At 69.3% G+C, this 56,720-nt stretch carries 54 protein-coding genes (2 of these 54 running past the window's edge); 20 read left to right on the top strand and 34 right to left on the bottom strand.

Going from position 1 to position 56,720, the window contains the following annotated elements; all coding sequences use genetic code 11:
• Positions 1-444, top strand: partial view of an AI-2E family transporter gene (locus Ahu01nite_RS29750; RefSeq protein ID WP_438874840.1) — the end only. It extends 786 nt beyond the left edge of the window; 444 of the gene's 1,230 nt are visible here — the last part of the coding sequence; its start codon lies off the left edge, out of view; the stop codon is at positions 442-444.
• 6 nt (positions 445-450) lie between these two features.
• Here the strand turns inward: Ahu01nite_RS29750 and Ahu01nite_RS29745 are convergent, their stop codons facing one another.
• The 3 genes from Ahu01nite_RS29745 to Ahu01nite_RS29735 all read right to left on the bottom strand — a co-directional run bounded on the left by Ahu01nite_RS29745 (position 451) and on the right by Ahu01nite_RS29735 (position 4,378).
• Positions 451-1,953, bottom strand: a complete 1,503-nt coding sequence (locus Ahu01nite_RS29745) for a DUF6297 family protein (protein WP_203839968.1) — start codon at positions 1,951-1,953, stop codon at positions 451-453.
• 262 nt (positions 1,954-2,215) lie between these two features.
• Positions 2,216-2,860 carry an ABC transporter ATP-binding protein gene (locus Ahu01nite_RS29740; protein ID WP_203839967.1) on the bottom strand — a complete coding sequence of 215 codons (645 nt, stop codon included), beginning with the start codon at positions 2,858-2,860 and terminating at the stop codon, positions 2,216-2,218.
• Positions 2,861-2,884: 24 nt separating this feature from the next.
• Positions 2,885-4,378, bottom strand: a complete 1,494-nt coding sequence (locus Ahu01nite_RS29735; protein ID WP_203839966.1) for an aldehyde dehydrogenase family protein — start codon at positions 4,376-4,378, stop codon at positions 2,885-2,887.
• A 57-nt stretch (positions 4,379-4,435) separates the two neighbouring features.
• Between Ahu01nite_RS29735 and Ahu01nite_RS29730 the strand changes: the two genes are divergently transcribed.
• Both Ahu01nite_RS29730 and Ahu01nite_RS29725 read left to right on the top strand, forming a co-directional pair.
• The gene (locus tag Ahu01nite_RS29730; RefSeq protein WP_498370805.1) at positions 4,436-4,774 is read left to right on the top strand and encodes an Rv1322 family protein; all 339 of its coding nucleotides are present in this window, start codon (positions 4,436-4,438) and stop codon (positions 4,772-4,774) included.
• Between the two features lie 27 nt (positions 4,775-4,801).
• Entirely contained in the window at positions 4,802-5,599 is a 798-nt protein-coding gene (locus Ahu01nite_RS29725; RefSeq protein ID WP_203839965.1) for an alpha/beta hydrolase, read from the top strand.
• A gap of 1,354 nt (positions 5,600-6,953) precedes the next feature.
• On the opposite strand, the gene nucS is transcribed toward Ahu01nite_RS29725, so the two are convergent.
• Positions 6,954-7,613: an endonuclease NucS gene (gene nucS, locus Ahu01nite_RS29720; protein ID WP_203839964.1), complete on the bottom strand. Its 660-nt coding sequence runs from the start codon at positions 7,611-7,613 to the stop codon at positions 6,954-6,956.
• Between the two features lie 59 nt (positions 7,614-7,672).
• Between nucS and Ahu01nite_RS29715 the strand changes: the two genes are divergently transcribed.
• From Ahu01nite_RS29715 to Ahu01nite_RS29700, 4 genes are read left to right on the top strand one after another with little or no spacing between them, the layout of a single operon-like run.
• Positions 7,673-8,299, top strand: a complete 627-nt coding sequence (locus Ahu01nite_RS29715) for a DUF4126 domain-containing protein (RefSeq protein ID WP_203839963.1) — start codon at positions 7,673-7,675, stop codon at positions 8,297-8,299.
• 8 nt (positions 8,300-8,307) lie between these two features.
• Complete coding sequence (locus Ahu01nite_RS29710) at positions 8,308-9,681, top strand: hypothetical protein (protein WP_203839962.1); 1,374 nt, start codon at positions 8,308-8,310, stop codon at positions 9,679-9,681.
• Positions 9,682-9,727: 46 nt separating this feature from the next.
• Positions 9,728-12,244: an FtsK/SpoIIIE domain-containing protein gene (locus tag Ahu01nite_RS29705; protein WP_203839961.1), complete on the top strand. Its 2,517-nt coding sequence runs from the start codon at positions 9,728-9,730 to the stop codon at positions 12,242-12,244.
• Positions 12,231-12,950: a hypothetical protein gene (locus Ahu01nite_RS29700; protein WP_203839960.1), complete on the top strand. Its 720-nt coding sequence runs from the start codon at positions 12,231-12,233 to the stop codon at positions 12,948-12,950. The genes Ahu01nite_RS29705 and Ahu01nite_RS29700 overlap by 14 nt, the downstream gene beginning before the upstream one ends.
• A gap of 15 nt (positions 12,951-12,965) precedes the next feature.
• On the opposite strand, the gene Ahu01nite_RS29695 is transcribed toward Ahu01nite_RS29700, so the two are convergent.
• On the bottom strand, positions 12,966-13,814 hold the full coding sequence (locus Ahu01nite_RS29695) for a 3-hydroxyacyl-CoA dehydrogenase family protein (protein ID WP_203839959.1): 849 nt from the start codon (positions 13,812-13,814) through the stop codon (positions 12,966-12,968).
• 129 nt (positions 13,815-13,943) lie between these two features.
• Here Ahu01nite_RS29695 and Ahu01nite_RS29690 point away from each other — a divergent pair, with 129 nt between their 5' ends.
• A complete protein-coding gene (locus tag Ahu01nite_RS29690) occupies positions 13,944-14,291 on the top strand; it encodes a hypothetical protein (RefSeq protein WP_203839958.1) in 348 nt (115 codons plus the stop codon).
• Here the strand turns inward: Ahu01nite_RS29690 and murA are convergent.
• Positions 14,288-15,619 carry a UDP-N-acetylglucosamine 1-carboxyvinyltransferase gene (gene murA / locus Ahu01nite_RS29685; protein WP_203839957.1) on the bottom strand — a complete coding sequence of 444 codons (1,332 nt, stop codon included), beginning with the start codon at positions 15,617-15,619 and terminating at the stop codon, positions 14,288-14,290. The genes Ahu01nite_RS29690 and murA overlap by 4 nt on opposite strands.
• On the opposite strand from murA, the gene Ahu01nite_RS29680 reads away from it, so the two are divergent.
• Together Ahu01nite_RS29680 and Ahu01nite_RS29675 are read left to right on the top strand one after the other, a co-directional pair.
• Positions 15,618-16,196, top strand: a complete 579-nt coding sequence (locus tag Ahu01nite_RS29680) for a cob(I)yrinic acid a,c-diamide adenosyltransferase (protein WP_203839956.1) — start codon at positions 15,618-15,620, stop codon at positions 16,194-16,196. The two genes, murA and Ahu01nite_RS29680, sit on opposite strands and share 2 nt — an antisense overlap.
• Complete coding sequence (locus Ahu01nite_RS29675; RefSeq protein WP_239159237.1) at positions 16,193-16,585, top strand: VOC family protein; 393 nt, start codon at positions 16,193-16,195, stop codon at positions 16,583-16,585. The genes Ahu01nite_RS29680 and Ahu01nite_RS29675 overlap by 4 nt, the downstream gene beginning before the upstream one ends.
• Positions 16,586-17,049: 464 nt before the next feature.
• Here the strand turns inward: Ahu01nite_RS29675 and Ahu01nite_RS29670 are convergent, their stop codons facing one another.
• The 14 genes from Ahu01nite_RS29670 to glyA form a co-directional block, all read right to left on the bottom strand.
• Positions 17,050-17,502 (bottom strand): SRPBCC family protein, encoded by a 453-nt coding sequence (locus tag Ahu01nite_RS29670; RefSeq protein ID WP_203839954.1) that lies wholly within the window; start codon positions 17,500-17,502, stop codon positions 17,050-17,052.
• Positions 17,503-17,509: 7 nt separating this feature from the next.
• On the bottom strand, positions 17,510-17,977 hold the full coding sequence (locus tag Ahu01nite_RS29665; protein ID WP_203839953.1) for a DUF2550 domain-containing protein: 468 nt from the start codon (positions 17,975-17,977) through the stop codon (positions 17,510-17,512).
• 9 nt (positions 17,978-17,986) lie between these two features.
• On the bottom strand, positions 17,987-18,268 hold the full coding sequence (locus Ahu01nite_RS29660; RefSeq protein WP_203839952.1) for a F0F1 ATP synthase subunit epsilon: 282 nt from the start codon (positions 18,266-18,268) through the stop codon (positions 17,987-17,989).
• A 107-nt stretch (positions 18,269-18,375) separates the two neighbouring features.
• On the bottom strand, positions 18,376-19,494 hold the full coding sequence (locus Ahu01nite_RS29655; protein ID WP_438874839.1) for an LCP family protein: 1,119 nt from the start codon (positions 19,492-19,494) through the stop codon (positions 18,376-18,378).
• 250 nt (positions 19,495-19,744) lie between these two features.
• Entirely contained in the window at positions 19,745-21,187 is a 1,443-nt protein-coding gene (gene atpD, locus Ahu01nite_RS29650; protein ID WP_438874838.1) for a F0F1 ATP synthase subunit beta, read from the bottom strand.
• Positions 21,187-22,116: a F0F1 ATP synthase subunit gamma gene (locus Ahu01nite_RS29645; RefSeq protein ID WP_203839950.1), complete on the bottom strand. Its 930-nt coding sequence runs from the start codon at positions 22,114-22,116 to the stop codon at positions 21,187-21,189. Before Ahu01nite_RS29645 ends, atpD begins: the two co-directional genes overlap by 1 nt.
• A 3-nt stretch (positions 22,117-22,119) precedes the next feature.
• The gene (gene atpA, locus Ahu01nite_RS29640; RefSeq protein ID WP_203839949.1) at positions 22,120-23,769 is read right to left on the bottom strand and encodes a F0F1 ATP synthase subunit alpha; all 1,650 of its coding nucleotides are present in this window, start codon (positions 23,767-23,769) and stop codon (positions 22,120-22,122) included.
• Between the two features lie 78 nt (positions 23,770-23,847).
• Positions 23,848-24,669, bottom strand: a complete 822-nt coding sequence (locus tag Ahu01nite_RS29635; protein ID WP_203840004.1) for a F0F1 ATP synthase subunit delta — start codon at positions 24,667-24,669, stop codon at positions 23,848-23,850.
• Positions 24,666-25,220, bottom strand: a complete 555-nt coding sequence (locus Ahu01nite_RS29630) for a F0F1 ATP synthase subunit B (RefSeq protein WP_203839948.1) — start codon at positions 25,218-25,220, stop codon at positions 24,666-24,668. The genes Ahu01nite_RS29635 and Ahu01nite_RS29630 overlap by 4 nt, the downstream gene beginning before the upstream one ends.
• 26 nt (positions 25,221-25,246) lie before the next feature.
• Positions 25,247-25,486 carry an ATP synthase F0 subunit C gene (locus Ahu01nite_RS29625; protein ID WP_203839947.1) on the bottom strand — a complete coding sequence of 80 codons (240 nt, stop codon included), beginning with the start codon at positions 25,484-25,486 and terminating at the stop codon, positions 25,247-25,249.
• 66 nt (positions 25,487-25,552) lie between these two features.
• Positions 25,553-26,341 (bottom strand): F0F1 ATP synthase subunit A, encoded by a 789-nt coding sequence (atpB, locus tag Ahu01nite_RS29620; RefSeq protein WP_203839946.1) that lies wholly within the window; start codon positions 26,339-26,341, stop codon positions 25,553-25,555.
• A 15-nt stretch (positions 26,342-26,356) separates the two neighbouring features.
• Positions 26,357-26,518, bottom strand: coding sequence for an AtpZ/AtpI family protein (locus tag Ahu01nite_RS29615; RefSeq protein ID WP_239159236.1), 162 nt, complete (start codon positions 26,516-26,518; stop codon positions 26,357-26,359).
• 279 nt (positions 26,519-26,797) lie between these two features.
• Complete coding sequence (locus Ahu01nite_RS29610) at positions 26,798-27,280, bottom strand: hypothetical protein (RefSeq protein WP_203839944.1); 483 nt, start codon at positions 27,278-27,280, stop codon at positions 26,798-26,800.
• Entirely contained in the window at positions 27,277-28,563 is a 1,287-nt protein-coding gene (gene glyA, locus Ahu01nite_RS29605) for a serine hydroxymethyltransferase (RefSeq protein WP_203839943.1), read from the bottom strand. Before glyA ends, Ahu01nite_RS29610 begins: the two co-directional genes overlap by 4 nt.
• A 79-nt stretch (positions 28,564-28,642) precedes the next feature.
• Here glyA and Ahu01nite_RS29600 point away from each other — a divergent pair, with 79 nt between their 5' ends.
• Positions 28,643-30,160 carry an SDR family oxidoreductase gene (locus Ahu01nite_RS29600; RefSeq protein WP_203839942.1) on the top strand — a complete coding sequence of 506 codons (1,518 nt, stop codon included), beginning with the start codon at positions 28,643-28,645 and terminating at the stop codon, positions 30,158-30,160.
• Here Ahu01nite_RS29600 and Ahu01nite_RS29595 read toward each other — a convergent pair.
• The 4 genes from Ahu01nite_RS29595 to Ahu01nite_RS29580 are packed head-to-tail and all read right to left on the bottom strand — an operon-like array spanning position 30,084 to position 33,181.
• A complete protein-coding gene (locus Ahu01nite_RS29595) occupies positions 30,084-31,001 on the bottom strand; it encodes an L-threonylcarbamoyladenylate synthase (protein WP_203839941.1) in 918 nt (305 codons plus the stop codon). The two genes, Ahu01nite_RS29600 and Ahu01nite_RS29595, sit on opposite strands and share 77 nt — an antisense overlap.
• Positions 30,998-31,624, bottom strand: a complete 627-nt coding sequence (locus tag Ahu01nite_RS29590; protein WP_203840003.1) for an arsenate reductase/protein-tyrosine-phosphatase family protein — start codon at positions 31,622-31,624, stop codon at positions 30,998-31,000. The genes Ahu01nite_RS29595 and Ahu01nite_RS29590 overlap by 4 nt, the downstream gene beginning before the upstream one ends.
• Entirely contained in the window at positions 31,624-32,268 is a 645-nt protein-coding gene (locus Ahu01nite_RS29585) for an L-threonylcarbamoyladenylate synthase (RefSeq protein WP_239159245.1), read from the bottom strand. The genes Ahu01nite_RS29590 and Ahu01nite_RS29585 overlap by 1 nt, the downstream gene beginning before the upstream one ends.
• Before the next feature lie 37 nt (positions 32,269-32,305).
• Positions 32,306-33,181, bottom strand: a complete 876-nt coding sequence (locus Ahu01nite_RS29580; protein WP_203839939.1) for a N5-glutamine methyltransferase family protein — start codon at positions 33,179-33,181, stop codon at positions 32,306-32,308.
• Between the two features lie 98 nt (positions 33,182-33,279).
• Between Ahu01nite_RS29580 and Ahu01nite_RS29575 the strand changes: the two genes are divergently transcribed.
• Genes Ahu01nite_RS29575 through Ahu01nite_RS29565 form a run of 3 tightly spaced genes read left to right on the top strand, consistent with a single transcriptional unit; the run spans position 33,280 to position 37,407 of the window.
• Positions 33,280-34,785 (top strand): GGDEF domain-containing protein, encoded by a 1,506-nt coding sequence (locus Ahu01nite_RS29575; RefSeq protein ID WP_203839938.1) that lies wholly within the window; start codon positions 33,280-33,282, stop codon positions 34,783-34,785.
• Positions 34,782-36,050, top strand: a complete 1,269-nt coding sequence (locus Ahu01nite_RS29570; RefSeq protein ID WP_203839937.1) for a PQQ-binding-like beta-propeller repeat protein — start codon at positions 34,782-34,784, stop codon at positions 36,048-36,050. Before Ahu01nite_RS29575 ends, Ahu01nite_RS29570 begins: the two co-directional genes overlap by 4 nt.
• 1 nt (position 36,051) lies before the next feature.
• A complete protein-coding gene (locus tag Ahu01nite_RS29565) occupies positions 36,052-37,407 on the top strand; it encodes an outer membrane protein assembly factor BamB family protein (protein WP_203839936.1) in 1,356 nt (451 codons plus the stop codon).
• Here Ahu01nite_RS29565 and prfA read toward each other — a convergent pair.
• Both prfA and rpmE read right to left on the bottom strand, forming a co-directional pair.
• Positions 37,404-38,495 carry a peptide chain release factor 1 gene (gene prfA, locus Ahu01nite_RS29560; protein ID WP_203839935.1) on the bottom strand — a complete coding sequence of 364 codons (1,092 nt, stop codon included), beginning with the start codon at positions 38,493-38,495 and terminating at the stop codon, positions 37,404-37,406. The two genes, Ahu01nite_RS29565 and prfA, sit on opposite strands and share 4 nt — an antisense overlap.
• Positions 38,496-38,581: 86 nt before the next feature.
• Positions 38,582-38,809: a 50S ribosomal protein L31 gene (gene rpmE, locus Ahu01nite_RS29555; protein WP_203839934.1), complete on the bottom strand. Its 228-nt coding sequence runs from the start codon at positions 38,807-38,809 to the stop codon at positions 38,582-38,584.
• Between the two features lie 193 nt (positions 38,810-39,002).
• On the opposite strand from rpmE, the gene Ahu01nite_RS29550 reads away from it, so the two are divergent.
• Genes Ahu01nite_RS29550 through Ahu01nite_RS29540 form a run of 3 tightly spaced genes read left to right on the top strand, consistent with a single transcriptional unit; the run spans position 39,003 to position 41,605 of the window.
• On the top strand, positions 39,003-40,079 hold the full coding sequence (locus Ahu01nite_RS29550; RefSeq protein WP_203839933.1) for an RNA ligase: 1,077 nt from the start codon (positions 39,003-39,005) through the stop codon (positions 40,077-40,079).
• The gene (locus Ahu01nite_RS29545) at positions 40,076-40,972 is read left to right on the top strand and encodes a phosphatase domain-containing protein (RefSeq protein WP_203839932.1); all 897 of its coding nucleotides are present in this window, start codon (positions 40,076-40,078) and stop codon (positions 40,970-40,972) included. The genes Ahu01nite_RS29550 and Ahu01nite_RS29545 overlap by 4 nt, the downstream gene beginning before the upstream one ends.
• Entirely contained in the window at positions 40,973-41,605 is a 633-nt protein-coding gene (locus Ahu01nite_RS29540) for an RNA ligase family protein (RefSeq protein ID WP_203839931.1), read from the top strand.
• Here Ahu01nite_RS29540 and Ahu01nite_RS29535 read toward each other — a convergent pair.
• The 3 genes from Ahu01nite_RS29535 to thrB form a co-directional block, all read right to left on the bottom strand.
• On the bottom strand, positions 41,589-42,746 hold the full coding sequence (locus tag Ahu01nite_RS29535) for a nitric oxide synthase oxygenase (RefSeq protein WP_203839930.1): 1,158 nt from the start codon (positions 42,744-42,746) through the stop codon (positions 41,589-41,591). The two genes, Ahu01nite_RS29540 and Ahu01nite_RS29535, sit on opposite strands and share 17 nt — an antisense overlap.
• A 126-nt stretch (positions 42,747-42,872) precedes the next feature.
• Positions 42,873-45,047, bottom strand: a complete 2,175-nt coding sequence (gene rho / locus Ahu01nite_RS29530) for a transcription termination factor Rho (RefSeq protein ID WP_203839929.1) — start codon at positions 45,045-45,047, stop codon at positions 42,873-42,875.
• Between the two features lie 407 nt (positions 45,048-45,454).
• Positions 45,455-46,333, bottom strand: a complete 879-nt coding sequence (gene thrB, locus Ahu01nite_RS29525) for a homoserine kinase (protein ID WP_203839928.1) — start codon at positions 46,331-46,333, stop codon at positions 45,455-45,457.
• A gap of 55 nt (positions 46,334-46,388) precedes the next feature.
• Here thrB and Ahu01nite_RS29520 point away from each other — a divergent pair, with 55 nt between their 5' ends.
• A complete protein-coding gene (locus Ahu01nite_RS29520) occupies positions 46,389-46,739 on the top strand; it encodes a hypothetical protein (protein WP_203839927.1) in 351 nt (116 codons plus the stop codon).
• On the opposite strand, the gene Ahu01nite_RS29515 is transcribed toward Ahu01nite_RS29520, so the two are convergent.
• Positions 46,740-47,969, bottom strand: coding sequence for an MFS transporter (locus tag Ahu01nite_RS29515; protein ID WP_203839926.1), 1,230 nt, complete (start codon positions 47,967-47,969; stop codon positions 46,740-46,742).
• A gap of 59 nt (positions 47,970-48,028) precedes the next feature.
• A complete protein-coding gene (locus Ahu01nite_RS29510) occupies positions 48,029-51,334 on the bottom strand; it encodes an efflux RND transporter permease subunit (protein ID WP_203839925.1) in 3,306 nt (1,101 codons plus the stop codon).
• A gap of 136 nt (positions 51,335-51,470) precedes the next feature.
• Between Ahu01nite_RS29510 and Ahu01nite_RS29505 the strand changes: the two genes are divergently transcribed.
• Positions 51,471-52,028, top strand: coding sequence for a MarR family winged helix-turn-helix transcriptional regulator (locus tag Ahu01nite_RS29505; RefSeq protein WP_203839924.1), 558 nt, complete (start codon positions 51,471-51,473; stop codon positions 52,026-52,028).
• 9 nt (positions 52,029-52,037) lie between these two features.
• On the top strand, positions 52,038-53,018 hold the full coding sequence (locus Ahu01nite_RS29500) for a PQQ-binding-like beta-propeller repeat protein (RefSeq protein WP_203839923.1): 981 nt from the start codon (positions 52,038-52,040) through the stop codon (positions 53,016-53,018).
• Between the two features lie 148 nt (positions 53,019-53,166).
• Here Ahu01nite_RS29500 and thrC read toward each other — a convergent pair whose 3' ends face one another.
• From thrC to lysA, 3 genes are all read right to left on the bottom strand, one after another.
• Positions 53,167-54,216 carry a threonine synthase gene (thrC, locus tag Ahu01nite_RS29495; RefSeq protein ID WP_203839922.1) on the bottom strand — a complete coding sequence of 350 codons (1,050 nt, stop codon included), beginning with the start codon at positions 54,214-54,216 and terminating at the stop codon, positions 53,167-53,169.
• Between the two features lie 78 nt (positions 54,217-54,294).
• The gene (locus tag Ahu01nite_RS29490) at positions 54,295-55,608 is read right to left on the bottom strand and encodes a homoserine dehydrogenase (RefSeq protein WP_203839921.1); all 1,314 of its coding nucleotides are present in this window, start codon (positions 55,606-55,608) and stop codon (positions 54,295-54,297) included.
• Positions 55,605-56,720: the 3' portion of a diaminopimelate decarboxylase gene (lysA, locus tag Ahu01nite_RS29485; RefSeq protein ID WP_203839920.1), read on the bottom strand. It continues 270 nt past the right edge of the window; the window shows 1,116 of its 1,386 coding nt (coding positions 271-1,386); its start codon lies beyond the right edge, outside the window; it ends in the stop codon at positions 55,605-55,607. Before lysA ends, Ahu01nite_RS29490 begins: the two co-directional genes overlap by 4 nt.

Here is a 56,720-nt window from a genome sequence, read left to right as displayed (position 1 = left end):
ATTCTGACGAAGGTCGGCGCGTACATGGTCGGGGCGTTGTCGATTGCCGTGCTGGCGGGTATTTCGACGTGGGTGTTCGCGATGGTGGTCGGGCTGGCGTACCCGTTTGCGCTGGCTGTGGTGATTGCGATCTGTGATCTGATCCCGCAGATCGGGGCGACGCTGGGGGCGGTGATCGTCAGTCTGATCGGGCTGGCTGACTCGCTGACCACCGGGATCATCTGCATCGTGTTCTTCATTGTTTACCAGCAGATCGAGAACTACCTGATCTACCCGAACGTGATGCGGCGCTCGGTGAAGGTCAGCGACGTGGCGGCGGTGACCGCGGCGCTGCTGGGTGTGGGGCTCTTCGGTGTCATCGGGGCGCTGGTCGCCATCCCGATGGTGGCCGCCGTCCAGCTGATCATCCGCGAGGTGGTCAACCCGAGCATGGAGCACAAATAACGGCGGTCAGTGCGTGCTGAGCTCGACGCGGTCCTTCGCGGTGGTTCCGGCCAGGTAGGCGCGGACGGCGAGTACCGAGAGCGTCGCCTGGATGATCACTCCGGTCAGGTCCAGCGGGTTGCCCAGGGCGATCAGCACGATCGTCGGTACGCCGAGGAGCAGCACGTCGACCCCGGCCAGCGAGGCGATCAGCGGGCCGGGCGAGAACGAGCCCATCGGGGTGTCGAACGGCAGGATGGAGTTGTTGACGAAGCCTGTGCGGGCCTTGCGCACCGCCGCGACCCCGCCGACCGGTCCCAGCACGATCCCCAGCGCCCACCACGGTCCGGCGGGGAGCTCGCCGAGGATCTGAAGCAGTGACAGCGCGGCGGTGTACCAGATGGTGGCCAGCGCGACCGGGACGTAGCAGCGCTGCAGCACCGAGTCACGGGAGCTGATGCCGAGCATCCGCAGCATCCACGGGTTGCCGGTGTCGGTGCGTACGTTGCTCGTGGTCACGCCGCCGGCGAACAGGCCGCCGAGCACCACCGCGATCGCCAGCACCCACCCGGGCGCGGACACGAACAGCGACGGCAGCGCGGCGCCACCGGCCAGCCAGAGCAACCGGCGCGGCCGCCGGCGCAGGAGCAACAGATCTTGAGCGGTGAGTACGGGCACCCGCCGCCACAACCGCATCGACCGAAGCTTCCGCCGCGCCCAGTAACGCCGTTCGAGCATGTCCGTGACGAAGGACGGCTCGACCCCGAATGCCGAGTCGGCGAGCGTACCCGCGGTTTTGGCTGCTTCCAGGATGCGATCGTTGGGAGTGCGGCCCAGGGTGCGTACGGCAAGGGCGAAGAAAATGAGCACGATCAGCGCGAGGGCACCCACCACCGGGAGCACCGACCCGGCCGGGGGCCACCCGGCGGGCGCGCGCGGCGCGTGCACGGCCGAGTCGACGACCAGCCCGGCCAGACCGGCCGCGAGCAGCAGGTACGCGATGGTGTCCGACAGGCCCGACCACCAGCGGTCCGCCTGCGCGGCGAGCGCGATCAGGAGCAGTACGTTCGCGGCCAGCGCCCCCAGCAGCGGCAACGCCACCACCTGCTCGGCCAGCGGGCGCGCGAGGACGTGACCCATGATCGCCAGGGCACCGAGCGCGCCGGTCATCGCGGCGATCGCCATCGCCGCGCCGAGTGAGGGCAGCAGCAGGACGCGGCGGCTGACCGGGGCCATGAGCAGCCACGACGAGGCCGGGCGGCTCAGCGCCAGCGGACCGAGCCGGCGCAGCGCGATGTAGAGGCCGCCGATCAGCGCGACGATGATCGACACCCCGGCGAGCTGGGAGGCGTTCGGCACCGACGGCCAGAAGACGACAGCCAGCTGCCGGTGCAGCATGCCGCCGACGATCGCGATGAAGAGCAGCGCGAAGTAGAAGTTGCCGAGCGTCTCGCCCCGCTCCTTGTGCGCCGCCTGCCGCTTGCGCACCCAGCCACGTACCTCGGTGACGCTGACTGCCGCCTCAGTCATGCTGCGCCACCTTCGGCATGCTCTTCTGGCCTCGCCGCTGCGGGGAGTCGCCTGCCGCCGGCAGGCGACGCTCGGTGCAGGCGATCATGCTGCGCCACCTTTTGCATGCTCTTCTGGCCCTCGCCGCTGCGGGCCGTCGCCCACCAACGCCAGGCGTGGCTCGGTGCAGGCGATCATGCTGCGCCACCTTTTGCATGCTCTTCTGGCCCTCGCCGCTGCGGGCCATCGCCTGCCGCCGGCAGGCGACGCTCGGTGCAGGCGATCATGCCTGGACGGGGTGGAGGTCGGTCATGCTGATCGGCGACATACCCGCGGCCGAGCTGAAGACGTCGTCGTGGCTGGCCATGAGGACGCTGCCGCCGCCGGCGAGGTATTCGGCGATCATCGCGGCGACCGTGGCCCGGCCGTCGGGGTCGAGGCGCTGCTCGGGTTCGTCGAGGATGAGCAGCTTGCTCGGGCGCAGCAGGATCAGGGCGAGCGTGAGGCGCTGTTTCTGGCCCGATGACAGCGACGGCGGGATCGCGTCGGCGTGCGAGGCGAGGCCGAAGCGTTCGAGGGCCTCGTCGACGCCGGACTCCTCGGCGTCGACGCCGTGCGCGCGGCAGACCAGCTCGGCGTGCTCGCGGGCGGTCAGGCCCGGGTACCACGTGGGGGGCTCGACCGTGGTCGCGACCGCCCGCCAGAACTCCGGAGTGGAGCCGGGCGGGCCGCCGAACACCTCGATCTCGCCGGCGTCCGGGCTCTGCAGGCTCGAGATGCAGCGCAGGAGCGTGGACTTGCCGATGCCGTTCTCGCCGGTGATGCAGACGCCCGCACCCTCGGCAACGGTCAGGTCGACGTCCACCAGGACCGGGGTGGAGCCGTAGCTCACCGACAGGCCGCGTACAGAGATCGCGGAACGTTGCACCGTGCGACGCTAACAGGTGCGCTGTCAGGGGCGACGGGCGTACAGCAGCTTGAGCGTTTTGACGATCCGCTGGACCTGCGCGGGAGTGCGTTCGAACGTCATCGCCGGCAGCAGCGAGGGCCCGCGACGCACAGTGATCGACTTGGCGACGCCGAACTCGCGCAGCCCGTCCTCGCCGTGGATGCGGCCGAACCCGGAGTCGCCCACGCCGCCGAACGGCAGGGTGGCCATGCCGACGAAGGCCATCGCGGAGTTCACCGAGACCATGCCGGAGCGCATCCGCCGCGCGATCCGGACGGCGTTCTTCTTCCCGAAGACGGCTCCGCCCAGGCCGTACGGCAGCGCGTTGGCCTTCGCGAGCGCCTCGTCCGCGTCGACAACCTTGGAGATGGTCAGCGTGGGCCCGAACGTCTCCTCCTGGATCGCCGCCGACCCCTCGGGCACGTCGACCAGCACGGTCGGCGCGACGCTCGGCGCCTGCACCGCGTCCGCGCCGCCGAGCACGGCCCGGCCCCCACTGGCCAGGGCGTCGTCGATGTGCCGCCGGACCACGTCGAGCTGCCCGGGCATGGTCATCGGGCCGATGTCCTCGCCCAACTTCAGCTTGCTCGCCTTGGCGACCACGGCGGCCACGAACTCGTCGTAGACCGGCGCCACGGCGTACACCCGCTCGATGCCGATGCAGGTCTGCCCGGCGTTGGTCATCGCGCCCCAGACGGCGGCCTCGGCTGCGGCCTGCACGTCCGCGTCGGCATCCACGATCATCGCGTCCTTGCCGCCGGCCTCGATGATCACCGGGACGAGGTTTTCGGCGCAGGCCGCCATGACCTTCTTCGCCGTCGCGGTCGACCCGGTGAAGGCCAGCTTGCCGATCCCCGAGCGGCAGAGCGCTGCCCCGACGTCGCCCAGCCCGTGCACGACCTGGAGGACCGGGTGCTCCGGGACGACCTCGGCGAACGTGTCAGCCAGCCACTGCCCGACCACCGGCGTGTACTCGCTCGGCTTCAGGACCACGGCGTTTCCCGCGGCCAGGGCGCCCGAGGCGGGACCCAGCGGCGTCAGGATCGGATAATTCCACGGCCCGATGATCCCGACCACACCGTACGGCTGATACTCCAGGTGAGCGGAATGCTCCGCGACCACCAGCCGGGACCGGACCTTGCGCGGGCCGAGCACGCGCTTCGCGTTCCGGGCGGCCCAGTCGATGTGCTCGATCGCCGCCAGCGCCTCGACAACGGCGTCGGCCACCGGCTTCCCGGTCTCGACATGGGTCAGCTCGCCGAGCTCCTCGATCCGCTCGGCCATCACCGCCCGCCACTGCAACAACCGGGTGCGACGCCCGTCAAAACCCAGCGCGGCCCACCAGACGCCGGCCTCCCTGCCGCGATCCACGGCCGCGACCACGGCTTTCTCATCAGACACGGGTACGCGTCCCGCCTCGTCACCGGTCGCGGGACTCGTGGAGATGAGCACCCCGTTTTCGATCGCGGGCACTCCGGGCGTACGCGTATCGGTCATGAACGTGAGTCTAAGTCGCATTCGGCATGACGCACCTCACACGTACGCTTGATTGTTGTGAGCCCCCGCCGCAACCGCCCCAAGTCGTCACAGCGACCGGCGGCCCCCGCCGACCCCGAGGACGACAACGTCCGCCGGGGCATCGGCGGCGTCCAGCAATACCAGGACGGCGACTGGATGGTCCGCTCCATCTTCGGCGGCGCGGCGACGAAGACCTACCGCTGCCCCGGCTGCATGCAGGAGATCCGCCCCGGCGTCGCCCACATCGTCGCCTGGCCCGCCGACGACCGCGGCGACGAATCCGACCGCCGCCACTGGCACACCGGCTGCTGGCGCGCCCGCGACCGCCGCGCCCCCACCGTGGAACGCTCGAGAAACGCCCCCCGCTACGGCTAGCGGCTTCCCGCGGGTAAGGATGGTCGGGTGGCTTCCATCCGCGCGAACTCCATCCTGCCCGCCAAGCGGACAGACATCACGCTGCACACCGCCGACGGCCTGACCCTGGTCGGCGAGCTCGCGGTCCCCCTCGACCGCCCCCCGGTGGCAACCCTGGTCTGCCTCCACCCCCTGCCCACCCACGGCGGCATGATGGACAGCCACATCTTCCGCAAGGCCGCCTGGCGCCTCCCCGCCCTGGCCGCCGTGGCAGTCCTCCGCTTCAACACCCGAGGCACCACCAGCGTCCGAGGCACCAGCGAAGGCGCCTTCGACGCCGCGAACGGCGAACGCTACGACGTAGCCGCCGCCATCGAATACGCCGAGTTCGCCGACCTCCCCAACATCTGGCTCCTAGGCTGGTCCTTCGGCACCGACCTAACCCTCATGCACGGCCTAGACCCCACCGTCACAGGCGCCATTCTCCTGTCCCCGCCCCTGCGCTTCTCATCTCCCGAACACCTGAAGGCCTGGGCTGCGGACGGAAAACCGCTCACGGCTCTGATCCCCGAATTCGACGACTACCTCCGCCCGGCAGAAGCCACGGAAAGATTCGCCGCCATCCCCCACGCCGAGGTCATCCCCATGCCGGGCGCCAAACACCTCTGGGTAGGCGACGCCGAAAAGGTCCTCGACAAAATCGTTCAGCGCGTGGCGCCCGAGGTCACAGTCCCCCTCCCCGAGGACTGGGACGGCCCGATGGAATCCGGCGACATGAACGCCTACGCCAACAAAACAGTCGCAGCCTTCAACAACGTCCCCGTCCCCAAACCCCTGACGGACTGACCCCTCAGGTTGAAGCCCCCACCCAACGGCCCCCCACCTGATAACGGCCTGACCTCACCGCAGGTGGAAGCGCCCAAAAACATGGTGGTAGCGCAACGTAAGTCGCACTGCGCCCCGCCGGTGCCGAGGGCGCCGAAAATGACTAGGCGCCCTTTGCCGTGGTCATTTTCGGTGTCCTCGGCACCGGCACGCCCTTGGGCGCAGTGCCCCCGAGCGAAGCGAGGCCAGCAACCCAGCAGCCGCGTGCAACCACCCCTCCCCCAAAGGGTCCAACCCGCACGCACCCCCACCCCGGGGTTAACCCACCGACCTACGCCGCTTCCAAATCCCGCGCGGACAGATAAACGCCATGCTTCCAAAAAGCCGCCGGCGCGGTAACCAAGGCCTCCATCTGCTTGGACCGCAACGACGACGGAAACCAAGGAGGGTTACTCAGGACCTACCTTGAGCTGCAGATCGCCGCAGGTGGACGGCCTGATCTCCCCGTCCTGAACATTCCTCCCTGAATACACGGCTCACCGATAGCCGTCGATGACGATTTCGGCCATTGTGCGCGAGGCTCGAAGAAGATTCTCTTATGTGAACGCGTGGCGTCATCGGGGTGGCCCCCGAGCGGGTCAGGTGTTGGGGGCAAGCAGGCGGCTGCGTACTTCACCTGCCAGCGGTTGATGAAACGGGTCCAGTCGAACAGGTCACCGGCGGCACGCCTGCGGTCACGCTCGGCGTCGGCGTCAGCGTCGGCCTGCGTGGTGTTCGCTGCCCGGAACAAAGCACGAGCTGCCTCGATCCACCTGAGGTTGCCGTCCGGTGTCCGCGCCTCGGGGGAGTCGCGTCGCAGCCGGGCGGTATGGCCCAAGGCTTTCCCGAACGCGCGCCGGACCCGGTGCTCACGGCGGAACACTTCGGTTGCCGCGGAGTAGTTCCGGCGCCGCGTGGGATCACGTAGCCATGCCAATTCGACCGCCGTGAAAATTTCCAGCTGCGCGCATTCCATCCCTTAATGCTTCTCAGGGAGTCACATGATCGGAAGGGGTAGGCGTGCCATTGTAGGGTTGAGACAGATCATAGGGGCGTGAATGGCAGATGGTGAGTATTAATAGGTTGGGAAATGGTGGCGGGCGGAGGACGACCATTGTCACACTGTGACGGTGCTCCGAACTGCAGAGACAGGGAGGCTTATTCAGTGAAGGCCTAGGAATCCACAGTAGAATCAGGAAGCCGACGACCTGTGAATAGCCCTCAAGGCGTAGACAACACTCTCGGGCGAGTCCACTCCGGCGGCCCAAGGTCAAGAAGGGCAGCGAGATGCTCTGCCATCGCAGCGAGCAGCACATCCCAACGTTCGTCACCACCGTCAGAACAGGGTGAGCTCGTTCCGGTCCATCCCGCGCAGCTTGTCGTAATCGACGACGACGCACCGAATGCCACGGTCGGTGGCCAGCACCCGGGCCTGCGGCTTGATCTCCTGAGCGGCGAAAATCCCGGTAACCGGATAAAGCAGCGGATCACGGTTCATCAGCTCGAGATACCGGGTGAGCTGCTCAACCCCGTCGATCTCCCCCCGCCGCTTGATCTCCACGGCGACAGCGGCTCCCGAAGCATCACGGCACAGCAGATCGACAGGCCCGATAGCCGTCATGTACTCGCGCCGGACCAGCACCCACCCCTCGCCGAAAGTCTCCGGGTGGGCGGCGAGCAACTCCTGCAGATGAGCCTCGACACCATCCTTGACCAGCCCAGGATCGAACCCGAGCTCATAGGACGTGTCCTGGAAGATCTCCTCCAGGGTGATCCGCAGCTCCTCACCGGCTTTGTTGACGACCTTCCACACCCCGGGGGCCTCCTGCAGCTTGCAGGGTGGGCTCATCCAGTTGAGTGGCTTGTAGGCCCGATCGTCGGCATGAATCGACACGGACCCGTCCGCCTTCACCATGAGCAGGCGGGTGGCCGGCGGTAGGTGGGCGGAGAGTTTGCCGACATAGTCCACGGAGCATTTCGCGATGACCAGACGCACCGCACGAGGGTAGCCTCCGTCGCCGGGCCGGGCGAGCGCGGCGGTGCCATGCTGGTGGTGTGCTCGAAGTGCTCACTGGTAGCGGCCTGGCGGCATCCGCCGGGCTCAATGCGTACATCCCCCTGCTCACGATGGGTCTGCTGGCTCGTTATACCGACACTATTGATCTTCCCGGCGGGTGGCAGTGGCTCTCGAACGGGTGGGTGATCGCTATTTTGGCGGTGCTGCTGGCCGTCGAGATGGTGGCTGACAAGGTGCCTGTGGTCGATCACATCAATGATGTGGTGCAGACCATCGTGCGGCCGACGGCGGGCGGGCTCGCGTTCGGGGCCGGGTCGTCGTCCGAGACCGTGACCGTGACGGATCCGGGGTCGTTCTTCGGGTCGCATCAGTGGGTGCCGATCGCCGCCGGGGTGGTGCTCGCGTTCGGGGTGCACAGTGTCAAGGCTGCTTCCCGGCCCGTGGTGAATGCCACCACCGCCGGGTTCGGGGCGCCGGTCGCCAGCACCGCTGAGGACATCACCAGCGTCCTGTTGTCGCTGCTCGCGATCCTGTTGCCGATTCTGGTGCTGCTCGGGCTCGTGCTGCTGGTCTTCGGTGGCTGGTGGGTGATCAGACGTCGTCAGCAGCGTAAGAGGGAACGCCGGTCGGTTCAGGGTGTCGAGACGCAGCAACTGTTTGGTTGACTCAGCCGGTGGCCGCCGTCGCAGTTCCCGCGTTCGCCCTGGCCTGGTGGCTCGGCGCTTACCTGGTCGGGCGGGATCCGGGGAGGGCGGTGCTGTGGCGGGCGGCGGGTGCGCTCTGGGCGTACGGAACAGGGATTGTGGCTTGGATGATCTCGCCGGGGTCCTCGGTCTCGGAGCTCTTGTTCTGTGTCCCGGCCCTGCTCTGGGCCGGGGCGGCGACCTCACTGCTGCCGCAGGAGGCGCCGGAGCGGCGGGTGGCCGAGCGGGGCTGGGCGGGGAGCCTGGTGATCTTCCTGGCGCCGGCGGTGCTGCTGCCGGGGGTGGGCAAGCTGATCGCGCTGGCTCCGCTCGCCGGTGGGCTGGCCCTACTGCTGAGATACCGCGAGAGGGTACGCCCGAAGCACCTGCCCACCGCCCTGCTCGCCGCGGCAGCGCTCTACGTCGTGGGCCTCGTGGTCGTGCTCGCCCCGATCGATCTCGGCGCTCCGGAGCTGGTGCTCGCCACGATGGGTGTCGACCTGGCGCTGCTCGGCTTCCTGGTGGCCGTGCAGGACGCCGTCGAGGCCGGTGAGCGGCTGCTGCCCGATCTGCGCCGCTCGCTCGTCGCGGCGGTGGTGGCCGTGCTGCTGTGTGGCGGGCCGGCCGCCGTGACCATGCTCGCGACGCCGGGGCTGACCGCGGTGATCGTGCTCCAGTTCGTGCTGGTGGGGGTGGTGCTGAGCGCGGTGGGGGCCGCCGCGCCACTGCGGGCGTTGCTGGACCGGCTCGCGTTCCTGCAGAACGGGCGGCTGCGCCGGGATCGGGCCGCGCTGCTGCTGGCCGCCGACGCGCTGCCCCGGCGGCGGGAGCGGCATCGGATGATCGCGATGGACGAGCCGGAGTTCCGCCGGTTGACGCTGCGCGCGCTGGAGGACTACGGCGATCTGGGGCGGCTGCTGCGTAACCCGCTCGTTGATCTGCCCACGGTGGACCGGCGGCTGCAGGCGCGGGATCCGGGGCTGACCGATCAGCCGCTGATCCGGGCGGCCGAGTTGCGCGCGGTGCTGAGCGAGCAGGTGGAGCGGCTCAAACCGGCCGGCGTCTCGGGGACCTCGGAGGAGTGGCGGTTCTACAACGCGCTGCACTACTGCAGTGTGCTGGGCGTGCGGCCGTACGAGCGCGTCCCGCAGACCGACGGCATGGATCTGGACGGGCGGCGGATCATCGACTGGTTCCGCCGGCATGTGCGGCGGGAGTCCCTCGATCAGTGGAAGGTCCAGGGTGCCGAGCTGATCTCGGCGCGGTTGTGGCAGGAGCTGCTGAGCACGGACCCGCGCTGGCTCACCCGCTCGGAGCCGTTGACCGAAGCGACACGCGGTACAAACGGTCGGCAAATACTCTAAAACGGTTAAAATCCCCTCACGTGCCGTACACCGGGGGGTTGACTGAGTGGGTAGCCACCGCACCGCGCTCGTCGCCGTGGTCCGGCAGGAGCTCGCCGAGGCCCGGGGCACCGCACGGGCCGTTCTCGCCGCCGCCGAATCGGCCCGCGACGAGGCCCAGCGGCGCAAGAAGCTGATCCGGGAGGCGTACGCGACCTGCCTCGCCCAGCTCACCGAGGCCCGGGAGGCTGCCCGGCAGGACATCCTGCACCGCAGCACCACCGAAGCCACCACGCTGAGCCGCAAGGTGGCGCAGCTGGCCGCCCTCTCCGCACCGGGCGCCGCGGGGACAGCGTGGCGTTACTGGACCCCGACCGAGCCCGATCGGGTCGGCCGGCCCGGGATGCTGCGGATCGGGACCGTCGCGTACGAGATCGGCGAGGAGCGGACCAGACTGCCCGCCCTCGTCCCGTTCCTCGACCACGCGCACCTGAACGTCCTCGGCGCGCAGCCCGACGCCGACGGAGTGCTCTCCGGCGTGCTGCTGCGAGCGCTGGGCACCACCCGGCCCGGCGACGTGCACGTCAGCATCTACGACCCGGAGAATCTCGGTGGCACCCTCGCCGGGTTCGCGCCGCTGGGCAACGGCGGGCTGCTGCGGCTCATCAGCCCCGGCGGGCTCGGTGCCGCCCTGGACGAGCTGGTCGAGCACATCTGCCGGGTGAACGAGAGCGTGCTGGCCGGCGGGTACGCCTCCCTCGCCGAACTCACCGCCGCGACCCCCGGCTCGCGCCCCGAACCGTGGCGGGTGGTCGTGCTGCTGCTCGACGCCCGCAGCGCCGCCGAACTCAGCGATTCCCAGCGGGCGCAACTCGAACGGATCGTGCGGACGGGCGTGGCTTGCGGCGTACATGTGATGGTCAGAGGTTTGGAACTGGCCCCGCACCCGACGGTGGAGCGCGTCTCGGCGCGCGACGGCATCGCGGCCTGCGACACCACCGGAGACCTGGAAGTCACCCTCGACAGCCCGCCCCCGACCGACCGCATCGCCGGGTTCTGCCGGGCCACCGTGGAGCGACTGCTCGCCGGGCCACCGCCCGCGCGCCTCGCGGACCTCGAACCCGGCACGTTCTGGGCCGAATCGTCCGCACAACGCCTGACCGCGCCCCTCGGCGACAGCACGGACGGCTCGACGGTCCCGTTGGCGCTCGGCGACGACACGCCGCACGCGTTCATCGGCGGCCCCGCCGGCTCCGGCAAGACGAACGTGCTCTACGCGTGGATCGGCTCGCTAGCCGCCCGATACGGCCCCGGCGAACTCGCCCTCTACCTGTTGGGACCGTCGTTCGCCCAGGTCACGCCGGGCCCGCGCGACCCCAGCTGGCTGCCCCAGGTACGGCTGGCCGGCATCAATGTCGACAATGACCGCGAGTTCGTCCTGGCGCTGCTGCGGCACCTCGGCGAGGAGCTGCGTACCCGCGCCCAGGCGGCGAAGCGGCACGAGGCGTCGACGCCGGCGGAGCTGCGCGAGGCGGATCCGCACGGGCACTGGCCGCGGATCGTCGCCGTCCTCGACGACGTCCCGCTGTCGGCGGACGCCGAGGTGCTGCTACTGGTGAAAGACCTGGCACGACGTGGGCACACGCAGGGGATCCATCTGATCGTCGCGGCGCGGGACGGCGGGGACATCGACGGGTTCCCGCTGCGGATCGCGCTGCCGAAGGCGCAGGGCGTCCTGGCCGAGGGCAACCTGGCAGCGGAGGTCATCCCCCGCTTCCACGCGGCGACCGACAATGGCGTCGTCCGGGTGCCCGACGCGAGCGACCGGACGGCGTGGCGCAGCCTGCAACGCAAGCTGTGGCTGCGCCGGGATGAGAACTGCGACGCGCCACGGCTGTTCGACGGCGAGGTCGTGCCGCGGCTCCCGGACGTGTACAGGCCGAGCGGGCGGCTGCCGGACGACGTCGGATCCTCCCCCGGCGCCGTGCTGGGCGAGCGGATCGACGTCGCGGCCCGGCCGGCGCGGCTGCGGCTGGGTCGGATGCCGGGGCGCAATCTGGCGGTGCTCGGTACGCGTACCGATGAAGCCTGCGACGTGCTCGCCGCCGCGGCACTCTCCCTCGCCGCGCAGGGCCCGGCGCGGTTCAGCATCTTCTGCCTGGACCCGGACGCCGAGCAGGCCGCCGCCCGGCTGATGGCCGAACTCCCCCAGGCCGTCACCAGTGATCTCGGCGTGATCCCCGAAGCGGGCGACATCCCCCACTACCTGATCGGGTACGGGCTGGATAAGGCCGGCCGGGCCCAGCGCGAGCGGCTACGGGCCCTGCTGGCCGACGGACCCGAGCAGCGGATGCATGTCCTGGGCTGGTGGCGCTCGGTGGCACAGCTGCACGACGGCCTGACCGCTCACCTCGGCGCCTGGGTGGCCCTGGACGTGCAGGGCGCCGACCTGAGCCCGCTCTACCCGCAGCCCGGCGGCCCGGAATGGCATCCACGCCGGCGCCGCGCCCTGTTCTTCGACCGCTCGGTGCACCGGACCCCGGAAGTGATCATCCCGTACGAGGTGAACAGTGACCACACGTGACCGCGACTACCAGCAGATGATGACCGCACTCGGCGACGTGGCGAAACGGCGCTCGACCGAGCTGGACAACGCCGAGCAGGCGTACCAGACCAGCGCCGCGCAGGCAGCCGGTGAGCTGGCACGGGCCGAGAGCGACGCGGCCGCCGCGGAACGCTGGGCGGGCGCGGCCGCTTCCCAGGTGCTGGATGTGGACCGTGAGGCGGACCGGCTCTGGGCCCAGTTGCGCGCCGGGGTCCGCACCCGGGCCCTGGGCGAGCTGCCGGAACCGGCACCGGTCGAGGCGTTGCCGCGGCCCGCCCTCACCCAGGGGCCCGCACCTGCCCAGCGCCGCTCGGCCCGGACCCTGCTCGCCAGCGCCGCCCAGCGGATCGAGGTCACCGCGCGGCCCCGCGAACGCCATCGCATGCCGCGCTGGACGCTCGCGCTGCTGCCGCTGGCAGGCGCGCTGGTCGCGGGGCTGACCGCGCTGATCGCGGCCGGCCTGGTGACGTTCGGCCGCAGGGACGTGCCCGGCGTTGTCGTCGTCCAGCTGCTGGGCTGGCTGGCCTTCCTCGTCGCTCCCTCGGCGGGCCTGCCGGTGGCGGCGCTCTACGCCCACCACCGGCTGCACTCCCGGCTCGACCTCGGCGGGGTCGGGCTGACCCTGCTCGGCGGGATGCTGGCCGCGACCGTCCTCGCACTGACCTTCGCGACGTCCTCGCAATGACCTTCGCGACGTCTCCTAGTACGTGTAGAACCCCTTGCCCGTCTTGCGGCCCAGGTCGCCGGCCGTGACCATGCGCTGGAGCAGCTCCGGCGGGAAGAACTTCTCGTCGGCGGTGTCGCGGTAGATGTTGCCGGCGGCGTTCAGCATCACGTCGAGACCGGTCAGGTCGACCGTGGCCAGCGGGCCCATCGCGTGCCCGAAGCCGAGCTTCATCACCGTGTCCAGGTCGGCGGCGCTGACCACGCCCGACTCGACCAGCTGGATCGCCTCGACCAGCAGCGCGGAGAAGAGCCGGTTGGAGACGAAACCCGCGACGTCCCGCTTCACCTCGACGCAGGTCTTGCCGACCTCCTCGGCGAACGACCGCGCGGAGGCCAGCGTCTCGTCCGAGGTCTGATAGCCCCGGACCAGCTCGACCAGCTTCATCATCGGCACCGGCGAGAAGAAGTGGATGCCGACCACCGACTCGGGGCGCTCGGTGACCGCGGCGATCGCGGTGATCGGGATCGCGGAGGTGTTGCTGCCGAGCACCGCACCCGGCTTGCAGATCTTGTCGAGTGCCCGGAAGACCTCGTGCTTCGCCTCGATCTTCTCGAAGATCGCCTCGACCACCACGTCGGCGTCGGCGGCCGCCTCCAGCTCGGTGGTGGTCGTGATCCGGCCGATCGCGGCGTCGGCGTCCTCCTGCGAGATCTTCCCCTTGGCGGCGAAGCGCCCGAGCGAATCCTTGATCGCAGCGAGCCCGCGGGCCAGCGAGGCCTCGTCGAGGTCGCGCATGGTGACCTGCCATCCGGACTGCGCCGCCACCTGGGCGATTCCGGAACCCATCAGACCCGAGCCGATGACCGCGAGCCGACCCGCCATGTGTGTCACTCCTCAGCGCCGTAAGTGTGTCGTCAGTCTCAGCCTAACGGCTTCTGCTTAACGACGATTCAGGACCTCTATCGGGGCAATTCTCCTGAAATGCCGATTCGCCGGTGCCAGACTGTGCCCATGCCACCAAGCGACGGCTGGTACCTCCTCGGGCCCTTCATAGCTGTCTCGCTGGTCGGCTTTCTCGGCGCCATCTTCTGGCGGATGGGCCTGCAATGGCATGAGGAGACCCGCGAGGACCCGCTCCGCGACCTCTACGACGGCCTGGCCATCTTCAACGACCACGGCGACGACTTCGGCCTGCTCTGCCCGGCTGCGGCCACCGACGACCCCGACCTGGCCGACGAGATCAAAGGCGTGCTCGCGACGGCCGGGATCCGCTCCACATCGGCCGTACGTCCAGACGGGCGCGTCCTGGTCCTCGTCTTCCCGGAGGAAGTCGAGGAAGCCAGGAGACTGGTCCTCTAGAAGTCGTACGTCGGCTCGGGAACGTCCGCGCGCTCCACGTCCACGCCGAGGTTGGCCAGGTCGGAGACGAAGTCCGGATAGCCGCGGTCGATGTGGTGGACCTCGCCGACCTCGGTGATCCCGTCGGCGCACAGCCCCGCGATGACCAGGCCGGCACCCGCGCGGATGTCCGTCGCCCGCACGGGAGCACCGGAGAGTCGCTCCCGGCCGTTCGTCACGGCATGATGCCCATCGGTACGGATGTCAGCGCCGAGCCGCACCATCTCGTTCACGAACATGAACCGGCCGTCGAAGATGTTCTCGGTGATCAGCGACGTGCCCTTGCTCACCGCCGCCAGCCCCAGCGCCATCGGCAGCAGGTCCGTGGCGAAACCCGGGTAGGGCAGCGTCACGATGTCGACGGCCTTGGGACGGTCGTCCATCCGCACCCGGAACTGGTTGTCGCCGGGCTCGACCACGCCGCCCGCCGAGACCAGCTTGTCCAGGGCGATCGAAAGATACTCGGGGCGAACGCCGTGGACGGTCACGTCGCCACGGGTCATCGCCGAGGCGTACGCCCAGGTGCCGCCGACGATCCGGTCCCCGACCGTGGTGTGCCGCACCGGCTTGAGCCCCTCGACACCCTCGATGGTCAGCGTCGACGTGCCCGCGCCCTCGATTCGGGCGCCCATGTCGATGAGCATCTCGCAGATGTCGACGATCTCCGGCTCGCGGGCCGCGTTGTCGATCTCGGTGATCCCCTTGGCCAGCACCGCGGCCATCAGGATGTTCTCGGTCGCGCCCACGCTCGGGAAATCGAGCCAGATCTTGCTGCCCCGCAGCCCCGCGGGTGCCGACGCGATGACGAACCCGTGCTCGTTGGAGATCTCCGCACCCAGCCGCGCCAGCCCCGACACGTGCATGTCCAGCCCACGCGAACCGATCATGTCACCGCCCGGCAGCGCCACCCGGGTGTACCCGCGGCGGGCCAGCAGCGGCCCCAGCACGCAGATCGACGCCCGCAGCCGCCGCACCAGGTCATAGTCGGCCTCGGCACCGGGCTCGGCCGGCACGTCGATGGTGACCTCACCATCGGCGAAACTGACCTCGCAACCCAGCCGCCGCAGCACCTCACCCATGATCGCGATATCGGTGATCCGCGGCACATTGGCGATCACGCTGCGCCCCTCGGCGAGCAACGCGACCGCCATCAGCTTCAATGCGGAGTTCTTGGCGCCACCGACGCTGACATCACCGGAGAGACGTGCGCCACCCTTGACCCTGATCACATCCACGCGCGCAATCGTATGGGGCGCGCCCGCGGTCCGCCTCCGTAGGGTGGGTGCCATGGCCGTGCATCTCACCCGCATTTACACCCGCACCGGCGACGCCGGCACCACCCGCCTGGGCAACAACGAGGTGGCAGCCAAGACCGACCCCAGAATCGTCGCGTACGCCGACGTCGACGAATGCAACGCCGCCCTCGGTGTCGCCCTCGCCCTCGGCAACCTGCCCCCGGACATCCGCAGCATCCTCACCGCGATCCAGAACGACCTCTTCGACGTGGGCGCCGACCTGTGCAACCCCCTGTCGGACAACCCGGCGTACCCCCCGCTGCGCATCAAGGAGTCCTACGTGACGCGCCTCGAAGGCTGGTGCGACGAATACAACGACCAGCTCCCGGCCCTGGACTCCTTCGTCCTGCCCGGCGGCACCCCCGGCGCGGCCCTGCTGCACGTCGCCCGCACCGTGGCGCGTCGCGCTGAGCGGGCCGCCTGGTCACTTCAAGAGGCGGACCCGTCGCGTACGCCCGCCTTGCCGGCAAAGTACCTCAACCGCCTCTCCGACCTCCTGTTCATCCTCGCCCGAGCCGCCAACGGCTCCCAGGGCGACGTGAAGTGGATCCCGGGCGGCCAGGCGTCGTGAGCCTGCACCACGTCGAGCTGTGGGTGCCGGACCTCGCCGGCTCCCTCGGCCCCTGGGGCTGGCTCATGACCGAGCTGGGCTGGCGGCCCTTCCAAAAATGGGAAAACGGCCTCTCCTGGCGCGACGGCACGGTCTACCTCGTCATGGAACAGTCCCGCGCCCTCACCGGCACCACCCACGACCGCCTCGCCCCCGGCCTCAACCACCTGGCCTTCAGCGTCCCCTCCCGCGACGAGGTCGACCGCCTCACCAAGGAGTCGGCCGCCCACGGCTGGTCCCTCCTCTTCGCCGACCTCCACCCCTACGCCAGCGGCCCCAACACCTACGCCGCCTACCTCGAGGACGAATGGGGCTACGAAGCCGAACTCGTCGCCCCACGCCTGGAGTGACCGCCGTGTCGGCGATCGTCGCGCTCACGGCACCGGCCGCGTTCGTGACGGCAGCCTTGATGGGCTTGCCGTCGCGATAGATCCTCACCACCACGCCTGTTGCCGGATCCGACCCGTAACGGTCGTACTGCTTGACCTGGGCGCTCAGCTTGGTCGTCCAGCGACTCTTGGCGCTGGTTCGGGTGACCTGCAGCGCGGCGCTGGTCCGACACTTGGCCACCACTGTGCTGGCGTAGGGCGGGATCTCGAAGCATTCCGTGTAGTCCGCGTCGCAGAAGGTGGTCGAAGCTGTCGGAGAGATCTCGTAGGTGCCGGGCGTGGAGACGCCGTAGGTGTTCTTGAGCCCAGCCGTGGGATACAGGGCACCTCCGTCGCGGGAGAAGCTCAACGACCCTCCGCCCGGGCAGGGCGAATCCGGGAGAGGTGTGGAGGCATGGGCAGCCAGCACCATCGGACGGCATCACTCAGGGTTGAGACTCGGCCTGCTGTTCGATGTGGGCGGCGCGTTGTTTCAGGAGGTGGCTCAGGTAGGGGTTCAGCAGCAGACGGGTGACTATCGCGCCGAGGGGGCCCAGTGGGGCGGTCACCGTCATGCGGTCGGTCATGCGGGTAGTGCCGTTGCCGAGGTCTTCGAAGAGGTGCTCGTGGCGCAGGGAGCGGAAGGGGCCCCGGGTCTGTTCGTCGACGAAGCGGTGCGGGGGCTCGCAGGCGGTGATCCGGGTGGTCATTCGCCAGGGGAGGCCGAAGTGGCGGGCGCGGAAGGTGACCTCGTCGCCGAGCCCGAGGGTGCGGCGGCCGGTGCTGGTGGTGGCTGTTTCGCTGCTGGCGGCCAGGGAGCCGGCGTGGACGTCGACGTCCAGTTCGAGCTCGAACACGCGGGCCGGGACGGCCGGGATGACGCAGACGTGCTCGATCACCGGGCGGTCAGTTGTCGGCGGGGCGCGGGGTGATCTGGGGGCGCGGGGCCACGCTGCCGGGCTGGCCCGGGGGGCCCGCTTCGAGCCAGGAGAGGAAGCCGGTGACCGTCGACTCGGCCATGGCGATCTCGATGTCCTCGGCGGTCTGCCTGAGGCGCAGGATCACCCAGTGGCCCGGCATGCTGAGGCGTTCCGGGCCTTCGGGGAGGCGGCGGTTCTCCACCGTGAGGAGGCGGCGGTTCAGGACGCGCTTCGGGCGGAAGGCGAAGCTGAACATGCGGTAGAAGCGGAGCTCGTCGCCGACGAAGGTGCCCACGCCGGTCGACCAGCCCCGGCCCGGGACCATAGTGGTGGTCCGGACCTGGAGGCGGATCGTGCCGCCGCCGGACATCAGGATCCGGCCGCGCAGCAGGACGGCGAAGAGGACGAGGAGCAGCGCCGCGACGCAGATTCCGACGATCTCGAGAATCCGCATCGCTGGGCGTCAGTGCGCGTCGGGGGTGGCGGGGGTCGCGCTCTCGGCCAGGACCGTCACGCCGTTGGCGTCGATGGAGAGGAAGCCACCGGTGACGTCGTAGGTGAGCTGCTCACCGCCGCCCAGCTTCACGCGGACCTGGGAGGGCTCCTTGAGCAGGCCCAGGAGCGGGGAGTGACCCGGCAGGACGCCGATCTCGCCCTCGGTGGTGCGGGCGACGAGCATCTCGGCTTCGCCGGACCAGATTCGCTCCTCGACGGCGACAACCTGGACGTGCAGCTGCTTGGCCACGCTCTCTCCTGTCAAGCTCGCCGGCCTTGAAAGAAGGCCGCTGTCCGTTGGGGTGAAGTCTAAACGGCCGGGTGATACGCCGCCCTGCCGGGTGGTGACCGCCACTGTCACAGTTCCTGCAGGAACGCGGGGTGGTCGATCAGGAATGTCGAGATGCTGTCGTCGCTGACCGATTGGAAGAAGTCGCCGGCCGATTCGTCGAGGCCTTCACCGATGTACTGCTTGCCCTCGAACAGCGATTTGCCGGGCAGTTTCACCAGGGTCATGTCCCGGGCGCCGCGCAGGGCGAGGGCCCAGTCGATGATGTTGTGGCCGTTGCCGTCGAAGATGAGGGCGTCGCCGGCCGCGCGCAGGATCTGGTCCAGCTTGATCGGGTTGGTCACCACGTTCTTGCTGAGCGCCTGCTCCGCCATGGCCTTGATGAACTGCTGCTGGTGCCGCTGCCGGTCGTAGTCGCTGCGGGGCAGGCCGTAACGCTGACGCACGTAGTCGAGCGCCTCCCAGGCCTCCAGGTGGTACGTGCCCTTCTTGTACGTCTTCTGCGGCCCGGTGTACGGGTGGTCGCAGCTGTTGTCGGCGCATTCGGGGCGGCGGGGGCGGGGCTTGCCGTTGGGCTGCAGGTGCTCGGACTTGACGTTCTGGTCGATCGTCATCGTGACGCCGTCCATGGCCTCGACGATGTCCTTGAAGCCGTTGAAGTTCAGGATGGCGCCGGCGTCGAACTTCTTGATGCCGGTGAGCTGGCTGACCGTCTTGGCGAGCAGCTCGAAGCCCTGGGCCACGTCGTGCTTGCCGTTGCCGACGCTGCTGCCGTACGACATGGCGGCGTTGATCTTCGCAGTGCCGCCCTGGAAGCCGGTCTTCTCGAAGGCCGGGATCTCCACGCGCAGGTCACGGGGGATGGAGAAGATCTGCGCCTGGTTCAGGTCCTTGGGGATGTGCACGACGATGATCGAGTCGGAGAGCGGTGCGGTGTTCGCGTCGCGCGGGTCGATGCCGACGAGCAGGATGTTGAGCGGGCCCTTGATGCTGCTGGACGTCTTGGTCGCGCCCGCGGCCGCGTTACCGAAGAGATCCTTGCTGTCCACCGCACCCGCGTAACGCGCGACCGCGACCTGGGTCGCCACGAGAGCGCCGCCGCCGGTCACCATCAGCACGCAACCGATGATGGCGCAGAGACGCGCCCACAGAGGGGAACGCCATTTCCCCTTGCCGCTCTTAGACACAAGCTCCCCAACCGTCGTCGATCGGTTTCACCATCGGCGACCTCAATGGAGATGATCGCGAGGCTTAGTGACCGCCAAGAGTATCCGAACAATCGAAGATTTCTTCACATCCGGCCATACCGGTACCGAGGAAATAAACGGACATAACGGTCCTATGGAAACGGTAACTTTTGTCCGATAAATCCGTCTGGAAAGCCGAAAACCGCACCGGCACAAAGCCGATGCGGTTCTCAGAGTCCTACGTGGCTGGTCAGCCCTTCATGAGCTCGTGCGCGTTGCGCTCGAGGTCCTCGAGGCCACCACACATGAAGAAGGCCTGCTCCGGGAAGGAGTCGTACTCGCCTTCACAGATCTTCTTGAACGCCTCGATGGTCTCCTTCAGCGGGACCGTCGAGCCGGCGACACCGGTGAACTGCTCGGCGGCGTACGTGTTCTGCGAGAGGAAGCGCTCGATGCGGCGAGCCCGCTGCACCGTGATCTTGTCCTCTTCGGAGAGCTCGTCCATACCGAGGATCGCGATGATGTCCTGCAGGTCCTTGTACTTCTGCAGGATCCGCTGCACCTCGCGGGCGACCGCGTAGTGCTCGGCACCGACGTACTCGGGCGCCAGGATCCGCGAGCCGGAGGCCAGCGGGTCCACGGCGGGGTAGATGCCCTTGTCGGAGATCGACCGCTCGAGGTTCGTCGTCGCGTCCAGGTGGGCGAACGTGGTCGCCGGCGCCGGGTCGGTGTAGTCGTCGGCGGGCACGTAGATCGCCTGCAGCGAGGTGATCGCCTTGCCCTTGACGGAGGTGATCCGCTCCTGCAGCTGGCCCATCTCGTCCGCCAGGGTGGGCTGGTAACCCACGGCGGACGGCATGCGGCCGAGCAGGGTGGAGACCTCGGAACCGGCCTGGGTGAACCGGAAGATGTTGTCGATGAAGAGCAGCACCTCCTGGTTCTGGACGTCCCGGAAGTACTCCGCCATGGTCAGGGCGCTCAGGGCGACCCGCAGGCGGGTGCCCGGCGGCTCGTCCATCTGGCCGAAGACCAGCGCGGTCTTGTCGAGGACGTTGCCCTCTTCCATTTCCAGGATGAGGTCGTTGCCCTCACGGGTGCGCTCGCCGACGCCGGCGAACACCGACGTACCGCCGAAGTTACGGGCAACCCGGATGATCATCTCCTGGATGAGCACCGTCTTGCCCACGCCCGCGCCGCCGAACAGGCCGATCTTGCCACCGCGCACGTACGGCGCGAGCAGGTCGAGCACCTTGATGCCGGTCTCCAGCATCTCGGTCTTCGGCTCGAGGTCCGCGAAGGCCGGGGCCTTGCGGTGGATCGGCCAGCGCTCGGTGATGTTCAGCGTCGCGGGGTCGGCGTTGAGCACGTCGCCCAGGGCGTTGAACACGTGGCCCTTGGTCACGTCACCGACGGGCACCGAGATCGGCGAGCCGGTGTCGCGGACCTCGGAACCTCGCACGAGGCCGTCGGTCGGCTGCATCGAGATGCCCCGGATCACGTTGTCACCCAGGTGCTGGGCGACCTCCAGGGTCAGCGTCTTGGTGCCTCCGGAGAGAGTCACGTCGACGTGCAGCGCGTTGTAGATGTCGGGCATGGCGTCACGGGGGAACTCCGCGTCGACGACCGGGCCGATGACCCGGACGACGCGGCCGACGCCGGTCTCCGTCTTGGTGGGCTCAGCTACAGCAGTCATCACACATCACTTCCCGACGTGGACAGCGCCTCGACGCCGCCGACGATTTCACTGATTTCCTGGGTGATCGCAGCCTGCCGCGCGGAGTTCATCTCGCGCGTGTACCGCTTGAGCAGGTCGTCCGCGTTGTCCGACGCGCTCTTCATCGCACGGCGCCGCGACGCCGACTCGCTCGCCGCCGAGTCCAGCAACGCCGCGTAGATCCGCGTGTTGAGGTACTTCGGCAGGAGCGCGTCGAGCAGTTCCTCGGCCTCCGGCTCGAACTCGTACGCCGCCCGGAGCCCCGGCTCGCGCTCCGTCTCCTCGACCTCCATCGGCGCCAGGAAGTGCGCCTCGGCGGACTGGGTCATGAGCGACTTGAACTGGGTGCTGACGATGTGCAGCTCGTCCACGCCCTGGATGCCGTCCGGACCGTAGTGCTCGTCCGTGTCATCCGCGCCGGCGACGAACGCCTCCAGCAGGGAGTCACCGATCCGCTTGGCATCCGCGAACGTCGGACGCTCGGAGAAGCCCGTCCAGCTGGCCTCGACCGGCCGGTTGCGGAACTTGTAGTAGCCGGCACCCTTGCGGCCGACGACGTACAGCACCGTTTCCTTGCCGTCCGCCTTCAGCCGGGCGATCAGCTGCTCGGCGGTCCGGAGGGCGTTGGCGTTGTAGGCGCCGGCCAGGCCGCGGTCGCTGGTGATGACCAGGACACCCGCGCGCCGCACCCGCTCACGCGGCTGCAGCAGCGGGTTGTCCACCGACGCGTTGGAGGCCAACGCGGTCAGCACCTGGGTGATCGCCTCCGAGTACGGCTTGGAGGCGTTCACCCGCTCCTGCGCCTTGGCGATGCGGCTGGTGGCGACGAGCTCCTGGGCCTTGGCGATCTTCTTGGTCGACCGGACGGTCTTGATGCGCCGCCGGAGGGCCTGTACCTGACCGGCCATGGATCAGCTCTCGTCCGAGGAGCTACGGACCTCGCGGGTCACGGTCTCCCGGGTCTCGCGGCCCGACTCCAGCGCCGCGGCGGGCGCCTCGTTCGGAGCACCGGCGGCAGCGCCCTGCTTGAACTGCTGCTTGAACTCGGTGACACCGGACTTCAGCGTCTCCTGCTGCTCGTCGCTCAGCTTGCCGTCGTTCTCAATGGCGGTGAACGTCTCGCTGCGGTTGCGCTTGACCCACTCGAGGAACTCACGCTCGAAACGGCCGACGTCGGCAACCGCGATGTCGTCGAGCTGGCCGGTGGTGCCGGTCCAGATCGTCACGATCTCCTCGGTGACCGAGAGCGGGCTGTACTGCGGCTGCTTGAGCAGCTCGACCAGGCGGGCACCGCGCTCCAGCTGGTTACGCGACGCCCGGTCCAGGTCGGAGGCGAAGGCCGAGAAGGCCTCCAGCTCGCGGTACTGGGCCAGGTCGAGGCGGAGCCGGCCGGAGACCGTCCGCATGCCCTTGACCTGCGCCGAACCGCCGACGCGGGACACCGAGGTGCCGACGTTGATGGCCGGGCGCACACCGGAGGCGAACAGGTCACCCTCGAGGAAGATCTGGCCGTCGGTGATGGAGATGACGTTCGTCGGGATGTAGGCCGAGATGTCGCTGGCCTTCGTCTCGATGATCGGCAGACCCGTCATGGAACCGGCGCCCAGCTCGTCGGAGAGCTTCGCGCAACGCTCGAGCAGACGGCTGTGCAGGTAGAACACGTCGCCCGGGTACGCCTCGCGGCCCGGCGGGCGGCGCAGCAGCAGCGACACGGCCCGGTACGCCTCGGCCTGCTTCGTCAGGTCATCGAAGACGATCAGGACGTGCTTGCCGTTGTACATCCAGTGCTGACCGATGGAAGAACCGGTGTACGGCGCGATGTACTTGAAGCCGGCCGGGTCGGAAGCCGGCGAGGCCACGATGGTCGTGTACTGCAGCGCGCCCTGCTCCTCCAGCGTCCCCCGGATGCTGGCGATGGTGGTCGCCTTCTGCCCGATGGCGACGTAGATGCAGCGAACCTGCTTGTCCGGGTCACCGGACTCCCAGTTGGCGCGCTGGTTGATGATCGTGTCGAGGGCGATGGTGGTCTTGCCCGTCTTACGGTCACCGATGATCAGCTGGCGCTGGCCACGGCCGATCGGCGTCATGGCGTCGATCGCCTTGATGCCGGTCTGCAGCGGCTGCTTCACCGGCTGGCGCTGCATGACGTTCGGCGCCTGCAGCTCGAGCTCGCGGAAACCCTCGCTCGCGATCTCGCCGCGGTCGTCGATCGGGTTGCCCAGGGCGTCGACCACACGGCCGAGGTAGGCGTCACCGACCGGGACGGAGAGGACGCGCCCGGTGCGCTTGACCTGCTGGCCCTCTTCGATGTGGGTGAAGTCGCCCAGGACGACGACACCGATCTCTCGGACGTCCAGGTTCAGGGCGACACCCAGGGTGCCGTCCTCGAACTCCAGGAGCTCGTTGGCCTGGGTCGAGGGAAGACCCTCGACGTGCGCGATTCCGTCGCCCGCATCGGAGACGATGCCGACCTCCTCGCGGGAGACCTCGGGCGAATAGGACGAGACGTAGCGCTCTAGCGCCCCCCGGATCTCGTCCGAGGAGATGGTCAGCTCGGCCATCCTCTGCCTTCTCTAGTCGGCTCGGGGCGTCGCCGCGCCCGAGGGGTCGGTAGCGTCACCGCCGCCGAGGGGAAAAAACTATTTAGCGAACGCCTGCCGTGCCGCGTTGAGCCGCCGCAGGATCGTGCCGTCGTAGAGGTCGGAGCCGACACGAACGCTGAGGCCACCGATGATGCTCGGATCAACCAGAACCTTCAGCGAAACCTGCCGACCGTAGATGTCGGACAACTTGGCAGCGAGCCGCTGCTCCTCCGCGTCGCCGAGCAGCTTCGCCGCGGTCACGTAGGCGATCTCACGATCACGCTTCGCGGCGGTCAGCTCGACGAGCTTGGTGAGCGACGACTCGAAACTACGGCCACCGAAGCCATCGAGCGCCACCTTGATCAGCTGGACAGTCGCCGGCTGGGCCTTGCTCTTGAGCAGGTCCTCCACCAGCTTAGCCTTGCGATCGGCCGGGGCGCTCGGGTCACTGAGCGTGACCGCGAGCTCGGAATTGCCCGAGACGACCTGTCCGAAGCGGAACAGCTCGTCCTCCACGTCGGCCAGCTTGCCGTCGCGGTCGCCGGCGGCGAGCACCGTGTCGACCGCGAGCCGCTCGGTGGCGTCGAGGAGCTCGTGCGGGGAGGAGAAACGACCGGAGACCAGCTGTGCGATCGCGTCGACCGTGATCACACTGAGCTTGCCGGACACGAGGGACCGGAACAGTCCCGCGCGCTCCTCACCCGACCGCGAGGGGTCGGTCAGCGCACGGCGCAGCCGCGGCTCGCCGCGCAGCAACCGGGCCACCGCCAGAACTTCATCGGCGATGGTGGCCAGCTGCGCGGCGGTGACAGAAGCCGAGTCCGCGGTCAGTTTCTCCACGGCCGCGGCGTACGACTCGCGGTTGACGGCCGCCATCAGCGTCCGCCCGTGCCGGCGCCGAGCTCGGTGATGAAGCGGTCCACGGTGCCCCGGCTGCGCGCCTCGTCGGCGAGAGACTCGCCCACGATCTTGCTGGCCAGGTCAACCGCGAGCGTGCCCACCTCGGAGCGCAGCTCACGCAGAATGCTCTCGCGCTGAGCGGAGAGCTGCTCGTTGCCGGCCGCGATGATGCGGTCGGACTCTTCACGTGCCTTGGCGAGGACGTCCTGACGGATGCCCTCCGCGTCGGCCCGGGCCTCGTCGCGGATGCGCGCGGCCTCGGTGCGAGCCTCGGCCAGCTGCGCGCGGTACTGCTCGAGCAGCTCGTTGGCCTCGGCCTGAGCGGTCTCGGCACGCTTGAGGCCACCTTCGATGGCATCAACACGAGCCTGGAACGTCTTCTCCATGAGGGGGAAGACGAACTTCATCAGCACTACGCAGAGCACGATGAAGGCGGCCGAGCCAACGACGATCTCCTGCCAGACAGGAATGATCGGGTTGTGCTTGGTCTCCTCAGCGGCCTCGGCGAGGTAGGTAAGGGAGTTGATCACGAGCACCTCCTAGCGAGGGAAGGGCTTTAGAGGTTTCCCTGCCAGATGAAGCCGAACGCGATGCCCAGCAGGGCGAGCGCCTCGATGACGGCGAAGCCGATCCAGACGTAGGGCAGCGTCAGACGCGAAGACTCCGGCTGACGAGCGGTCGACTGGATGTAGGCGGAGAAGACCAGACCAACACCGATGCCGGGGCCGATCGCGGCGAGGCCGTAGCCGATGGCGGCGGTGCTGCCCTCAACGGCGGCGAAAACGTCGGGAAGCATTACAGATTCCTCCTGGTATCTCGCGTGACGATCACGCGGGACGACAAACGGATTTCTTGCAAAAACTCAGTGCTCGTCGGCGAGCGCGCCCTGGACGTAGCTCGCGGTGAGCACCGTGAAGACGTATGCCTGCAGACAGATGACCAGGAACTCCAGGAACGTCAGCGCGATCGTCATGAGCCACGAGACGACCGAGATCGGCGCGAGCCAGGCGTTGGCATTGATCATCGCAAAACCGCCGAGCGTGAACACCAGCAGGAGCATGTGGCCGGCGAACATGTTGGCGAAGAGTCGGACCGCCAGCGAGAAGGGGCGGACCAGGAAGTTCGAGAAGAACTCGATCGGGATCAGCAGCGGCAGGATGAACCACGGCGCCGGCGGGATGAGCGCCGTCTTGAGGTACTTGAAGAAGCCGTGGTGCCGGATGCCGACCACGATGAACATCACGTAGCTGATGACCGCGAGAATAGCGGGGAAAGCGATGTGGGAGTTCGGTGAAATCTGGATGAACGGCACGATGCTGAAGAAGTTCATCACGATGACGAACATGAACAGCGTCGTGAGATAAGGCGCGAAGTTGATGCCTCGCGGGCCGATCATCTCAATGGCGATGTTGTTACGCACGAAGCCGTACGCGCTCTCCGCCATCCACTGCTTCTTCGTCGGCACCAGTTGCGGTTTCCGGTAGGACACCAGGAAGAAGATGATGATGGCGGCGACGGCCACCCAGACCAGCACCGTGATCTTGGTGAACCAGTACGAGTCGTGCGCTCCCCAGGGCAGGATGCTGGGCAGGTAGAAGTCCTCGACGCTGGGCGGGAACTCCGCTGCGAGGACCGTCGAAGGACCGATCACCGTAGCCCTTTCCTGTCAGGCGCCGAGACGGCGCACGATGAGGTAGACACCACCGGCCGCGCCGACGACGGCGCCGATCCCGGCGAAGATGCCCTTGGTGCCGACATAGTGGTCGACCAGCCAGCCGATCCCACCCCAGACCAACATGCCCGCGAAGAGATAGCTGACGGCAGTCATTCCCATGCCCGTGTCGGGCGGGGGCGGACCGTCGTCACCGTGGGATTCGGGGGGAGGTTTCTGACCGGCCATGACGGCTAGAAGATATCAGTCGGAAACACCAGGCTAAGCGGGACCCCCCGCACAACCGCAGTTGTCCAGGCGTCAGGGGTCTCTCAACTCGGTGACACGGTACCCCTCCTTGCCCAGAACCGGACAGCAATGCCGCCTTCCCGTCACCGGATCGTGGACGAAGTCCGATAAATCGGGTGCCCACCGCCGGAAACGCCGTGCCGGAGATCACTTGGGGCGGCTGATCCGGGCCACCCACCAGATCTGCACGGCCGTCCATCCCAGCACTCCCGCCACGACTCCCCAGCCGAGCGCCAACCGGCCCGGCCACTCCGAGGAGACCACAAATGCGAGGATGATGCCGAGTAATGAGTACTTCACCACGTATGTGAGCATTCCCAGCGGCATGATCAGCGCCGGGCGCACCGTGTCCGCCCAGGCCAGCACGAGGGTCGACATCGTGTAACTGACCGTCACGATCATGACCCCGGCCACGGCACCGAACGCGATCTGCACGCCGCCGTTCAGGAAGCCGACCGAGGCCGCGCAGAGCATCAGCGCGAAGGAGAACGCGGTCAGGAACGGCAGATGCTCGACGCGCCACCGCGGATCGGCCGGCAACGGCGGAAGATCCGGCAACGGCCGTTTGTCTTCCTCATCCTCGAAAGCCTTCGCATCGAACGGTTCGAACTCTGTTTCTTCTTTGTTCACACCGAAACCTTTTCCGCGTACGCCGGGAAGCGCGCCACAAGCGACGAAATCTCCTCAGCAGTCTCGCGCAGCACCATCGCGCCCGCGACAGAGGTCGGGTCGGCGCGCACGGCCGCCGCGATGAGTCCCGAGATCTGGCGCATCTCGCCCTCGCGCATTCCCTGCGTCGTCACCGAGGGCGTGCCGACCCGGATGCCGGACGCCGTCATCGGCTTCTCTGGGTCGAACGGGATCGCGTTCTTGTTGAGCGTGATCCGGGCGCGGTCGCAGCGGGCCTCGGCCTCGCGCCCGCTGACCCCCAGGTCGCGCAGGTCGGCCAGGGCCAGGTGGGTGTCGGTGCCGCCGGAGACGGGACGCATGCCCTCGGAGGCGAGCCCGGCGGCGAGCGCCTGGGCGTTCTTGACGACCTGGTGGGCGTACCCCTGGAAGTCGGGCATCGAGGCCTCGCGCAGCGCGACCGCCTTAGCGGCGACGGCATGCATCAGCGGGCCGCCCTGGGTGAAGGGGAAGACTGCCTTGTCGATTCGCGCGGCAAGCTCGTCACGGCACAGGATCATGCCTCCCCGCGGCCCGCGCAGCACCTTGTGGGTGGTGCAGGACACCACGTCGGCGTGGGGTACGGGTGAAGGCACGGCCCGCCCGGCGACCAGCCCGATGAAGTGCGCGGCGTCGACCATCAGGTAGGCGCCCACCTCGTCGGCGATGTCCCGGAAGAGCTTGAAGTCGATGAGCCGCGGATACGACGTGGCGCCGCAGATGATCAGGGCCGGGCGGTGCGCCTGGGCCAGGTCGCGCACCTCGTCGTAATCGATCAGCTCGGTGTCGGCGCGCACCTTGTAGCCGACGGTGTGGAACCACTTGCCGGAGAAGTTGACCTTGCTGCCGTGGGTCAGGTGCCCGCCGTGCGGCAGATCCATCGCGAGCACGGTGTCGCCGGGCTGGACCAGCGCCGCGTACGCCGCCATGTTGGCCGAGGCGCCGGAGTGTGGCTGCACGTTGGCGTGCTCGGCGCCGAAAAGGTCCTTGGCGCGCTCGATCGCCAGCTCCTCGGCGCGGTCCACCTCGGCACAGCCGCCGTAGTAGCGCTGACCCGGATAACCCTCGGCGTACTTGTTGGTCAGGGTGGATCCGAGCGCCGCCAGCACGGCCGGCGAGGTGAAATTCTCGCTGGCGATGAGCTGGAGGCCGCCGCGCTGGCGCTCCAGCTCGCCGAGCACCACCTCGGCTATCTCGGGATCCTCGTCGCGCAACGCATTGAAGTCGGGGCCCCAGAACGTGCCCATGGCGCACTCCCTAAGTTGGCGCAACGCTCCCTCGCAAAAGCATATTGCTTAGGGCCGCTGCCTGCGGGCACACAGTGGTATGCGTTGTCTGGTAACTGGAGCCACGGGGTATATCGGCGGGCGGCTCGCACCCCGATTGATGGCAGCCGGTCATGAGGTGCGAGCACTGTCCCGCAGCGCCGCCCGGCTGCGCGACGTCCCGTGGGCACATGATGCGGAAATCGTCGAGGGCGACCTTTCCGACCCCGCGACACTGCTTCCGGCACTCGAGGGCGTGGATGTCGCCTATTTCCTCGTGCATTCGCTCGGCCAGCCCGATTTTGAGCGGCTGGATCGGGAGGCGGCCACGAATTTCGCGCGGGCGGCGTACGAGAAAAAGGTCAAAAGGATCGTTTATCTCGGTGGCCCGGAGCCGCCGGCCGACGAGCAGCCGTCGGCACATCTGCGGTCGCGCGCCGAGGTGGCGAAGATCCTGCTGGAGAGCGGCGTGCCGACCGTGGTGCTGCGGGCGCCGGTGATCATCGGCTCCGGCTCGGCCTCCTTCGAGATGCTGCGCTATCTGACCGAGCGGCTGCCGGTGATGGTCACGCCGCGCTGGGTGCGCAACCGGATCCAGCCGATCGCGGTACGCGACGTGTTGCGCTATCTGATCGCCGTCGCGGAGCTGCCCGGCGAGCTCAACCGGGGCTTCGACATCGGCGGGCGTGACGTGCTGACCTATGGCGAGATGATGCAGAGCTACGCGCGGGCCGCCGGGCTGCGCCGCCGGATCATCGTGCCGCTGCGCCCGCTCAGCCCGTGGCTGTCGGCGCACTGGGTCGGTGCCATCACCCCCGTGCCCAACTCGATCGCGCGGCCGCTGGTGGCCAGCCTGATCCACGAGGCGATCACCCACGAGCACGACATCGCGGAGTACGTGCCCGACGAGGGGCTGCTGGGCATCGACGAGGCCGTCCGGGTCGCGCTGGGCAAGATCCGCGACGACGAGGTCGAGACCCGATGGTCGAACGCCTCCGGGCGGGACGCGGCCGCCGAGCCACTGCCCAGCGACCCCTCGTGGACCGGCGGCACGATCTACAAGGACGAGCGCTGCACCGAGGTGAACGCCCCCGTCGAGGCGCTGTGGCGGGTCATCGAGGGCGTCGGCGGTGAGAACGGCTGGTACTCGTTCCCGCTCGCCTGGGCCGTGCGCGGCTGGCTGGACCGCATGGTCGGCGGGGTCGGGCTACGCCGCGGCCGGCGCGACCGCGACCGCCTCTACGTCGGCGAGGCGCTGGACTTCTGGCGGGTGGAGGAGATCAACCCCGGGCGCCTGTTGCGGTTGCGGGCCGAGATGAAGGTTCCGGGCAAGGCCTGGCTCGAGATGTACGCCGAACCGCGCCCCGACGGCACCTCGCTCTACCGCCAGCGGGCCCTGTTCGTGCCCCGCGGCCTAGCCGGTCACGCCTACTGGGCGAGCGTGCTGCCGTTCCACGGGATCATCTTCAGCGGCATGGCCCGCAACATCGCGCGGGGTGCCCTCATGAAGCAGCCGCCCGGCTCAGGCGGTCCCGGACGGCCAGCCAATCCTCGGTCGCCGGCGGGCTCTTCACGATGATCGTGGCGACCCCGCGGTCGTCGAGGCGGTGCAGGGCGGCGTAGAGGTCGGCGGCGTACTCACGGGGGTCGATGCTGAGCATCTCCGCGTCCCGCATGTCCTCGGTCTCGTAGGTCAGGATCCCGACCGGCTCCTCGGCGTCCTTCACGTCCCGGACGTCATCGGTGAGGATCAGCCGGGCGCGGGGGGAGTAATGCCGCTTGCTCATGCCCGGTGAGGACCGCTCGGTGCCGTCGACGACCTCGTCGGGCAGCGCCACCGAGCCTGTCACCTCGCGGATGTCGCGCAGCGCGAGCGCACCGGGCCGCAGCAACCGCGGGATCTCCCCCGTCACGTCTAGCACGGTCGACTCGATCCCCCAGGACGCCGGGCCGCCGTCCAGCACCAGCGGCACCTCCGGCAGGCTGCGCAGCACGTGCTGGGCGGTCGTCGGGGAGATGCCCTCGGAACGGTTGGCGCTCGGGGCGGCCAGGGCCAGACCGGAGGCGTCGAGCAGCTTGCGGGCGACCTCGTGGGCCGGCACCCGGACCGCGATCGTGCCCTGCGTCGCGCTCTCCAGCACCAGGGTCAGCGGGCCGGGCCAGAACTGGGCGGCGAGCTCGTTCGCGATGTCCGGCCACGTCTTCGCGAGCGCCCGGGCGGCGGTGACATCGGCGACGTGCACGATCAGCGGGTTCCAGGACGGGCGGTTCTTGAGCCGGTAGATCTCCGCGACGGCTTTCTCGTTGAAAGCGTCGGCGCCGAGGCCGTAGACGGTCTCGGTAGGAAACGCGACGACCGAACCGGCGCGCAGGAGCTCGGCGGCGCGACGGATCCCGTCGGCGTCGGGTGCGACGATCACGCGGACCTCGGTGCTCCCGGAAGCAGGACGTCGACCAGCGGGAACAGCGACTCCTCGATGTCGTCGCCGATGCGCTGGAAGGTCTGGTCGCCACGGCCCCAGGGGTCGTCGAGGTCGTCGGCGGGCAGCGGGTCGCCGTCTGCACGCAGGCTGTCGGCGGCCTCGACCAGGGCTGCCGCACGGGCCGCGAACGACTCCGGGTCGGTGCCCCCGGCCGGCAGGCCCTTGGGGTCGAGGTCACGCAGCAGACGGGCGAAGTGACCGAGGACAAACGTACGGCTGGAAGCCCCCGGCAGCAGCGCGTGCACGTAGTCGCTCTGGTCCGCCGTCGCGGTCAGCACCAGATCGGCCTCGGCCAGCTGGGCACCGGTGAGCTTGCGGGCGGTGAAGCCGTCGGTGCTGGCACCACGCAGCCGGATCTGCCGCGCCGCGGGCGGGTTCATCTCCTCGCCCTCGTGCCAGCCACCCGTGCCGGCACTCCGGCTGACCAGCAGGTCGTCGAGATCCGCGTCGGGGTCCTGTTTGCCGAGGCGCTGCTGCGCGGCGAGCACCAGCAGCCGCTCGGCCATCGGCGACCGGCAGATGTTGCCCATGCAGACGTGCAGCACGGTGAAAGCCATGATCAGGATCCCGCCGGCTGGATGTCCGGGACGACGTCGCGCAGCTTCTCGAACGCCAGCGCGCCCTCCCGCAGCACCCGCGGCACGTCGCCGGTGACGTCGACGATCGTGCTCGGCGCCGGATCGTGGGCGACCCCGGCCTCGAGGTAGATGCGGACGGCGTACTCCAGCTGGTCGCGCGCCTCCTCGGCGGTGACCGGCGCGGGCTGACCGGCCTTGTTCGCGGTGGTGACCGCCATCGGGCCGATCTCGCGCAGCACCTCGAGGGCCACCGGGTGCAGCGGCATCCGCACCGCGACCTTGCCGCCGGTCTCCCCGAGATCCCACTGCAGGCTCGGCGAGTGCTCGACGATGATCGTCAGCGCGCCCGGCCAGAACGCGTCGGCCAGCTCGCGCGCCGCCTTGGGCAGCGAGTAGACCAGGCCGTCCAGGGTGTGCCGGGAACCGACCAGCACCGGCGGCGGCACCCGGCGGTCCACACCCCGCGCGGTCTGCAGCGCGGTGACCGCGTGCGGGGTGAACGCCTCCGCGCCCACGCCGTAGACCGTGTCGGTGGGCATGACGACGAGTTCGCCGCTCTTGACCGCCTCAACGGCCGCGGCTATGCCACGGTCCCGCTCGGCAACGGCCCGGCAGTCATAGAGCATCACACGATGCAGTCTGCCACGCTGCCTGTAACCAGGCTTACACGCGGCGGGCTGTCGCAAATCTTGGGCGATCGGTCAGATCGATATGCCCGATTACGTCGGTAAAACGACCATCCGCGCGGAGCAGCGCCGGGACGTCGTCGCCGTGTACGTCGTCGTGCTCGATGCCGACCACGCCACCGGAACGCAGCAGGGCCGCGGCGAGCTTGATGACCGGTCGGATCACGCTGAGGCCGTCCGCGCCGCCGAAGACCGCCATCGCCCGGTCGTGGTCGGCGACCTCCGGGGGCACCGGCGTTCCCTCAGGCACGTACGGCGGGTTGCAGAGCAGCACGTCGACGCGGCCGTGGAGATCGCTGAGCAGGTTCGGATCGGTGACGTCGCCGGGCTCTACGCGTACCGAGGCAAAGGGTCTGGCATTGTCCCGGAGATAGACCAGGGCCTCGGGTGACCGCTCGACGGCGATGACCAGCGCGGGTTCGGCCTCGTCGGCGACCGAGAGGGCGATCGCGCCCGACCCGCTGCACAGATCCACCACCGTCGCCCCCGCGGCGGTGTGCTCGATGCCCCAGCCCGCGAGCAACTCGGTCTCGGGCCGCGGCACGAAGACGCCGTCGCCCACCTTGAGCTCCAGATGCCGGAAAGCGGCCGTGCCGAGCACGTGCTGGAGCGGCACCCGCCGCGCCCGGAGCTCGACCAGTTCCTCGTATCGAAGCAGCTCATCGCCGCGCACGGTGTCGATGAGCACCAGCCGTCCGCGACCCACCCCGAGCACGTGCGCGGCGAGCAACTCGGCATCGACGCGGGGCGACTCGACCCCGGCCTCAGCCAGACGTCTGGCGGCAGCCGCCAGAGCGGGGCTCAATCGAGTCCGGTCCGTCCCCTCCGAGGGGTGTTCGTGCGCGAGTGTCACGGCATAATCATGAGACGTCGCATCGCGGCGACGACCGGCCGGGTCGTCGATCGATGAGCGTCGTCGGCAGGAGGGGCCTGAATGGCCGTGGCGGTCTCATGACCTGGTTGGACCAGCTACCGGATTGTGTCGATGACCTCCGGCGGGCCGGCGACCTGCAGCAGGGCGGGCGCTCGGCCGAGGCGCTGGCCATCCTCGACAAGGTCCTCGAGGTCACGACCGACCCCATGACCAGGGCCTACGCCCTGGTCCAGCGGTTCGGCGCCCTGATCAACCTCGGCCGCATCGCCGAGTTCGCCACCGCGATGACACTGGCCAGCAACGCCGTCTACGAGACCTCCGACCCCTATCTGCGCGGCCAGATGCACGCCTTCGCGGCTTTGGGCGCCCATCTGCAGAGCGCCCTCGACCGCGGTGTCACCCACCTCGTGCAGTCCTCCCGTGCGCTCGCGGCCGTGCCCGACGGCGATACCGAGACCGCGTGGGGCTGGCACGACCTCGCGATGGCCTATTCCTACCTCGGCTTTCACGGCCACGCCCTGACCGCGATCGAGCAGGCCCGCCAGGTCGGTGCCGGTGCCGGGATGGCCCCTGAGCTGTTCTTCGCTCCCGGCATCCGGCTGCGCAACGCGGTCTCGCTGGATCACCAGGGCGACACCGACGGCTGCCTGCGGGTGCTGCGTGACATCGATGTCGAGCTGTCCCGCTATGTCTCCACCGGCGCCGCCGACCGGCTGCGGCCCAGCAGCCGCCCGGTCTACGGCTACGCCCTGGCCCGGCGGGCCGCCCTCGGCGAGACCCCCGAGACCGACGCGGGTGCCCTGCTCAACACCGGCGGCGACAGCGTGCGCTCCCGCGACCTGCGCCACCTCGGCGGCGTCTGCCTCGACATCGCCGCCGGCCGGCCCACCCGGGCTTTGCGCAAGCTCGACGCCGTGCCCGTCTCGCCGGAGATCCTCGGGCCCGCCGAGCCCGCCCGGTTACGCAGCATCTGTTACGCCGTCGCCGGTGAGCACGAGGCCGCCCACTCGGCCGACCGTTATGCGTTCCGGCTCGCCGCGCAGCGCATCGACCGCCTGCGCGACGGATATCTCGACGGTGTGGCGGCCCGCCTCGACGCCCAGGAGACCCACCGCGACGCCGGCCGCTACGGCGACGAGACCCTCACCGACCCGCTTACCGGCCTGCCCAACCGCCGCCAGCTCGAACGCTACGTCTCGGCGATGCTGGCCCGGGGCGAGCGAGCGGCGATCGGGGTCTGCGACCTGATCGGTTTCACCGCGGTCAACGCGCGGCACGGCCGGCACTGCGGCGACCTGGTGCTGCAGCGCATCGCCGGCGTGGTCAGCCGCGTCATGCGCCGCGGGGACTTCGTGGCCCGCTTCGCCGGTGACGAGTTCGTGGTCGTGCTCCCCGGCGCCGGCCCGACCCAGGCCGCCGAGGTCTCCCGCCGGATCAGCGCCGCCGCGGCCGGCGAGAATTGGCAGGTCCTCGTCCCCGGCACACCGATCGGCCTGGCCGCGGGCTGGTCCGAGGTCGGCCCCGACCGGCGCAGCCTCAGCGCCGCCCTGGCAGCCGCGGCAGGGAACCGCCTACCTGCGTGACGGTCATCGACCTGGGCGTCGTCGGCGCTGTCCCGGGCAAGAAGGCCGCGCCCCGCCCCCGTCGATTCCTTGTCCTCGGCCGGCTCATCGCCGTGGCCTGCCTCCTCACCGTCACAGCGTCGGCGCCGCCGCGACCCGGGCCGTTCACCGCGCTGTGGAGCATCCCGCTGAGCGACGGCCTGGACCAGGTGCAGACCGCCGAGGACGCCATCCACGTGCTCCGCCACGGCCCACCCAACCAGCTGATCACCTATTCGCTGAGGACCGGGGCGATCCGTTCCACCATCACGGTGCCGGACGAGGCCCGGATCATCAGCGAGACCGCCGGCGACGTCGTGCTGATCGCGCTCGGCGCCACGTCACCGCCTTCTTTCGGGCGCGAGACGGTGGCGGTGGACACGGCGACCGGGCGGCAGCTCTGGCGCCTGCCCGGGGCGGTGACCGGCTTCTCCGACGGCCTGGTCCTGCTCAGCGAGTGGGGACCCAACGCCAGAACGGTGCGGACGCTGCGGGTGGTCGGTCTGCGCGACGGCGCCCAGGCGTGGTCACGGAGCGCACCGTACGGATGGGTGTCTACCGAAACCGATCGGGGCCGGGTCATCACCGTCGGCAGCGACGGTCACGCCGAGGTCCGCGCCCTCGCCGACGGCCGGCTCGTGGCACAGGCAGCGCTCCCCTGGACCGGGACCTCCCGGATCAACGCCCGGGACGGCATCCTCGTGGTCGAGAACTACGACGACCTCCGGCAGCAGAACAAGGTCACGGTGTTCGACCTCGCGACGATGCGCCCGCAATGGGCCGCCGTGGCCCTGGGCAACGGCGGGATCGTCGACTGCGGCCCGGTCCTGTGCGGCTACGACGGCACCGGGGTCAGCGGATGGGACCGGGCCACCGGCATCCAGCGCTGGTATCAGGCACGCACGAACGTCATCTACCCCCTCGACGGCGGCCGGGTCGGCACCAGCGTCGGCGAGCTCGGCACGGACGAGCTGGTGGTGCTCAGCGCGGAGAGCGGCGCGGTCGTCAGCCGCACGCCCCGGGCGAAGATGGTGCCGAGCCACGGCTCCGCGACCGTGTACGTCCTGGCCACCACCGTGACCCCGTTCGCACAGACCGCCGTGTGGCGCCTCGACCAGCACACCGGCGGATCGACCCTGCTCGGCCTGATCGGCCAGCTGATGGATTACAGCTGCGACAGCAGAGCAGAACTGCTGATCTGCGCAACGGCGGACGCACGCCTGGTCACCCTTGCCTACGCTGGCTGACATGGCCGTCATCGAGCTGGGGCTCGTCACGGGGGACGACGAGGAGCCGCGCGCGCCCGCCCGGCGCCGGATCCGCCCGAGTGACATCCGGATCCTGGCCGTCGTGGTCGCAGTGCTGTGCGTCGTCGCGGTCACCGGCTCGGAGCCGCCCGAGTCCCACGCGCCCGTGACGCTGTGGAGCGTCCCGCTGCAGGGCGGCAGCGACTCGTTCGCGTCCGAGGGTGGCAACGTCTACGTGCTCTCCTCGGGCGACGGTTATGGGGCGCAGCGTTCCCTCACTGCTTACGACCTGCGTAAAGGCACCGCCAGGTGGTCCGTGCGGGGCGTGGACGACGCCACGTGGATCGGCTCGGTCACCGACGGCGTGCTCACCCTGCCCGCCGCCGACACCACGGTCGAGTACGAGAACACCGACGGCAGCAAGGGCACCCGCGAGTACACCCGGGACACGATCGCTCTCGACACCGCCACCGGCCAGGAGCTGTGGCGGCTGCGCGGCGAGTTCTTCTCGTCCGGCGGTGGGCGGGTGCTGCTCGGCGAATGGAATGACGAGGGCAGCACCGTCAGCTCGTTGCGGGTGGTCGGGTTGCGGGACGGGGTGACGGTCTGGTCGCGTACGGGCTCCGGCGCGCGGAGCTGGGTGACGACCAACGGCGTCCTCTCCGACCGGCTCGTCACCGCGACGGCGGCGGGGCTGGTGGAGGTGCTCGACTTCGCGGACGGGCACGTGGTAGCGGCCCAGCGGCTCCCGTGGCAGCCCGCCGCCGACTCCTCGGAGCAGACCACCGAGCTGAGCGTCGAGGAGCACACGCTGTACCTGCGGACGGTCGACGGGGATCGGGGGCAGGTCGTCGCGTACGACACCGAGACCCTGCGAGAGCTGTGGCGGCTGGACAGCCGGCCCTTCGGCGGTTTCTACGCCTGCGGGCCGGTCATGTGCCTCAACGACGACAACGGCATCACGGGGTACGACCCGGTGACCGGGCAGGTGCGCTGGCAGCGACCCGGCGGGGGCTACGCCTTCCCGCTCTACGACGACCGCCTCGTGGTCGACGAGGACCAGGACGGCACCCGGCACTCCGTGATCGACGGCCGGACCGGTGCGACCCTGACCGACCTGGGCACAGCGACGCTCGTGTGGAACTACAGCGACGAATCCGACCAGGTGTACGCCATGACCCGCACCACACAACCACCCGGCGCGACGGCCGTCTCCGCGCTCGACAAGCGCACCGGCACGCTGGCCATGCGCGGCCTCATCCCGCAGGTCCAGGACTACGGCTGTCAGGCGGCGGAGAAACTGCTCGTCTGCGCCACCAGCAACGCGCAGCTCTCCGTCACCGACCTGGCGTTCTAGGGCCTACGGCCGATTTCGGTGCCGCCGGCGAGGCGGGCAGCGCGGTCGGCTTCGGCGAGGGCGTCGAGCACGGCATCCAGCTCGCCGCCCAGAGCCAGATCGAGGTTGTACGCCGTGTAGCCGATGCGGTGGTCACTGATCCGGTTCTGGGGGAAGTTGTACGTCCGGATGCGCTCCGAGCGGTCAACCGTCCGGACCTGCAGCTTGCGCGCGTCGGAGGCGGCCGCGTCGGCCTGCTCCTGCGCGATCGCCAGCAGCCGGGACCGCAGGATCCGCATCGCCGACTCGCGGTTCTGCAGCTGGCTCTTCTCGTTCTGGCAGCTCACCACCGTGCCCGTGGGCAGGTGGGTGATCCGCACGGCCGAGTCGGTGGTGTTGACGGACTGCCCGCCGGGCCCCGACGACCGGAACACGTCGACCCTCAGGTCACCCGGCTCGATCTGGACGTCCACGTCCTCCGCCTCGGGAAGCACCAGCACCCCGGCAGCCGACGTGTGGATGCGGCCCTGCGACTCCGTGACGGGCACGCGCTGCACCCGGTGCACGCCGCCCTCCCACTTCAACCGCGACCAGACCCCATGCCCACCGGCGGGTACGCCCTTGGTCTTGACCGCGAACGAGATGTCCTTGACCCCGCCGAGGTCCGAGTCCTGCGCCTCGATCACCTCGACGACCCAGCCGTGCCGCTCCGCATAACGGGTGTACATGCGCACCAGATCGCCCGCGAACAGCGCCGACTCCTGGCCACCCTCGCCGGCCTTGATCTCGACGATGACGTCCTTGGCGTCATGCGGGTCCCGCGGGATCAGCATCTCGCCGAGCTTCTCCTCCAGCGCGGGCAGCACCGCGGCGACGGCCTCGACCTCACTGGCGAACGAGGAGTCCTCGGCTGCCAGCTCCTTCGCCGCGGCCAGGTCGGCGCGCGCCGCCTCCAGCTCGTTGTTGGCGGCGGAGATCGGCGCGAGCTCGGCGAAGCGCCGCCCGACCCGGCGCACGAGGGCCTGGTCGGAGTGGATGGAAGGGTCTTCCATCTGCTTCTCGAGCTGGGCGTACTCCTCCAGGAGCTGACTGAGCCGGTCGTTACTCACTGCTTCTCCCTTATCAACACTCCTGGGCCGAACATGCCAACGGCGCCCGGCCCCGCTGAGTGCGGGTCCGGGCGCCGTGGAGGCAGTTACTTCTTCTTGGTACCGCCGGCGTTGACCTTCGCGTACTTCGCCTGGAACTTGGCGACCCGACCCGCGGTGTCCAGCACGCGCTGCTTGCCCGTGTAGAACGGGTGGCAGGCGCTGCAGGTCTCGACACGGATGTCGCCCTTGGCGGTGCTGCGGGTCTGGAAAGTGGCGCCGCAGGAGCAGACGACCTCGGTGGCCGTGTACTCCGGGTGGATTCCGCTCTTCATGTTTACTCGGTCCCTCTCGATGATCGGGTCGCCGGGTCGCCGTCGTGCTGAAGGCGTGAACCGGAACCCTTACTGGCCGATGTATCAGTCTGCCATGCCGGGCACCTCCGGAAGAAATCGGAGGCGGCAGGTGGTACGTGGTCGATAACGTGAGGCGCCCTCGGGGCATTCCCCAAGCTGAAAGGAAAGTGCCATGACGCTGCTCGCTGACGTCTTCGACCCGGCCGACCTGGCTGCGGCGATCGAGGCCGGGCACGTGCGGGTGCAGCGTCATCCCTCGAAGCCCTTCTCGATCTACAACTACACCGAGGCGGCGCAGTATTCGGGCGCCTGGACCCCGGTCACCCTGGCCTGCCGGGGTTTGATCATGGACTCGGATTCCAAGATCCTGGCGCGTCCCCTGGAAAAATTCTTCAACCACACCGAGTCGCACGCACCGGTTCTCGACCCCGCCGCGAAGGTTGTGGTCACGGACAAGCTCGACGGGTCGCTCGGGATCGTCTATCCGGACGGTGACGGCTGGGCGGTGGCCACGCGCGGGTCGTTCGCCTCGGAGCAGGCTCAGCACGCGACGGAGATCCTGCGCAGCCGGTATGCCGGTTTTGTCCCGCCGGACGGGCTGACCGTGCTCGTGGAGATCATCTACCCGGCGAACCGGATCGTGGTCGATTACTCCGGCCTCGACGATCTGGTGCTGCTCGGGGCGGTGGAGATCGCGACCGGGCGGACCCACGGGCCCGAGGCGGTGCCGGGCTGGCCGGGGCCGGTCGTCGAGACGTTCGCCTATGCGACGCTCGCTGATGCACTCGCCGCTCCGGCCCGGGAAGGGCGGGAGGGGATGGTTGTGCACTTCGTCGGCAGTGACGAGCGCGTGAAGATCAAGTACGCCGAGTACGTACGGCTGCATCGGCTGGTGACGGGACTTTCCGACCGTACGGTATGGGAAGTGCTCGTGGCCGGTGGCGACCTGGACGCGCTGACGGAACCCCTGCCCGACGAGTTCCACGCGTGGGTGACCGGGGTCGCCACCGAGCTCATCGCGGCCGTCGACACGATGGCGGAGGACGTGGAGAAGGAGTTCGCGGCGATCGTGGCCGCCCTGCCCGAGGGGTGGGGCCGGCGCGAGTTCGCTGCTCAGGCGCTGAAAAGCCGGCACCGGGGCGCGCTGTTCCTGCGCCTCGACGACAAGGACTACCGGCCGGGGCTCTGGACCCTCGTGAAGCCGGCTGGAGCCCTCTTGAAGCCCGCCGCAGAAGGAATCACGTCATGACCCGCCTGTTGATAACCCGGGGGCTGCCCGCCTCGGGGAAGACCACTTTCGCCCGCAAGCTGCAACCGAACGTCGTCCGGGTCAACCGCGACGACCTGCGCCGGATGCTGCACGGGCAGCGCCTCTTCACCCAGTGGGCCGAGGGGCAGGTCACGCACGCCCAGCGGGCCGCCGTCGAGGCCCTGCTACGCGCGCACGCCGATGTCATCGTCGACGACACCAACCTGCGGGGCAAAACCGTCCGCGAGTGGGCCGAATTGGCCGCCCGGTTCCACGCGACGTTCGAGGTGCACGACTTCACCGACGTGCCGGTGGAGGAATGCATCCGTCGTGATGCGGACCGCCCGGCGGACGAGAAGGTCGGCGAGGAGCCGATCCGGCGCATGCACGAGCGGTATCTGAAGGGTAAGAACCTTCCGCTGCCGATCCCGTTCGTGGACCCGGGCGGTCCGGGACTGGTGTACGAGCCGGACCCCGAGCTGCCCGCGGTGGTGCTCGTCGACATCGACGGGACGGTCGCGCTGATGAGCGGCCGGAGCCCGTTCGACTGGTCCCGGGTCGGTGAGGACGCGCCGAACCCGGCGGTGATCGCGGCGGTCCGGGCGATGCACGCCGCCGGGAACGCGATCGTGTTCTGCTCGGGACGTGACGAGGTCTGCCGCGAAGAAACGCGGGCCTGGCTGGACCTTTACGTGGATGTGCCGTACGAAGGACTATTCATGCGTCCGGCCGGCGACAGCCGTAAGGATGCGATCGTCAAGCGGGAGATCTTCGATCAGGAGATCAGCCCGCGCTGGCGGGTGGTCGGCGTGTTCGACGACCGCCAGCAGGTGGTGCGCATGTGGCGCGGTCTCGGGCTGACCGTGTTCCAGGTGGCTGAGGGAGACTTTTAAATGAGCGGGCAGGTGGGCAAGTACCCGCGTACTTTCCATCTGCCCGATTCCCCGGGCGCCACGAACGACGACCGGATCCAGCACGACCTGTCCTGGTTGGACGGGGAACTGGTGGTGACGGAGAAGCTCGACGGCGGCAACCTGACCTTCACCCGGGACACGATGTACGCCCGCTCCCTCGACTCCGGCACCCAGCCGTGGGACGTGCCGGCGAAGGCGTTGTGGGCGATGACCGCGTATCGGATACCCGACGACTGGCGGGTCTGCGGGGAGTCGATGTGGGCCCGGCGCAGCATCGCGTACACAGAGCTGCCCGGGGTCTTCATGGTCTTCGGCATCTGGGACGAGACGAACACGCTGCTCGGCTGGGACGACACCGTGGACTGGGCGACCCGGCTGGAGCTCCCGGTGGTGCCGGTCCTCTACCGCGGGCTCAGCCTGAGCGAGGCCCGCGCGGCCTGGGCGCTGCGGTGCGACCCCGGAGAATCCGAGGGCTTCGTGGTCCGTAGCGCAGGGCGGATCCCCGCCGACGAGTTCACCCTCAAGCTCCTCAAGTGGGTACGCCCGGAGCACGTACGCACCGAAGCCTCCTGGCGCCACCGCGACGACTTCGCGGTCAATGGTTTCGCATAGGGCAGCGGGCATCGTCAACCGGGTAGAAGTTGGGGCGCAGGTCCAGCTCCTCGTAGTAACGATGGAACACCGGCGTGAGCCCGCCCGAGATCGGCGGCACGATCCACGTCCAGTCGGCCGGCACCGGACGGCCCGCCTTCTCCTCGTTGCGCAGGTGCGTGATGAACCGCTGTGACTCGGTGTGATGGTCGGTGATCTTCACCCCGGCCCGCTCGAACGACCAGAGGACGGCCCGGTTCAGCTCGACCAGGGCGCTGTCCCGCCACAGCGACGATTCCCGGCTGGTGTCCAGGCCCAGCCGCTGCGCGACCACCGGCAGCATGTCGTAGCGGCCCGGGTCGGCCAGGTTCCGGGCACCGATCTCCGCGCCGAGGTACCAGCCGTTGAAGGGCGCGAGGGGGTAGCTCACGCCGCCGATCGTCAGGCGCATGTTCGAGATGACGGGTACGGCGTGCCAGCGCAGCCCCAGCTCGGCGAACCAGCCGTGTTCGGGGTGGGTCAGGGGCACCTCGAGGATGGCGCGTTCGGGGAGGTCGTAGAGGCGTACCGGCCGGCCCGGGACCTCGATGGCGAGCGGGAGGATGTCGAACGCCTCGCCCTTGCCCCGCCACCCGAGCCTCCCCATCGCCTCGGTGAACGCGATCTGGGCCGGGTCGCCCACGTGGCCGCCGTCCTCGGTGCGGTAGCCGGCGTAGCGGATCAGCTGGTCGTTGTGGACGCGGGCGTGCGGGCGGCCCGGCTGGGCGGGCGCGAAGATGCTGATCACCGGCCGGACCCGGCCCTGCTCCCGGCCACCCCCGGCGGTCTGCAGGTGGTGTACCAGCAACTGGAAGATCTCATCGGCGGTACGCGCGCGGCGCCGGTCGAGCACCTGCAGGCTGCGCCAGTAGAGCCGCCCGATGCACCGGCTCGAGTTGCGCCACGCCATCCGCGCGCCGTGGCTGAGCTCCTCGGTGGTGTGCACATAGCCGCCGGTCGCCGCGATCTGCGCCCGCACGATGGCCAGCCGGGGCTCGACCGGTCCGAGACGGGGATTCTCGACGTAACAGCGGCGCAGGAAGTCCTCCGCCTCGCCCGGGTCGACCGGTGCCTCCGGGTCCCACGGCTCGGCCGGATGGTCCCGGTAACCAGGCACGATCATCGAGCGGTCCTCCCCAGGTCGCAACGTGCTGGGAAGGTTCGCATGACCCCTTCTGGGTCTGAACGCACCTGATGTGCGACAAAGGGACGGTCACCTTGTAGGTGACCGTCCCTTTTTGTCGGGTGTTTACTCTCCGGGCGTGCTCTTCGCGATCTGCATGAGGAACTCGACGTTCGTGCGACTCTGCTTGAGCCGGTCGAGCAGCAGGTCGAGAGCGGCGCCGGACTCCAGGGAGCTCAACACCTTGCGCAGCTTGTGGATGATCGCCAGCTCTTCCTTGCCGAGCAGGATCTCTTCCTTACGCGTGCCGGACGGGTGCGTGTCGATGGCCGGGAAGGTACGCCGGTCGGCGATCTTCCGGTCCAGCTTCAGCTCCGCGTTACCGGTGCCCTTGAACTCCTCGAAGATGACCGTGTCCATCATCGAGCCGGTCTCCACCAGCGCGGTGGCGAGAATGGTGAGCGAGCCACCGTTCTCGATGTTGCGCGCCGCGCCGAGGAACCGCTTCGGCGGGTAGAGGGCCGTCGAGTCGATACCACCGGACATGATGCGACCGGAGGCGGGCGCCGCCAGGTTGTACGACCGGCCGAGCCGCGTCACCGAGTCAAGCAGCACGACGACGTCGTGACCGAGCTCGACGAGGCGCTTGGCCCGCTCGATCGCCAGCTCGGCGACCGTGGTGTGGTCCTGCGGCGGCCGGTCGAACGTGGCCGCGATGACCTCGCCCTTCACCGAGCGCTGCATGTCGGTGACCTCTTCGGGCCGCTCGTCGACCAGCACGACCATCAGGTGGCACTCGGGGTTGTTGTGGGTGATCGCGTTGGCGATCGCCTGCAACACCATCGTCTTACCGGCCTTCGGCGGCGAGACGATCAGGGCGCGCTGGCCCTTGCCGATCGGCATCACCAGGTCGATGACGCGCGTGGTCAGGATGTGCGGCTCGGTCTCCAGCCGCAGACGCTCCTGCGGGTAGAGCGGGGTCAGCTTGTAGAACTCGGGACGCCGGCGGGCTTCCTCGGGCTCCATGCCGTTGATCGTGTCGAGCCGCACGAGCGGGTTGTACTTGTCGCGCCGCTGGTCGCTGTTGCTCTCCCGCGGGGCGGCCCGCACGGCGCCGGTGACCGCGTCACCGCGGCGCAGCCCGTGCTTCTTGACCTGCGACATCGACACGTAGACGTCGTTCGGGCCGGACAGGTAGCCGGTCGTGCGGACGAACGCGTAGTTGTCGAGGACGTCCAGGATGCCGGCCACCGGAACCAGGACGTCGTCCTCGTTCATGTGCGGCTCGCGGGTCTCCCGGGTGCCACCGTCGCGGCCGCCACCGTCCCGGCCACCGGTGGTGGGGCCGCTCTCGGTGCCGTCGCGGTCCCGGCCACGACGACGGTCGCGGAAACGACTGCGCCGGCTGCGCCGACCGCCTTCGCCGCCATCGTTGTCGTCGTCGTCCTGGACCTCGTTGCGCGGGCCACGGTCGTTGCGGTCGACGTTACGGTCGCCCCGATCGTTACGGTCGTTGCGCTCGCCACGGTCGTTGCCGCGGTCGTTTCCGCCGTCCGGACGCTGCTGGTTGCGCTGACGGTCGCGGTTGCGGTCGCCGCGCTCCGGCCGGTCGCCGCGCTCGGGACGCTCCGGCCGCTCAGCGGTCTCGGTGCCCTCAGTGCGGGTCTCGGCGCGGTTGTTGTCCGTGCGGGTGTCGCTCTGCTCACGCGGCTCGCGGTCGGCCCGCTCCTGGCGCTCCCGACGGCTGCTGCGCCGACCCTGCTCGGGCTGCTCAGCGGTCGTGGTCGCGGCAGGCTGCGCCGGGGCCTCGGCCTGAGCCGGAGCCGCCTGCACGGTCTCCACAACCGGGCCGGCCTGAACCGGAGCGGCCTGAACCGGAGCGGCCTCGGCTACCGGGGCCTTTGCAGCGACCGGGGCAGCCTGAACCGGGGCGGCTTGGGCGACCGGCGCCTGGGCAACCGGAGCTTGGGCAGCCGGAGCCTGGGCAACCGGGGCAACCTCGGAAACCGGGGCAGCGGCGGCGGCCGACGAACCGTTGGTCCGGCGCGACCGCGGGGTGCTCTCGGGAGCGGCGGACGAGGAGCCGCCGTTCTGACGCTCCGAGATGGCAGTGATCAGCTCGCCCTTGCGCATCCGGGCAGTGCCGGAGATGCCCAGGGAAGCGGCAAGACTCTGCAGCTCGGGCAGCAACATCGCGGACAGCCCCGTGCCGCCGCGGCGGCGTTTGGTGACTGCCGCGGTGGTGGCGCCGTCGTCAGCGACGTCAGAAACACCCGACGTCACGTCGGTGGTGTCGCTCAATGGATTCCTTCCGTCGAAAAAACCAAGACCACCCGGGTCTCGCATCAGCCTGGTGGCCGGGTGCCCTCGGATCCCGCTTCGCACCTGCGGCGCGGGAGTTTTGCAGCACGGCAGCTCGACGGTTTCCCGACCCGTCGGACATTGACGGATAGGTCTCGGCGAGTGCAGCGATCTGGAGACCTGCTGCTCGGCGTGTGCCTTGATGGGAATGAGACTGCCAGATCGGCAATTGTCTCGGGGGTGCGCGCCGAACCGCAGAGATCGCTTTGCTTCGCGGCTGTGCCAGGTCTTGAGCTGTGCTAAGTCTTGAGCGGCGCTAAGACATGAGCGGTACTACGGCATAAGCGTAGTCAACTCTTACAACCTGCGGCAACAGGGTCCCGCTCGGCGTGTTCCACCATACTCCCTTATGCAAGGGCTCCGTCGACATCCACGCCCAACATCTCTGCGCGCCATTGTTCACCGGGATGGAAATCCGCAGGTACGGGCCCTAATGCGAGCACCGTGGGACCCGCTCCGCTCACGACAGCCGGAACCCCGACAGAACGCAGGGATGCGACCAGCGACGATGTGCCGGGCATCGCCTCGGCCCGGTAGCCCTGATGCAACCGGTCCTCGGTCGCGGTGAAGAGCAGCTCCGGATCGTGCTGCAGGGCATGCACGAGAAGCGCCGCCCGCCCGGTGTTGAACGCGGCGTCCGCGTGGGGCACGCTGATCGGCAGCGCGGCCCGGGCCGTCGCGGTCAGGCCACGTTCCTGAGGGACAAAAATAGTGGGGCGTACGCCCTCAGCAGTCGCCAACCGCACCGCCCGCGCCCCATCGGGCTCGGTCCAGGCGATGGTGAACCCGCCGAGCAGGCACGGCGCGACGTTGTCGGGGTGACCCTCCAGCCTCGCGGCGATCCGCAGCGCGTCCTCGTCACTGATCTTCGCCTCGGCCAGCCCACGCGCCAGCTGCACCCCGCCCACGATCGCCGCCGAGGACGAGCCCAGGCCACGCGCCTGCGGGATCCGGTTGACACACTCCACCGCGACCCCGGCCGGACGCCCGCCCAGCTCGTCAAACGTGGCGAGCATGGCCTTGACAACCAGGTGGGTCTCGTCGGTGGGCAACTCGGTGGCGCCCTCCCCCGAGATCGCCACGGTGAAACGGTCACCGGTGACGCGGGCGGACAGATCGTCGTACAGCGTCAGCGCCAAACCCAGGGTGTCGAAGCCCGGCCCGAGGTTGGCGCTGGTCGCTGGCGTTCGGACAGCAACCGGCTCGGTAACGAAGGACAGGCCCATGGGCCACATGCTAGGGGGTGATCACGAGTCGCCCTCCTCCAGTACGGTCACCGCCATGACCATGTCCTACCTGTTCTCCATCACCCTCGGGCACCTCCCGATGCTGGCCGTACTGGTCGCCGGCTTCGTCCTGATCGGGATGCGCCGGGCCCACCTGAGCCGGCGCAGTGTGCTGATGGGCTACCTCGGATTGGGCGCACTGATCCTTGCCGAGGTGCTGGGCGCGCTCTGGAGCGTGGCACTGCCCCAGATCTACCAGTCGCTCAACTTCGCGTCGTCGAGCTTCGGCATGCTCAGTCTCTCGGTGAACCTGGTCGCCGCCCTGCTCTCGGCCGCCGGCATCGGCCTGCTCATCGCCGCGATCGTGACGCGCACCCCCTCGACCTCGCCGTCGGTCTATCAGTGATCATTCGACCGGCGAAGGTTGCCCGGCGACGGAAAGTTTCCGCGTCGCAATCCGCCAGCCGATCGCGTAGGTGACCGTGATCAGGCCGCATCCGGCGAGGATGACCCGCTCGTCGACCCGGTCCACGAAGAAGGCGGCGCCCAGCTGGCTGATCGAGATCGCCAGGGTCGCCAGCATCAGATCCGTGGCGAAGACGCGGCCCCGGAGGTGGTCCGGGACCTCCGCCTGCAGGGCGTAGTTCGACAGGAACCAGTTCGTCCCGCCGGCGAAGTGCGCGACGAAGACGAGCGCACCTACCAGCCAGAACCAGGGCGCGAGGGCCACACCGACGTAGCCGAGGCCGTAGAGGCTCATCGACAGGGCCAGGCCGGGCAGCAGCCAGTTGCGGTGCCGCAGGACCGGGCGCATGACGAGCGGGCCGACGAGTGCCCCCGCTCCGCGCAGCGCGAAGAGCAGGCCCGCGCCGAGGGGGCCGACGGCGTACATCCCGGCCAGGAGCGGGAAGACGGTCAGGACTCCGTTGCCCAGGCCGACCGCCGACTTCACCGTGACCAGGGCGCGCAGCCGGGGCCGGGCGGCGATGTACTGGAAGGCCTCCAGCAGGGCGTGCCAGGTGCGGACCGGGGCGGCGTCCGGATCGCGGGGGGCCTGCAGCGGCCGCCGGATCGCCACGGTCAGGACGACCGCCGCCAGCAGGCTCGCCGAGGCCGCCGCGAAGCTGACGTACGGGCCGAACGCGCTGCTCACGATACCGCCGAGGGAAGCGCCGACGATCGTCATCGTGCCCCAGGCCGAGCCGGCGATCGAGTTCGCAGCCGCCAGCTCGCCCGGGTCGACGACGTTGGGCAGGGCCGCGGACGCCGCCGGGGAGTAGAAGGCCTTCGCCACGGCGATCGCGCCGATGGCCACCAGTGCCAGGGGTGCCGTCGCGGGTGTGCGTACCAGGAAGAGCAGGGTGGTCGCCAGCAGCGCGACCACATTCGCCGCGATCAGGATCTTCCGGCGGTCCACCCGGTCGGCGATCGTGCCGGTGTAGGGCAGCAGCAGGGCGTTGATGCCGGTGTCCACGGCCAGGACCAGCGCACCCCAGACGCCGCTGCCGGTGAGCTCGGGGAGCAGGACGAGCAGCGGCACCATGACGAACCAGTCCGAGCCGAAGACGACCAGTTCGGCCACGAAGAGTCTGCGGAAGTCACGGTTGCCGGTAAGGACCGAAAGCGGGGTGGGCACGTACGCAGACAGTACCGGCCGCCCCGCTGAGTGCGGGACGGCCGGTCAGCTCTGCACGATCACGCCGTCGGCGGGTCAACCTGCCGGCGGGGCATCTTCAGGACCTCGAACTGGTCCGTGTAACCCCGCAGCGCGGTCTGCTCCGACGCCTCGTTGTGCACCGGTGCCTCGTGGGCGCCGCCGCTCGAGTCGGGAGCCGGGACGTCGTCGTCCGGGACGACGACCCCGCGCGGGTCGTCCGCGGCGTGCTTGGGAGCATCGTCCGGATAACCGGTGCCGAGCTTCCTCGCCCGCCTGCGGTTGCGGCGCTCACGCCCCTTGAGCTTGGTGTTCTCGACCATCGTGTAGATCGCCGGCACCAGCACCAGCGTCAGCAGGGTCGAGCTCACCAGGCCGCCGATGACCACCACGGCCAGCGGCTGGGAGATGAAGCCACCCTCGCCGGTCAGCCCGAGGGCCATCGGGAGCAGGGCGAAGATCGTCGCGATCGCGGTCATCAGGATGGGACGCAGGCGGTGCCGTCCACCTTCCACCACGGCTTCGCGTACGCCCAGCCCGGCCGTCCGGTAGTGATTGATCAGGTCCAGCAGCACGATCGCGTTGGTCACCACGATCCCGACCAGCATCAGCACACCGATCAACGCCGGCACACCCAGCGGCGTCCCCGTCAGCAGCAGCAGCGCGATGGCACCGGTCGCCGCGAACGGGATCGAGACGAGCAGCACCAGCGGCTGGAGCAGGCTGCGGAACGTCGCGACCATGATCACGAAGACGATCGCGATCGCCGCGAGCACCGCGAGGCCGAGCTGGCGGAACGCGTCGGCCTGGTCCTGGCTGACACCGCCGATCTCGTACGACGCCCCGGCCGGCAGCTTCAGATCCGCGAGCTTGGACTTCAACGCCGTGGTCGTGGCGCCGACGTTCGAGCCGGTCGCGGTGCCGTTGACCGTGACGCTGCGGTTCCCGTCGATCCGGGTGACCTCCTCAGGACCGCCGACCTCCTTGACCTGGGCGACGCTGTCGAGGGAGACCTGCTTGCCCGCCGGGGTGGTCAGCTGCAGCTTGCGCAGCGCGGCAGCGTCGGCCGGCGGGCTACCGAACGTCACGACGACGTCCCGGCCGGCACCGTCCACACTGATCTGACCCGCCGGCGCCGAGCGGAACGCCCCGGCGACGGACTGACCGATCGCGGCCTCGGTGAGACCGGCCTTGGCGGCGGCCTCCCGGTCGACCTCGACGTCGAGCCGCGGCACGCTGGCCGCGAGCGTAGAGCTCACGTCGGTGACGTCGGCGGTGGCCGACATCGCGTCCTGGACCTGCTTGGTCGCCGTGGTCAGCGCCTCCTGGTCACTGGCCTTGACGACCACGGCGAGCGCGCTGCCGTTGAAACCGGTGCCGCTGTCGCTGCCGACGGTGACGTCGCCGATGTCCGACATCGCGCCGAGCTTCGCCTTCAGGTCGTCGGAGACCTTGACCGAGTCGGCGTCCTTCTTCAGCGCCACGTTGTAGCTGGCGCCACTGGCCCCGCCGGAGCCGGCGAACGGGTTGAAGTCGCCGCTGCCGACCGTGACCTGGTAGGTCTCGATGTCGCCGTTGGCGGCGAGGACCGCTTCGACCTTCTTGGCCGCCTCGTCGGTGGCCGCGAGGCTGGTGCCGACCGGCAGGTCCTGGCTGATCGTGACGGTGTCCTGGCCGGACTCGTCCAGGAAGTTCGTCTTGAGCTGGGTCGCCAGGCCCAGCGTGCCGATGAGCACGAACACGCCGATGCCGACGGTGATCCAGCGGGTGGCCCGGCTGCGGGTGACCCAGCTGATGATCGGCAGGTATCCGCGCTGCAGCGGGCTGCGCAGCTCCTTCTCCTCGGCGGCCCTGCGGACCTCTTCGGACTCGGAGCCACCCGCGGCGGGACGCAGGAACCAGTACGCGAGGACCGGCACCACGGTCAGCGACACGAACAGCGACGCGAGCAGCGCCACGGTCACGGTGATCGCGAACGGGGCGAACAGCTGCCCGACGAACCCGCCGACGAGCGCGATCGGGGCGAAGACGGCGACCGTGGTCAGCGTCGAGGCGGTGACCGCGCCGGCCACCTCCTTCACGCCGTACATGACGGCGTGCACCTTCTCCTCGCCGTACCCGAGGTGTCTCTTGATGTTCTCGAGAACGACAATCGAGTCGTCGACCACCCGGCCCACGGCGATGGTGAGCGCGCCGAGCGTGAGCAGGTTGAGCGAGTAGTCGCCGATCCACAGCGCGATGAGCGCGACCAGCACGGACAGCGGGATCGACACCGCGGTGACCAGCGTGGAGCGCACCGACAGCAGGAAGATCAGGATGACGATGATCGCCATGACCAGGCCGAGCAGGCCCTCGGTGGTGAGACTCTCGATTGAGCGCTCGACGAAGGGCGCCTGGTCGGTGATGACGGTCAGCTTCGCACCGGACGACGACTCGAGCTCGTCGAGCTGGTCGCGGACCTCGTGGGAGATCGCCACCGGGTTGCCGTCGGGCGAGGCGGTGACGGCGATGCCGAGGCTCTCGACGTCGTCCGTACGCGTGAACGAGGTGGCCGTAGCGAGCTCGCTGGTCACCGTGGCGACGTCACCGAGCTCGACCGGACCCCGGGCGCCGCTGAGATAGAGGCCCTTGAGCTGGTCGAGCGACGTGATCGCGGAGCCGACCTGGACGCTGAGCGTGCGCGTGCCGTCGGTCACCGCCCCCGCCGGGATCGAGATGCCGTTGCTCTGCAGCAGCGTGATGATGCCCTGCGGGCTGACCCCGGCGGCGCCCAGCTTGGCGAGATCGGGCTTGATCACGACCTGTTGGGTACGCACGCCGGTGACCTGCACGTCCCGCACGCCGTCGATCGCGTTGAGCTCCGGCACGACGGACTCGTTGAGCCGCTTCGCCAGGTCGCTCTCGTCGGCGCCGCCCGAGGCCGCCAGGATGATCGCCGGGATGTCGTCGGTGCCACCGGCGAAGATCGTCGGCTCGACGTTGTCCGGCAGCTGCGACTGGATCCGGTTGACCGACGTGGTCAGCTGGTTGACCGCGTTGTCGATGTCGGTGCCGAACTCGAACGTGACCTGGATGGTCGCCGAGCCCTCACTGGTGGTCGAGGTGATCGAGTCCAGTCCGTCGGCGCCCTTGACGGCGTCCTCGATCGGCTTGGTGACCTGCTCTTCCATGATCTCCGGGCTGGCACCGGGCAGGACCGCCCCGATGAACGCGCCGGGAAACTCCAGCGAGGGCAGCAGTTGCTGCTTGAGGGACGGTATCGAGTAGATGCCGAAGGCGGTGATCACCACGGCTATGAGGGCAACCAGCCCCCGGTTCGCGAGACTGAGCCTGGTCAGAAATGACATGCGCTCCCCCGAAAAGTTCGGTCAAGACATATAGTTTGCCTGACGCGAACAAATGTTTTTTCGCTGGGGGCCGCTGGTAGCGTCCCGTCACGAGATGGACGTTGCATGGCCATCAGCGCGCAACACGGGAGGTGCGATGACCGGGAACGAACGCCTCATCGCCGACATTATGGGCGCGCAGGAGCAGCTCCAGCACCTTTTCGCGTACGACCGATCGGACCCGCTCTTCTCCACCCACCTGACCATGCAGCAGCTGAAGATCCTGATGCTGCTGTACCGGCTGGGTGATACGTCCGGCCGCGAGCTCGCCGGCCTCCTCGGCGTGAGCCTCGCCACGCTGAGCGGCATGGTCGACCGCCTCGTCACCCAGGACCTCGCCACCCGCGCCGAAGACCCGCACGACCGCCGGGTCCGCCGCATCAGCCTCAGCGACGCCGGCAAGACCACCATCGGCAAAATCATCAACGCCGGCGCCGAGAAGCAGCACCGCCTCCTCAACCGCCTCACCGCCGCCGAGCTCCAAACCGTCAGCGACGGCCTGCAGGCCATGATCCGCGTCGCCGTCGAGGAGACCACCACCGAAGCCGCCGAAAAAATCACCGCCGAAATCACGGCCGACGTCGCCGCCGATATCGTCCAGGCCTCCGTGGACTCCGCTGAGATCTTCGGCAGAAGCCCATCAGCCAATACCTGACACAGACCGGTGCGTCCACTCCTGATCGCCGAGGTCCCCCTCGCGGCTCCCCGCTGGGTCACTCACCTGGCCGGCGGCGGGTGGCTGGCCCATCATCCCGAAGATCGATCGGCGACCGTCCTGGACGCCGATCTGCGCCTCGTCACGCGAATCGATCTCCCCGTGACGGCGCAGCGATCCATGGTCAGCGTCAACGAGCAACACCTGGCGGCAGTGACCCACGACGAACTCGTCGTCTGCGACCTGTCCGGCACAACGCTCTGGCGACGGCAGCACACGATTCAGACCGGCGGCCTGCCCAATCAGCCGAACTGTCACCTCGACACCCAGGGAACCCTGTGGGTGTACCTGCCGGATAGTGACGAACTGGTCGCCTATGACCCGGCGACGGGCGAGGAGATCGACCGCGCCCGGCTGGATTCCTCGGTGGGTGCCGCCTACTTCCACCCTCATCCGGATCGGAAGCGGCTCGGCCTGCACGTCGCCATGGGACAGGACACCCCACTCAACTACCTGACGTGGCTAGCCGACGGGCGGATCCAGGGGCGCAACATCCCCGGCGGGCTCCTCGCCGGCCTCACCACCGACGGGGGCCGTTACCTGACCCTGCCGCACAACGACGTTCCGGAGATCTCCATCCGCGACCTGGCCACGGGCGCGATCATGGCCGCCTGCGATCCCGCCGAGGTCGCCGGTGACAGCGGTTACCGCCTGATGGAGGCCGCCGCGCTGGTGAGCGACGACTTCGTGCTCGTCGCCGTCAGCACCGACGACTGGGGCGACGACTTCGAAGACCATCTGCTGCTTGCCACCCGCAATCTGCGCCGGCAGGCCGACATCGACTACGGCATCGACATGGTCCAGAACGCCATCACGGCCACCGACGGGCGCGGCCGCTGGCTGACCGGTGGACGGGACGCCACCGTGCGGCTGTGGCAGCTCCCTGACCGGGTCACCGACGAGATCCCCGGGCAGCTCGACCTCTGGTGAATGCGGCCAGGCCGGCCGAGGGTCAGGCCGGGCCGGGCCGGGCCAGGTCAGGCCGGGCCGGGCCGGGCCAGGTCAGGCCGGGCCGGGCCGGGCCGGGCCGGGCCAGGTCAGGCCGGGCCAGGTCAGGTCAGGCTCGGCGTGAGTGCGGTCAGGCGAGGTCGAGGGCGCGGGCGGCGGCGAGGACGTCGTTGTGGATCGTGGTGGGGGCGGGGGCCGTGGAGATGGCCCATTCCGGGTCCTTGAGGCCGTTGCCGGTGACCGTGCAGACGACGGTCGCGCCGGCCGGGATCTGGCCGGCGGCAGCCTGCTGCAACAGCCCCGCGACGCTGGCGGCGCTGCCGAGCTCGACGAAGACGCCGACCTCGCGGGCGAGCAGGCGGTAGGCGGTGAGGATCTCGCGGTCGGTGACGGCGGAGATCAGGCCACCCGAGGCGTCGCGGGCGTCCAGGGCCTTGGTCCAGCTTGCCGGGTTGCCGATGCGGATCGCCGTGGCGATGGTGGAGGGTTCGGGGACGACCTGGCCGTTGACGATCGGGGCGGCGCCGGCGGCCTGGAAGCCGAACATCCGGGGCAGCTTCGCGATGGTGCCCGCCGCGTGGTCCTCCTGGTAGCCCATCCAGTACGCGGAGATGTTGCCCGCGTTGCCCACCGGGAGGCAGTGGATGTCGGGGGCCGTGCCGAGCGCCTCGACGATCTCGAAGGCCGCCGTCTTCTGGCCGTGCAGCCGGAAGATGTTGACCGAGTTGACCAGCGACACGGGGTAGTCCTGCGACAGCTTCGAGGCCAGCGCCAGGCAGTCGTCGAAGTTGCCGTTGACCTGGAGCAGCTTGGCACCGTGGACGAGCGCCTGGGCCATCTTGCCCATCGCGATCTTGCCCTGGGGGACGAGCACCGCGCAGGTGATGCCGGCGCGGGCTGCGTACGCTGCGGCTGATGCACTGGTGTTGCCCGTCGAGGCGCAGATGATCGCCTTGGAGCCGTCCTCGACCGCCTTGGAGACCGCCATCGTCATGCCGCGGTCCTTGAAGGAGCCGGTGGGGTTGGCCCCCTCGACCTTCAGGTAGACGTCGGCGCCGACGCGCTGCGACAGCACGGGAGCCGGCACGAGTGGCGTGTTGCCCTCGTGCAGCGTGACCACCGGGGTGGCCGCCGTGACCGGCAGCCGGTCACGGTAAGCCTCAATGAGTCCCCGCCACATGGTCTTTCCTCTCCCTAAGCTGCGTCAAGGATGCACCAGCTCTCCGAATGGCGAGATGGTGCGTCCACTATTCGGGACTTACGATCCGCCCTCGACCCGCAGGACGCTGGCGATCGAGCGGACGATCGGCAGCGCGCGCAGATCCTCCACCGTGGCGTGCAGGTTGGCGTCCGGTGCGCCGTGCGTGACGATGACCAGCGTCGCGTCCTCGTCGCGGCCCGACTGGCGCACGGTGGCGATCGAGACCTCGTTGTCGGCGAAGACACCCGCGACGCTGGCGAGCACGCCCTGCTTGTCGGCCACGTCGAGGCTGATGTGGTAGCGCGTCACCGCCTCGCCGATCGGGCGGATCGGCAGGTGGGCGTAGGCGCTCTCGCTAGGCGCACGGGTGCCGGAGAGCCGGTTACGGGCCGCCGCGACGATGTCTCCCAGGACCGCGGACGCGGTGGGCGTACCACCCGCTCCCCGGCCGTAGAACATCAGCGGCCCCGCGGCCTCGGCCTCGACGAAGACCGCGTTGAACGCGTCGCCGACGCCGGCCAGCGGGTGCGAGAGCGGGATCATCGCCGGGTGCACGCGCACGCTCACCGACTCCTGGCCGGTCGAGTCCGGGCCGCGCTGGGCGATGCACAGCAGCTTGATCGTGCAGCCCATCTCCTTGGCGCTCGCGATGTCCGCGGCGGTCACCCCGGTCATGCCCTCGCGGAACACGTCGGCGGCGGTCACCCGGGTGTGGAACGCGAGGGAGGCGAGGATGGCGGCTTTCGCGGCGGCGTCGAAGCCCTCGACATCGGCCGTCGGGTCGGCTTCGGCGTACCCGAGCTCGGTCGCCTCTTCCAGAGCCTCGCCGAAGCCCGCGCCGGTGGCATCCATCGACGAGAGGATGAAGTTGGTCGTGCCGTTCACGATGCCGGTGACGCGGGTGACCCGGTCACCGTGCAGCGATTCGCGCAGCGGGCGCAGCAGCGGGATGGCACCCGCGACCGAGGCCTCGTAGTAGAGGTCGGCCCCGCCCTCGGCTGCCGCGTCGTGCAGCGAGGCGCCGTCCTCGGCGAGCAGCGCCTTGTTGGCGGTGACCACGCTCTTGCCAGCCCGCAGCGCCTCGGTCAGCCAGGTCCGGGCCGGCTCGATGCCGCCCACCACCTCGATGATCACGTCCACGTCGTCCCGCTTGACCAGGCCGAGCGCGTCGGTCGTGAACAGCGCCGGGTCGATCGGGAGGTTGCCGCGCTCGCGACCCAGCCGGCGGACGGCGACGCCGACCACCTCCAGCGGGGCCCCGATCCGGGCCGTCAGGTCCTCGGCCTGATCGTGCAGCAGGCGTACGACCTCGCTACCGACCGTTCCGCAGCCGAGCAGGGCTAGACGGACCGCAGGCTTACCAGAGCTCATCCCACATCCAATGCGAGCAGATCATCTTCGGTCTCCCGGCGCACGATCACCCGGGAGGCGCCGTCGCGGACGGCGACGACCGGCGGCCGGGGCACATGGTTGTAATTGCTGGCCATGCTCCGGCAATACGCACCCGTTCCGGGCACCGCGACAAGATCTCCGGGCTGCACGTCGGCGGGCAGGAATTCATCCTTCACGACGATGTCCCCGGACTCACAATGCTTTCCCACGACGCGGGCGAGAATAGGCGGCTCGGTGGAGGCCCGTCCGGCCAGTGTCGCCGAGTAGGAGGCGTCGTAGAGGGCCGTGCGGATGTTGTCGCTCATGCCGCCGTCGACGCTCACGTACGTACGGATGCCGTCGACGTTCTTGACCGTGCCGACCTCGTACAGAGTGAAAACAGCGGGTCCCACGACGGCCCGGCCCGGCTCGATCGACAGCTTGGGCCGCTGAAGCGACTCCGCCTGGCACTCCGCGTCGACGATCTTGTTGATGCGCTTGGCGAGGTCCGAGGCAGGAGAAGGATCATCCTGCGTGGTGTACGCGATGCCGAAGCCCCCGCCGAGGTCCAGCTCGGCCAGCTCGACGCCCCGCGCGTCACGGATCTGCGCCTGCAGACCGAGCACCCGGCGCGCCGCGACCTCGAACCCGGAGGTGTCGAAGATCTGCGAGCCGATGTGCGAGTGCAGCCCGCGCAGGTCGAGCACGCCGTCGTCGAGCACCCGTGTCGCGGCCTCGAAGGCAGCGCCCCCCGCCAGCGAGAACCCGAACTTCTGGTCCTCGTGCGCGGTCGCGATGAACTCGTGCGTGTGTGCCTCGACACCGACCGTCACGCGGATCAGCACCGCGGGGCGCTTGCCGGCCTCGCGCGCCAGCTCGGTGAGCCGGTCGATCTCGTGGAACGAGTCGAGAATGATCCGGCCGACACCCGCGTCGAGCGCCCGGCGCAGCTCGGAGACCGACTTGTTGTTGCCGTGGAAGCCCAGCCGCTCGGCCGGGAAGCCCGCCGCGAGCGCGACCGCCAGCTCGCCGCCGGAGCAGACGTCGAGGAAGAGCCCCTCCTCGTCGACGATCCGGACCACGGCCTTGCACAGGAACGACTTGCCCGCGTA

The sequence above is a fragment of the Winogradskya humida genome (assembly GCF_016862215.1).
In the GTDB taxonomy this organism is placed as follows: domain Bacteria; phylum Actinomycetota; class Actinomycetes; order Mycobacteriales; family Micromonosporaceae; genus Actinoplanes; species Actinoplanes humidus.
The sequence above is the reverse complement of the archived record's forward strand: the minus strand, read 5'-3'. Positions and strand labels throughout refer to the sequence as shown.

Coding starts and splice junctions, on each gene's coding strand:
- Ahu01nite_RS29585 (WP_239159245.1), bottom strand. CDS start 32,268: ATGCTCTATGACTGCCGGGCCGTTGCCGAGCGGGACCGTGGCATAGCC.
- Ahu01nite_RS29625 (WP_203839947.1), bottom strand. CDS start 25,486: ATGCTTCCCGACGTTTTCGCCGCCGTTGAGGGCAGCACCGCCGCCATC.
- murA (WP_203839957.1), bottom strand. CDS start 15,619: ATGGCACCCACCCTACGGAGGCGGACCGCGGGCGCGCCCCATACGATT.
- Ahu01nite_RS29690 (WP_203839958.1), top strand. CDS start 13,944: ATGCCACCAAGCGACGGCTGGTACCTCCTCGGGCCCTTCATAGCTGTC.
- atpD (WP_438874838.1), bottom strand. CDS start 21,187: ATGACTGCTGTAGCTGAGCCCACCAAGACGGAGACCGGCGTCGGCCGC.
- Ahu01nite_RS29545 (WP_203839932.1), top strand. CDS start 40,076: ATGACCCGCCTGTTGATAACCCGGGGGCTGCCCGCCTCGGGGAAGACC.
- rpmE (WP_203839934.1), bottom strand. CDS start 38,809: ATGAAGAGCGGAATCCACCCGGAGTACACGGCCACCGAGGTCGTCTGC.
- Ahu01nite_RS29745 (WP_203839968.1), bottom strand. CDS start 1,953: ATGACTGAGGCGGCAGTCAGCGTCACCGAGGTACGTGGCTGGGTGCGC.
- Ahu01nite_RS29665 (WP_203839953.1), bottom strand. CDS start 17,977: ATGCGGATTCTCGAGATCGTCGGAATCTGCGTCGCGGCGCTGCTCCTC.
- Ahu01nite_RS29695 (WP_203839959.1), bottom strand. CDS start 13,814: ATGGCGGGTCGGCTCGCGGTCATCGGCTCGGGTCTGATGGGTTCCGGA.
- Ahu01nite_RS29490 (WP_203839921.1), bottom strand. CDS start 55,608: ATGAGCTCTGGTAAGCCTGCGGTCCGTCTAGCCCTGCTCGGCTGCGGA.
- Ahu01nite_RS29615 (WP_239159236.1), bottom strand. CDS start 26,518: ATGACTGCCGTCAGCTATCTCTTCGCGGGCATGTTGGTCTGGGGTGGG.
- Ahu01nite_RS29645 (WP_203839950.1), bottom strand. CDS start 22,116: ATGGCCGGTCAGGTACAGGCCCTCCGGCGGCGCATCAAGACCGTCCGG.
- glyA (WP_203839943.1), bottom strand. CDS start 28,563: ATGGGCACGTTCTGGGGCCCCGACTTCAATGCGTTGCGCGACGAGGAT.
- Ahu01nite_RS29520 (WP_203839927.1), top strand. CDS start 46,389: ATGACCATGTCCTACCTGTTCTCCATCACCCTCGGGCACCTCCCGATG.
- Ahu01nite_RS29550 (WP_203839933.1), top strand. CDS start 39,003: ATGACGCTGCTCGCTGACGTCTTCGACCCGGCCGACCTGGCTGCGGCG.
- Ahu01nite_RS29535 (WP_203839930.1), bottom strand. CDS start 42,746: ATGATCGTGCCTGGTTACCGGGACCATCCGGCCGAGCCGTGGGACCCG.
- Ahu01nite_RS29565 (WP_203839936.1), top strand. CDS start 36,052: ATGGCCGTCATCGAGCTGGGGCTCGTCACGGGGGACGACGAGGAGCCG.
- atpA (WP_203839949.1), bottom strand. CDS start 23,769: ATGGCCGAGCTGACCATCTCCTCGGACGAGATCCGGGGGGCGCTAGAG.
- Ahu01nite_RS29540 (WP_203839931.1), top strand. CDS start 40,973: ATGAGCGGGCAGGTGGGCAAGTACCCGCGTACTTTCCATCTGCCCGAT.
- Ahu01nite_RS29680 (WP_203839956.1), top strand. CDS start 15,618: ATGGCCGTGCATCTCACCCGCATTTACACCCGCACCGGCGACGCCGGC.
- Ahu01nite_RS29600 (WP_203839942.1), top strand. CDS start 28,643: ATGCGTTGTCTGGTAACTGGAGCCACGGGGTATATCGGCGGGCGGCTC.
- Ahu01nite_RS29735 (WP_203839966.1), bottom strand. CDS start 4,378: ATGACCGATACGCGTACGCCCGGAGTGCCCGCGATCGAAAACGGGGTG.
- thrB (WP_203839928.1), bottom strand. CDS start 46,333: ATGGGCCTGTCCTTCGTTACCGAGCCGGTTGCTGTCCGAACGCCAGCG.
- Ahu01nite_RS29505 (WP_203839924.1), top strand. CDS start 51,471: ATGACCGGGAACGAACGCCTCATCGCCGACATTATGGGCGCGCAGGAG.
- Ahu01nite_RS29575 (WP_203839938.1), top strand. CDS start 33,280: ATGACCTGGTTGGACCAGCTACCGGATTGTGTCGATGACCTCCGGCGG.
- thrC (WP_203839922.1), bottom strand. CDS start 54,216: ATGTGGCGGGGACTCATTGAGGCTTACCGTGACCGGCTGCCGGTCACG.
- Ahu01nite_RS29510 (WP_203839925.1), bottom strand. CDS start 51,334: ATGTCATTTCTGACCAGGCTCAGTCTCGCGAACCGGGGGCTGGTTGCC.